General features: G+C 55.1%; 46 protein-coding genes. 29 read left to right on the top strand and 17 right to left on the bottom strand.

The genetic code is table 11. The annotated features are described in order from the left end of the window. The first annotated feature begins 85 nt into the window (after positions 1–85). The 7 genes from G516_RS0118395 to G516_RS0118365 all read left to right on the top strand — a co-directional run bounded on the left by G516_RS0118395 (position 86) and on the right by G516_RS0118365 (position 10,545). Complete coding sequence (locus tag G516_RS0118395; protein ID WP_028294892.1) at positions 86–1,546, top strand: circularly permuted type 2 ATP-grasp protein; 1,461 nt, start codon at positions 86–88, stop codon at positions 1,544–1,546. Continuing rightward, complete coding sequence (locus G516_RS0118390; RefSeq protein ID WP_028294891.1) at positions 1,546–2,481, top strand: alpha-E domain-containing protein; 936 nt, start codon at positions 1,546–1,548, stop codon at positions 2,479–2,481. Before G516_RS0118395 ends, G516_RS0118390 begins: the two co-directional genes overlap by 1 nt. Positions 2,482–2,611: 130 nt before the next feature. After that, the gene (locus G516_RS0118385; protein WP_028294890.1) at positions 2,612–6,019 is read left to right on the top strand and encodes a transglutaminase family protein; all 3,408 of its coding nucleotides are present in this window, start codon (positions 2,612–2,614) and stop codon (positions 6,017–6,019) included. A gap of 236 nt (positions 6,020–6,255) precedes the next feature. Then, positions 6,256–8,799 (top strand): circularly permuted type 2 ATP-grasp protein, encoded by a 2,544-nt coding sequence (locus G516_RS0118380; protein ID WP_051219601.1) that lies wholly within the window; start codon positions 6,256–6,258, stop codon positions 8,797–8,799. Next, positions 8,799–9,680, top strand: a complete 882-nt coding sequence (locus tag G516_RS0118375; RefSeq protein WP_028294888.1) for a transglutaminase family protein — start codon at positions 8,799–8,801, stop codon at positions 9,678–9,680. Before G516_RS0118380 ends, G516_RS0118375 begins: the two co-directional genes overlap by 1 nt. A gap of 159 nt (positions 9,681–9,839) precedes the next feature. Next, positions 9,840–10,232: a DUF6482 family protein gene (locus G516_RS23260; protein ID WP_245582697.1), complete on the top strand. Its 393-nt coding sequence runs from the start codon at positions 9,840–9,842 to the stop codon at positions 10,230–10,232. A gap of 34 nt (positions 10,233–10,266) precedes the next feature. Beyond that, entirely contained in the window at positions 10,267–10,545 is a 279-nt protein-coding gene (locus tag G516_RS0118365; protein WP_084645220.1) for a CPXCG motif-containing cysteine-rich protein, read from the top strand. Between the two features lie 82 nt (positions 10,546–10,627). On the opposite strand, the gene G516_RS0118360 is transcribed toward G516_RS0118365, so the two are convergent. Continuing rightward, positions 10,628–11,170, bottom strand: a complete 543-nt coding sequence (locus tag G516_RS0118360) for an adenine phosphoribosyltransferase (protein WP_028294886.1) — start codon at positions 11,168–11,170, stop codon at positions 10,628–10,630. A 473-nt stretch (positions 11,171–11,643) separates the two neighbouring features. Between G516_RS0118360 and G516_RS0118355 the strand changes: the two genes are divergently transcribed. Continuing rightward, on the top strand, positions 11,644–12,936 hold the full coding sequence (locus G516_RS0118355) for an NCS2 family permease (protein WP_028294885.1): 1,293 nt from the start codon (positions 11,644–11,646) through the stop codon (positions 12,934–12,936). A 140-nt stretch (positions 12,937–13,076) separates the two neighbouring features. Here G516_RS0118355 and G516_RS0118350 read toward each other — a convergent pair whose 3' ends face one another. From G516_RS0118350 to potA, 5 genes are all read right to left on the bottom strand, one after another. Next, entirely contained in the window at positions 13,077–15,431 is a 2,355-nt protein-coding gene (locus tag G516_RS0118350) for a membrane-bound PQQ-dependent dehydrogenase, glucose/quinate/shikimate family (RefSeq protein ID WP_028294884.1), read from the bottom strand. Between the two features lie 467 nt (positions 15,432–15,898). Continuing rightward, positions 15,899–16,948 carry an extracellular solute-binding protein gene (locus G516_RS0118345; protein ID WP_051219600.1) on the bottom strand — a complete coding sequence of 350 codons (1,050 nt, stop codon included), beginning with the start codon at positions 16,946–16,948 and terminating at the stop codon, positions 15,899–15,901. Beyond that, positions 16,945–17,745 carry a spermidine/putrescine ABC transporter permease PotC gene (potC, locus tag G516_RS0118340; protein ID WP_051219599.1) on the bottom strand — a complete coding sequence of 267 codons (801 nt, stop codon included), beginning with the start codon at positions 17,743–17,745 and terminating at the stop codon, positions 16,945–16,947. Before potC ends, G516_RS0118345 begins: the two co-directional genes overlap by 4 nt. After that, the gene (gene potB, locus G516_RS0118335; protein WP_036537429.1) at positions 17,729–18,607 is read right to left on the bottom strand and encodes a spermidine/putrescine ABC transporter permease PotB; all 879 of its coding nucleotides are present in this window, start codon (positions 18,605–18,607) and stop codon (positions 17,729–17,731) included. The genes potC and potB overlap by 17 nt, the downstream gene beginning before the upstream one ends. 1 nt (position 18,608) lies before the next feature. Next, positions 18,609–19,706, bottom strand: a complete 1,098-nt coding sequence (gene potA / locus G516_RS0118330; RefSeq protein ID WP_028294880.1) for a spermidine/putrescine ABC transporter ATP-binding protein PotA — start codon at positions 19,704–19,706, stop codon at positions 18,609–18,611. A gap of 386 nt (positions 19,707–20,092) precedes the next feature. On the opposite strand from potA, the gene G516_RS0118325 reads away from it, so the two are divergent. Genes G516_RS0118325 through G516_RS0118315 form a run of 3 tightly spaced genes read left to right on the top strand, consistent with a single transcriptional unit; the run spans position 20,093 to position 22,590 of the window. Further along, positions 20,093–21,181 carry a hypothetical protein gene (locus G516_RS0118325; RefSeq protein ID WP_028294879.1) on the top strand — a complete coding sequence of 363 codons (1,089 nt, stop codon included), beginning with the start codon at positions 20,093–20,095 and terminating at the stop codon, positions 21,179–21,181. Continuing rightward, on the top strand, positions 21,165–22,172 hold the full coding sequence (locus G516_RS0118320; RefSeq protein ID WP_028294878.1) for a hypothetical protein: 1,008 nt from the start codon (positions 21,165–21,167) through the stop codon (positions 22,170–22,172). Before G516_RS0118325 ends, G516_RS0118320 begins: the two co-directional genes overlap by 17 nt. Before the next feature lies 1 nt (position 22,173). Further along, on the top strand, positions 22,174–22,590 hold the full coding sequence (locus G516_RS0118315) for a helix-turn-helix domain-containing protein (RefSeq protein WP_028294877.1): 417 nt from the start codon (positions 22,174–22,176) through the stop codon (positions 22,588–22,590). 43 nt (positions 22,591–22,633) lie between these two features. Here G516_RS0118315 and G516_RS0118310 read toward each other — a convergent pair whose 3' ends face one another. The 4 genes from G516_RS0118310 to G516_RS0118295 all read right to left on the bottom strand — a co-directional run bounded on the left by G516_RS0118310 (position 22,634) and on the right by G516_RS0118295 (position 26,517). Then, positions 22,634–22,861 carry a DUF2798 domain-containing protein gene (locus G516_RS0118310; RefSeq protein WP_028294876.1) on the bottom strand — a complete coding sequence of 76 codons (228 nt, stop codon included), beginning with the start codon at positions 22,859–22,861 and terminating at the stop codon, positions 22,634–22,636. Between the two features lie 364 nt (positions 22,862–23,225). Continuing rightward, complete coding sequence (gene tssK, locus G516_RS0118305) at positions 23,226–24,563, bottom strand: type VI secretion system baseplate subunit TssK (protein WP_028294875.1); 1,338 nt, start codon at positions 24,561–24,563, stop codon at positions 23,226–23,228. Positions 24,564–24,626: 63 nt separating this feature from the next. Beyond that, positions 24,627–25,148 (bottom strand): type VI secretion system lipoprotein TssJ, encoded by a 522-nt coding sequence (gene tssJ / locus G516_RS0118300; protein WP_028294874.1) that lies wholly within the window; start codon positions 25,146–25,148, stop codon positions 24,627–24,629. Between the two features lie 10 nt (positions 25,149–25,158). Beyond that, the gene (locus G516_RS0118295) at positions 25,159–26,517 is read right to left on the bottom strand and encodes an FHA domain-containing protein (protein ID WP_028294873.1); all 1,359 of its coding nucleotides are present in this window, start codon (positions 26,515–26,517) and stop codon (positions 25,159–25,161) included. Between the two features lie 392 nt (positions 26,518–26,909). Here G516_RS0118295 and G516_RS0118290 point away from each other — a divergent pair, with 392 nt between their 5' ends. From G516_RS0118290 to G516_RS23245, 15 genes are all read left to right on the top strand, one after another. Beyond that, complete coding sequence (locus tag G516_RS0118290; protein ID WP_028294872.1) at positions 26,910–28,907, top strand: serine/threonine-protein kinase; 1,998 nt, start codon at positions 26,910–26,912, stop codon at positions 28,905–28,907. After that, on the top strand, positions 28,907–30,028 hold the full coding sequence (gene tssA / locus G516_RS0118285; protein ID WP_051219598.1) for a type VI secretion system protein TssA: 1,122 nt from the start codon (positions 28,907–28,909) through the stop codon (positions 30,026–30,028). The genes G516_RS0118290 and tssA overlap by 1 nt, the downstream gene beginning before the upstream one ends. 56 nt (positions 30,029–30,084) lie before the next feature. Beyond that, positions 30,085–30,588 carry a type VI secretion system contractile sheath small subunit gene (gene tssB / locus G516_RS0118280; protein ID WP_028294870.1) on the top strand — a complete coding sequence of 168 codons (504 nt, stop codon included), beginning with the start codon at positions 30,085–30,087 and terminating at the stop codon, positions 30,586–30,588. A 3-nt stretch (positions 30,589–30,591) separates the two neighbouring features. Then, on the top strand, positions 30,592–32,061 hold the full coding sequence (gene tssC, locus G516_RS0118275; protein ID WP_028294869.1) for a type VI secretion system contractile sheath large subunit: 1,470 nt from the start codon (positions 30,592–30,594) through the stop codon (positions 32,059–32,061). Positions 32,062–32,157: 96 nt separating this feature from the next. Beyond that, positions 32,158–33,678, top strand: coding sequence for a type VI secretion system contractile sheath large subunit (gene tssC / locus G516_RS23255; protein WP_051219597.1), 1,521 nt, complete (start codon positions 32,158–32,160; stop codon positions 33,676–33,678). A gap of 105 nt (positions 33,679–33,783) precedes the next feature. Further along, positions 33,784–34,629 (top strand): type VI secretion system accessory protein TagJ, encoded by an 846-nt coding sequence (locus G516_RS0118265; RefSeq protein WP_028294868.1) that lies wholly within the window; start codon positions 33,784–33,786, stop codon positions 34,627–34,629. Then, positions 34,629–35,126 (top strand): type VI secretion system baseplate subunit TssE, encoded by a 498-nt coding sequence (gene tssE / locus G516_RS0118260; RefSeq protein ID WP_028294867.1) that lies wholly within the window; start codon positions 34,629–34,631, stop codon positions 35,124–35,126. The genes G516_RS0118265 and tssE overlap by 1 nt, the downstream gene beginning before the upstream one ends. Then, positions 35,119–36,948, top strand: a complete 1,830-nt coding sequence (gene tssF, locus G516_RS0118255; RefSeq protein ID WP_028294866.1) for a type VI secretion system baseplate subunit TssF — start codon at positions 35,119–35,121, stop codon at positions 36,946–36,948. The genes tssE and tssF overlap by 8 nt, the downstream gene beginning before the upstream one ends. Continuing rightward, positions 36,945–37,943 carry a type VI secretion system baseplate subunit TssG gene (gene tssG / locus G516_RS23250; RefSeq protein ID WP_051219596.1) on the top strand — a complete coding sequence of 333 codons (999 nt, stop codon included), beginning with the start codon at positions 36,945–36,947 and terminating at the stop codon, positions 37,941–37,943. Before tssF ends, tssG begins: the two co-directional genes overlap by 4 nt. Positions 37,944–38,084: 141 nt before the next feature. Further along, complete coding sequence (tssH, locus tag G516_RS0118245) at positions 38,085–40,763, top strand: type VI secretion system ATPase TssH (protein WP_028294865.1); 2,679 nt, start codon at positions 38,085–38,087, stop codon at positions 40,761–40,763. A 148-nt stretch (positions 40,764–40,911) separates the two neighbouring features. After that, positions 40,912–41,400 carry an Hcp family type VI secretion system effector gene (locus tag G516_RS0118240; RefSeq protein ID WP_028294864.1) on the top strand — a complete coding sequence of 163 codons (489 nt, stop codon included), beginning with the start codon at positions 40,912–40,914 and terminating at the stop codon, positions 41,398–41,400. A gap of 271 nt (positions 41,401–41,671) precedes the next feature. Beyond that, the gene (gene tssL / locus G516_RS0118235; protein ID WP_028294863.1) at positions 41,672–43,144 is read left to right on the top strand and encodes a type VI secretion system protein TssL, long form; all 1,473 of its coding nucleotides are present in this window, start codon (positions 41,672–41,674) and stop codon (positions 43,142–43,144) included. Beyond that, on the top strand, positions 43,141–46,689 hold the full coding sequence (tssM, locus tag G516_RS0118230; RefSeq protein WP_028294862.1) for a type VI secretion system membrane subunit TssM: 3,549 nt from the start codon (positions 43,141–43,143) through the stop codon (positions 46,687–46,689). The genes tssL and tssM overlap by 4 nt, the downstream gene beginning before the upstream one ends. Continuing rightward, positions 46,686–47,414 (top strand): type VI secretion system-associated protein TagF, encoded by a 729-nt coding sequence (gene tagF / locus G516_RS0118225; RefSeq protein WP_028294861.1) that lies wholly within the window; start codon positions 46,686–46,688, stop codon positions 47,412–47,414. Before tssM ends, tagF begins: the two co-directional genes overlap by 4 nt. Positions 47,415–47,422: 8 nt before the next feature. Further along, positions 47,423–48,088 carry a PP2C family protein-serine/threonine phosphatase gene (locus G516_RS23245; RefSeq protein WP_036537469.1) on the top strand — a complete coding sequence of 222 codons (666 nt, stop codon included), beginning with the start codon at positions 47,423–47,425 and terminating at the stop codon, positions 48,086–48,088. A gap of 42 nt (positions 48,089–48,130) precedes the next feature. On the opposite strand, the gene G516_RS0118215 is transcribed toward G516_RS23245, so the two are convergent. From G516_RS0118215 to G516_RS0118200, 4 genes are read right to left on the bottom strand one after another with little or no spacing between them, the layout of a single operon-like run. Continuing rightward, positions 48,131–48,580, bottom strand: coding sequence for a hypothetical protein (locus G516_RS0118215; protein ID WP_028294860.1), 450 nt, complete (start codon positions 48,578–48,580; stop codon positions 48,131–48,133). Positions 48,581–48,624: 44 nt separating this feature from the next. After that, complete coding sequence (locus G516_RS0118210; protein ID WP_028294859.1) at positions 48,625–49,407, bottom strand: hypothetical protein; 783 nt, start codon at positions 49,405–49,407, stop codon at positions 48,625–48,627. Then, positions 49,397–49,690 carry a PAAR domain-containing protein gene (locus G516_RS0118205; RefSeq protein ID WP_028294858.1) on the bottom strand — a complete coding sequence of 98 codons (294 nt, stop codon included), beginning with the start codon at positions 49,688–49,690 and terminating at the stop codon, positions 49,397–49,399. The genes G516_RS0118210 and G516_RS0118205 overlap by 11 nt, the downstream gene beginning before the upstream one ends. 15 nt (positions 49,691–49,705) lie before the next feature. Next, positions 49,706–51,553: a type VI secretion system Vgr family protein gene (locus G516_RS0118200; RefSeq protein ID WP_028294857.1), complete on the bottom strand. Its 1,848-nt coding sequence runs from the start codon at positions 51,551–51,553 to the stop codon at positions 49,706–49,708. A 398-nt stretch (positions 51,554–51,951) separates the two neighbouring features. Between G516_RS0118200 and G516_RS0118195 the strand changes: the two genes are divergently transcribed. From G516_RS0118195 to G516_RS0118185, 3 genes are all read left to right on the top strand, one after another. After that, on the top strand, positions 51,952–53,748 hold the full coding sequence (locus tag G516_RS0118195) for a hypothetical protein (protein ID WP_028294856.1): 1,797 nt from the start codon (positions 51,952–51,954) through the stop codon (positions 53,746–53,748). Between the two features lie 9 nt (positions 53,749–53,757). Next, positions 53,758–54,684, top strand: coding sequence for a beta propeller repeat protein (locus G516_RS0118190; RefSeq protein ID WP_028294855.1), 927 nt, complete (start codon positions 53,758–53,760; stop codon positions 54,682–54,684). A gap of 562 nt (positions 54,685–55,246) precedes the next feature. After that, the gene (locus G516_RS0118185; protein ID WP_028294854.1) at positions 55,247–55,882 is read left to right on the top strand and encodes a DNA-binding protein; all 636 of its coding nucleotides are present in this window, start codon (positions 55,247–55,249) and stop codon (positions 55,880–55,882) included. 25 nt (positions 55,883–55,907) lie between these two features. Here G516_RS0118185 and G516_RS24155 read toward each other — a convergent pair whose 3' ends face one another. From G516_RS24155 to G516_RS24815, 3 genes are all read right to left on the bottom strand, one after another. Next, positions 55,908–56,975, bottom strand: coding sequence for a zonular occludens toxin domain-containing protein (locus G516_RS24155; RefSeq protein ID WP_051219595.1), 1,068 nt, complete (start codon positions 56,973–56,975; stop codon positions 55,908–55,910). Then, positions 56,972–57,244, bottom strand: coding sequence for a hypothetical protein (locus tag G516_RS23235; protein WP_036537423.1), 273 nt, complete (start codon positions 57,242–57,244; stop codon positions 56,972–56,974). Before G516_RS23235 ends, G516_RS24155 begins: the two co-directional genes overlap by 4 nt. Positions 57,245–57,257: 13 nt before the next feature. Next, a partial coding sequence (locus G516_RS24815) for a hypothetical protein (protein ID WP_028294853.1) occupies positions 57,258–57,671 on the bottom strand: 414 nt, incomplete at its 5' end.

Genomic DNA, 57,671 nt, shown 5'->3' with positions numbered 1-57,671 from the left:
ATTTTGCCATTGCCTTATCCGAGTCGCCGCCACGCAAGGTGCTGCGACTTAACAATCAACCTGATGGCAAAATTCAGGGAGCAGTATGTCAATCGAATGGAAGGACTACGCACCGGGAGAGTTCTACGACGAACTTTTCAGTGCTCCGGGGACCCCTCGAGAACCCGCCAAAGCCTTGATTTCCTATCTGGAATCGTTTTCTGACGAAGATATCAATTCACGTAAAACCGCCGCCGAATCGACCATTAAGGAAATGGGTGTTTCCTTTACGGTGTATACCGAAGGCGAAAATATCGACCGCGCCTGGCCGTTTGATATCCTGCCGCGGGTTATTTCCAAACAGCAGTGGGATAAAACCGCTGCCGGTCTGAAACAGCGTCTGAAAGCGCTGAATATGTTTATTGATGATCTCTACCACGATCAGAACATCATCAAGGACGGCATCATTCCGGAATTTGTGCTGAAGCAGTCGACCAATTACCGCAAGGAATGTGAGGGTTTCAGTCCACCATTTGGTGTTTGGGCACACATTTGTGGTACCGACCTGGTGCGCGATGGTGATGGCCAATTCTACGTACTGGAGGACAACCTGCGGGTGCCGTCCGGTGTGTCTTACATGCTGGAAAACCGCTCCATCATGAAACGGGTTATCCCGGAAGTGTTCGAGAAAGTGAACATTGCCCCGGTGGGTGATTATCCCGAACACCTGTTCGAAACGCTGGCTGAACTGTCGCCACGTGACGTCAAGAAACCGGTTGTGGTGGTACTGACCCCTGGCATTTTCAACTCCGCCTATTTTGAGCATTCCTTCCTGGCTCAACGCATGGGTGCCGAGCTGGTAGAAGGCAGCGACCTGGTGGTGGGTGAAGACGAATGTGTCTACATGAAAACCATCGCCGGTCTGGAGCGCGTTGACGTTATCTATCGTCGCATTGATGACATGTTCCTCGACCCGGAAGTCTTCCATCCGGATTCGGTACTGGGCGTACCAGGACTGATGCGCGCCTGGAAAGCGGGCAATGTGGCGCTGGCCAATGCACCGGGTGCCGGTGTGGCCGACGACAAGGTGGTCTACGCCTATGTGCCGCAAATGATCAAATACTACCTCGACGAAGAACCGCTGATTCCTAACGTTGAAACCTACCTGTGTTACGACGACGAACAGCGCGCTTACGTGCTCGACAACCTCGACAAGCTGGTGGTGAAACCCGCCAACGAATCCGGTGGTTACGGCATGTTGATTGGCCCGCACTCCACCAAAAAAGAGCGTGAGCACTTCGCAGAGCTGATCAAGGCCAACCCGCGTAACTACATCGCCCAGCCGACTCTGGCGCTGTCGACGGCACCAACGCTGGTGGGTAAAAACAAGGTGGAACCGCGCCATCTGGACTTACGTCCATTTGTGTTGCAGTCCCGCAACAGTTACGTCACAACTGGAGGTTTGACCCGTGTGGCGATGAGAAAAGGCTCCCTGGTGGTGAACTCCTCACAGGGCGGTGGCAGTAAAGACACCTGGATTGTCGATACCGGAACAGGAAAAGACTGATGCTTTCCAAAGTTGCAGAACGAATTTATTGGTCAGCCCGTTACCTGGAACGTGCTGAGAGCACCGCACGGTTGGTAAGCATCTACGACAAGTTGTTGTTCGACCTGCCACGCCGGGTCAACCTCGGTTGGTACAACCTGATTGTGATCAACAGCCTCGAAGACGACTTCAACCAGCGCTACTCCAACCGCGATGAGCGCAACGTGGTGAAGTTTCTGGTGGGCGACGACACCAACCCATGCTCGATTGTGAACTCCCTCAAGGCCATCCGCGAAAACATTCGTACCACTCGTGACGTGGTGCCAGCGGATACCTGGGAAATGGTTAACGAGCTGAGCATGTTCGTGCAAGACAACATGGCGCAGGGCATCAACCGCAGCAACCGCCATGAGTTTCTCGAAACCATCATCAAATCCTGTCAGCAAATCGTTGGTTTGCTGTTTGTGAACATGATGCGTGACGAAGGCTGGGACATGATGCGTCTGGGTCAGAACCTCGAACGTGCCGACATGACCACCCGTAATCTGGATGCCGCACTGGCGGCCATGTTGCAGGTGGAAGAAGACGAATACTCGGTCAACAGCCGCCAGATCATCTGGGGCAACATGCTGCGTTCCCTGAACGCTGACCAGCAATTCCGTCGCACCATGCGTTCGTCCATCAAGGGCACTCCGGTAGTGACCTTTATGATGGGCGATGAGCAATTTCCTCGTTCCATTTCATATTGCTTGAACCAAATCGTGGCACGCTGTGACCACCTGCCCAAAGGCAAGGACGTGATTGAGTGTACCAAGGCGATCAAAGAGGAAATTGATCGTGACCTTGAAGCAGAAGAGTTTGGTGCCGAGTTCCGTGACGACCTCAACGAGCTGCAAGTGTCACTGGGTGAGTTGCATGGCCTGATCCAGAAAACCTGGTTCCTGTCGGATCAATAAGTCGACCAGACCGATCAGGGATTGATAACAGCAAGCCGGGCGCGGTTTTTTTCAAGCGTCCGGCTTTTTTGCACGACTTTTTAATACGACCTTATTCGACATTCTCCGTATTCCTTATTCGGGAGCCGTTATGACTATCCGTGTTGCGATTGAGCACAACACTTATTACGAGTTCGACAGGCCCATCAACCTTTCCCCGCACGTCGTGCGACTGCGTCCGGCCCCTCACAGCCGTACTCCCATTGAAGCCTATAGCCTCAAGGTTGAACCGGAAAACCACTTCATCAACTGGCAGCAGGATGCTTACGGCAACTATTTGGCCCGTTTGGTTTTCCCTGAAAAAACCACCAAATTCTCGGTAGAAGTGGAAGTGATCGCTGATATGACAGTGATCAACCCATTCGACTTCTTCCTCGATGAAAGCGCCGAAGACTATCCGTTCACCTACGACAAGCAGACCCAAAAAGAACTGCAGCCGTATCTGGAGCTGGACGAGCAAGGGCCGCTGTTCAAGAAATTTGTTGATGGCATCTCGCTGAAAAAGCGCCGCACCATCGACTTTCTGGTGGACGTCAATTCGCAGCTTCAACAACTGATCGAATATGCCATTCGCATGGAGCCGGGCGTACAAACGCCGGAAGAAACGCTGGAACTGGCCAAAGGCTCCTGTCGTGACAGCGCCTGGCTGATGGTGCAGGCCCTGCGTCATCTGGGCGTTGCTGCCCGTTTTGCCTCCGGTTACCTGGTACAGCTGACTCCGGATGAAAAGTCCATCGATGGCCCATCCGGCCCGGCGGAAGATTTCACCGACCTGCACGCCTGGTGCGAAGCCTACCTGCCGGGCGCTGGCTGGGTGGGGCTGGACCCAACCTCGGGCCTGTTTGCTGGCGAAGGCCATATTCCTCTGGCGTGTACCCCACACCCGGTGTCTGCCGCACCGATTCAGGGTTACACCGACAAGTGCGAAGTGGAATTCAGCTACGAGAACAAGGTGTCCCGTTTCCACGAAGACCCACGCGTAACCAAGCCGTACGACGAAGCCGAATGGGCTGACGTTGTCGCACTGGGTAACAAGGTCGATGCGCTGCTGGAAGCCAACGACGTGCGCCTGACCATGGGCGGCGAGCCGACCTTTGTGTCTGTGAATGACATGGAATCGGCGCAGTGGAACACCGAAGCGCTGGGCGACGACAAACTCAGCCTGGCCAAAACCCTGCTGCTGAAACTGCGCGATCATTTTGCACCGCAAGGCTTGCTGCACTACGGTCAGGGCAAGTGGTATCCGGGTGAAGAAGTACCGCGTTGGGCACTGGGCGTGTTCTGGCGTAAGGACAACGAGCCAATGTGGACGCGTCCGGAGCTGCTGGCCCGGGTCGACAAGGATTACGGCCACACCGTTGAAGACGCTGAACGCTTTGGTAAACGTCTGGGCGAAAAGCTCGGCTTGCATGGCGACTACGTACAACCGGCTTATGAAGACGGTCTGCATTACCTGCTGCAGGAACAAAGCCTGCCAGCCAACCTCGATGCCCAAATTGCCGACGCCAAGGACGAATTGTCCCGTCGCCGTTTGGCTAAGGTACTGGAGCAGGGGCTGAATACCCCGAGCGGTTTTGTCTTGCCGGTTGAGTGGGACCTGTACGGCCAAAACTGGAAATCCAGCTTGTGGGAAGTACGCCGTGGTCGTCTGGTGCTGATCCCGGGCGATTCGCCGATGGGTCTGCGCTTGCCGCTGGAAAGCCTGCCGCATTCGGAAGAAACCCGCTGGCCACAGGAAGCCGATGCCCTGCGCACCGATGAGCCATTGCACAGCCGTGCAGACATTCTGGCCCATGCTTCCCAGTACCACATCAGCCAGCCGGAACCCGCGCCTGCCGCTGCTTTCCAGCCACAGGTGAAGCAAAAGGCTGGTAAGTCCAAAGAGCAGTCTCCAAAAGACAATCAGGGCTCTGGCTACTGGCAGAACCTGGTGCGCACCGCCATGTGTATCCAGCCACGCGATGGCAAGATACACCTGTTCCTGCCGCCACTGCCGTATCTGGAAAGCTACGTTGAGCTTATGGCGTTGGTGGAAGAAACCGCCGCCGAGCTGGAACTGCCGGTCATCATTGAAGGTTATGAGCCACCGAAAGACTGGCGCCTGCAAAAGCTGCTGGTGACGCCGGACCCGGGCGTGATCGAGGTGAACATTCACCCGGCCAACAACTGGAAAGACATGGTCAGCAACATGACCGAGCTGTATGAAGCCGCTCGTCAGTCCCGTCTGGGCGCTGAAAAGTTCATGCTGGACGGCCGTCACACCGGCACCGGTGGTGGTAACCACATTACGCTGGGCGGTGCATCACCGGCCGACAGTCCAATGCTGCGTCGTCCGGATTTGCTGCGCAGTTTCGTCACCTACTGGCAGCACCACCCAAGCTTGTCGTACCTGTTCTCCGGTGCCTTTATTGGCCCGACCAGTCAGTCACCTCGTGTGGACGAAGGTCGTGACGAAGGCCTGTACGAACTGGAAATTGCCTTCCAGCAAATGCCGGAAGGGGAAGCGGCACTGCCGTGGCTGGTTGACCGCATCATGCGCAACCTGCTGATCGACGTTACCGGTAACACCCACCGTGCCGAGTTCTGTATCGACAAACTGTTTGCGCCGGGCTCGCCATCTGGCCGTTTGGGTATTCTGGAATTCCGTGGTTTTGAAATGCCGCCGCACAGCCGCATGGCATTGGTGCAGGCATTGCTGATCCGGGCGCTGGTGATGCGCTTCTGGAAAAACCCGTACAAGCACAAGCTGGTACGTTGGAACACCCAGCTGCACGACAAATGGATGCTGCCGCACTTCATTTGGGAAGACATCAAGGAAGTTGCCCAGGACCTGCAAGACCACGGGCTGGAATTCAAACCGGAATGGCTGCTGCCGTTCGAGGAATTCCGCTTCCCGCATTACGGTCGGGTAGAACTGGCCGAAATGAAGCTGGAACTGCGCTGGGCCATCGAGCCATGGCACGTACTGGGTGAAGAAGTCACCAGCTTTGGTACTGCCCGTTACGTGGATTCCTCGGTCGAGCGTTTGCAGGTCAAAGTGTATGGCATGACCGGCAACCGCTACGTACTGGCCTGTAATGGCCGTCGCGTACCGTTGTCGAAAACCAGCCGTCACGGTGAATACGTGGCCGGTGTGCGCTACAAGGCCTGGAACCCGTTCTCGGCCCTGCATCCAACCATCGGGGTGAATTCACCGCTGACCTTCGACCTGATCGACACCTGGACCGGCCGCTCCATCGGCGGTTGTACCTACCATGTGTCGCATCCGGGCGGCCGCAGCTACGATACCTTCCCGGTCAACTCGTTCGAGGCTGAATCCCGCCGTGTGAACCGTTTCACCACCACGGAACACACTCAGGGAGCCAACTCGCCACGGCCAGACCTGGATGCCCTGCGCGAATTCTTCCCGCACACCGAGCCTCGCCCAATGGCGCCGCCGGCGGAAGAGTCACCGGGGGATTATCCGTTCACGCTGGATCTGCGTCGTCAGCCTGACTGACCAGGGCGTTAATCAGCAATGACTGAATACGCGTTCGGTATAATTGCTGAGCAATCGCACGTGATCTGACATAATGGCCGCCCCGTTCAGGTGCGGCCATTTTTTGTTCTTGTCTGTTGGCCACCGGGTAGGCGTGCCACCTTGATCCTACTTGCACCTGGCGCAGATATCGGCTTTTGTTATTGAACGGCCAAAGCGCGGACAGCCCGCGCTATTTACAACATTCAGGTACCCGCATGTCATCCACCGACTTTCCGACTGACGCCGACGATCAGCCCGGATTGATTTACCAAGCGAATCCGCAACTGCACGACGAAGCCGTCGACAGCAACGGAGCCTTACGCCCACATTGGGCCAGCCTGCTGGAGCGCATGCGGGAATTGGGGCCAGACGCCTTTGCCGACCGTGAAGCCAAGGCCTTGCGTATTCTGCGGGATGACGGTGCCACCTATAACATCTACAGCGACCCGACCAGTCCTACCCGTATCTGGAACATGGATCTGGTGCCGCATGTAATTGGCAGCAACGAGTGGTTGCAGATTGAATCCGGTTTGCAGGAGCGGGCCGAGCTGCTGAACCTGCTGCTGCGGGATATTTACGGCGAACGTACCCTGATTCAAAAGGGCATTATTCCGCCGGAAGCTATCTTTGGGCATCGCGGATTCCTGCGCCCATGCCATGGTATTCAGCTGCCGGGCGAGCACGATTTGATTGTGCATTCCGTCGACCTGGTGCGGGACCACGAAGGCAACATCGTGGTGTTGGGCGACCGTACCCAGAACCCGAGTGGTGCCGGCTATGCACTGGAAAACCGCAATGTGATGTCGCGGGTATTCCCAAGCCTGTTCCGCGACAGTGAAGTACACCGACTGTCGACCTTCTTCCAGCGCCTGCGCAGCAAGCTCAACTCTCTGGCTGAGCAGTCCAATCCGCGAGTGGCGGTACTGACGCCCGGTGCGCACAACGAAACCTATTTCGAACACGCCTATCTGGCCAACTACCTTGGCTACCATCTGGTCCAGAGCGACGACCTGGTGGTGCGCAACGGCTTCCTGTGGATGAAATCTCTGGATGGCTTGAGCCGCGTTGATGTGCTGTTGCGTCGGGTCGATGACTGGTTCTGTGACCCGGTAGAGCTGCGTGGAGATTCCCGTTTGGGAGTGGCGAGCCTGCTGGACGTAGTACGGGCGGGCAATCTGGTGATTGCTAACCCGCTGGGTTCCGGCATTCTGGAAAATCCGGTGTTGCTGCGTTACCTGCCAGACATCAGCCGTCATTTCCTTGGCCGTGAACTGCGCCTGCCGTCGGTGCAAACCTGGTGGTGTGGCGATGACGACGATCGTCAGTACGTCATTGAACACTTGGCAGAACTGGTGATTAAACCGACTTACCGCAGTACTGAAAGCTCCAGTGTGTATGGCCCGTCGCAATCCGAACAGGAGCTGCAGCAACTGGCCGAGCGTATTCAGGCCAACCCGGCCGGGTTTGTTGCCCAGGCCATTGTTGAAGCTTCCCATGTGCCGACCTGGGTGGATGGCGAACTGAAACCCCGGCCGACAATTTTGCGCAGCTTTGCGGTCGCCAACGCCACCTCTTACAGCGTGATGCCGGGCGGTCTTACCCGCATTGGTTTGCAGGAACGCGACTTTATGATTTCGAACCAGACCGGCTCGAAATCGAAAGACACCTGGGTTATTGCCTCCGAGCCGGAAGTCGACGTGCTGGAAGAGCAGGTCGACGACGTGGTCAGCCGCGAAGCGGACCTCATCAGCCTGCCAAGCCGGGTGGTGGAAAACCTGTTCTGGATGGGACGCTATGCCGAGCGGGCGGAAGCCTCGCTGCGTATCCTGCGGACCGCCTTTATGATGCTGAACGGCGAAGAACGCATCAGCGAAGCCACCCAGCATCAATTGCTGCATTCGGTGTCGATGATCACTGCCACGCCATCGCGGCCAACCGATGATCAAACCGCTGAAGACGCACTGCGCGGCATCATCGAAAACGGTGCCGTGATGAGCAGCATTTCCGGCAACCTCAATGCCATGCTGTTCTGCGCCAACGAAACCAAGGAGCTGTTGTCGTCGGATACCTTCCGCGTCATCAATGACATCCGCGATGCCCTGACAACTCTGGACACCACGTTCTCGGGCAGTCTGGCCTCGGCGCCGGAAGAAGCGCTGGACCCGCTGGTGACGGCGCTGATGGCGCTCTCCGGTTTGACTCAGGAAAGCATGATGCGTGGCTTTGGCTGGCGCTTTATGGACATGGGGCGGCGTCTGGAGCGCGGTTATCAAACCTCCATTGCGGTCACCAGCCTGTTGGTGCCGGTGATGAACGAAACCGACCAGAGCAAGGTGTGCGAAGCGCTGTTGCTGTCGATGGAATCGCTGATCAGCTACCGTCGTCGTTACCGTGCCCGGGTGGGCGTTACCCCAACCCTCGATCTGGTGATGATGGACAGCTCCAACCCGCGCTCGTTGGCGTACCAGTTGGAACAACTGGCCAACCATATGCGGGCGTTGCCTAAAACTCCGACCCAATATCGCGAACTGCCACTGGAAGAACGGCGGGTGCTGGAGTGCGAGACAATTCTCAAGCTGACCACTCTGGCCGAACTTTCCCATGTGGAGGAGGGCGATATCCAGCGTCAGACACTGGATCAGCAAGTGGGCAAACTGGCCGAGCTGATCACCGGCCTCAGCGATCTGATTACCGACAAATACTTTGATCACCGTGAAGCGTCCCAGCAGTTGGTTCGTAATAACTGGGAGGCTTTCTGATGTTGTACCGAATCCGTCATACCACCGAATATGTGTATGCCAGTCGGGTATCCCACTGCTACAACATGGCCCACGTGACGCCACGCACCAGCCGCCGACAGCAGTGCTTGTCGAGTCGGGTTGATGTGCTGCCGACGGCGAACTTTTCGTCCCAGCGTACCGATTATTTTGGCAATCAGGCCTACCACTTCGAGATTCAGAAGCCGCACAAAAAACTGGTGATCACGTCGACCAGCGATGTGCGTACCGAATCCCAGGCCTATGCGCCGGACCTGGATTTGGGTATCAGCTGTCGTGATGCCCGTTTGGCGATGCAGTCTTCCCGCGACCCCGAGGTACTGCTGGCACGCGAGTTCCTGATGGACTCGGCGATGATCAAAAGCGCACCGGAACTGGCTGACTTTGCCCGCGACCTGTTCACCGACGACAAGCCCCTGTTAAGCGCGGTGATGGAACTGACCCGTCGTATTTTCACCGACTTTGAATATTCCCCGGCCTCAACCACCATTGCCACGCCCTTGCAGGAAGTGATGGCCAACCGCAAAGGGGTGTGTCAGGACTTTGCTCACCTGCAAATTGCGATCTTGCGGTCGTTAGGTTTTGCTGCCCGTTACGTATCCGGTTATCTGGAAACTCTGCCGCCGCCGGGGCAAGAGAAGCTGGTGGGCGCAGACGCGACCCATGCCTGGTTGTCGGTGTATGTACCGGGGGAGGGTTGGTTTGAGTACGACCCAACCAACAACTGCATGGCCCACGAACAACACATCATTACCGCGTGGGGACGTGATTTTTACGACGTTACCCCTCTCTGTGGCGTGATTTACGGCGGTGGGCAAAACCCGGTGCTGCGAGTGGCAGTGGATGTCACCCGCATGGGCTGAGACATAGGGCTGAGTCTCAGGGCTGTGCATTCAAGGGTTGTACGGCGTTTGTAGAAACTTATACAAAACCGATTCAAAGGTGTTGTTAAGCGCGGATTTAGCGACTAGCATCAGGCGGTAGTTGTTCGAAAGAAGCCACCACTACCGCCGGAGCACACCATGAGCACAGACAGCCTGCCAATGGGCAAAGCCCTGACCGTAAAACAACTGCGCCAGATTCCCCGCATCGACAAACTGGTGATACACGCCATCGACCTGTCGCTCTATCAAGTCTCGGTGCATGTGGATGGCACCGAACATTTCATACTGGATCATCAGGGACGCTACCTGCGCAGCTACAACATCGTGTCGTTGCAGGCGGTGTTTGAAGGCATGGCCATTGGCAAGCAAGTGCTGCGTCACCAGAGCTGCTACGATGAAATGGTTGGGCAACCCTCACGCGAAGGCTCCAATGTGATGGAAGTGCCCCTGGGCGACAACAAGTTGGGTTCGCCCCAGAATCTTGGGGACAAACTGGGGCAATACCGGTCCAATCCGCCAACGGTTCATTGAAGCCGGTCGTAATACACCTCAGCAGGTAGCCAACATGGTTGATGAATGGGACGAACGGGCGTTCGAAGATGAATTCCCGACCTTTGATGACGACGCTCGTCAGCACGCCGCCACACCTCAACAACTGCAACAGCAAACCATTGGTTGCCCCTATTGCGGCGAGCCTATCGACATCTTGCTGGATACATCGGAACCCAATCAGGAATACATCGAAGACTGTAGTGTTTGCTGTCGGCCAATCACCATGGTCACCCATGATGATGGCATGGGCGGCGCTGAGGTCGCGGTTTACACCTCGGATGATGTGTTTTGATATGAGAGTCTGTATGCAGCAGTAATAACTGCAGGCCTCTGGCATTGCACCAGAGGCCACAGTGTTACGTATTTAGAGAAGCTTACAGTCCGTCAAACTCACAAATAGCGTACACATCGAAGCCTTTTTCTTTCAGCTTGTCGGCACCTTTCAGGTCCGGCAGGTTGATGATGGCGGCGGTTTCTACCACTTCGGCTTTCAGGCGGGTAACCAGTTCGCAAGCGGCCAGCATGGTGCCGCCGGTGGCGATCAGGTCGTCCATTACCAGTACGCGGTCGCCTTCCTTGAAGGCGTCGGTGTGGATTTCCACGGTGGCTTTGCCGTATTCCAGCGCGTAGTCCTGGGTCACGGTGTCAAACGGCAGTTTGCCTTTCTTACGCACGGTGACCAGACTCAGGCCCAGTTCGTAGGCCAGTGGAGCCCCCAGAATAAAACCACGGGCGTCGATGGCGGCAATGGCGTCCAGCTCCATGCTCTGATAACGATGCACGAAGCTGTCGATCAGTTTGCGAAATACTGTGGCGTCAGCCAGCAAGGGCATGATGTCGCGGAACATAACCCCTTCTTCAGGCCAGTTCGGCACGGTACGAATGGCGTCTTTGATTTGCTGGCTATAAAGGCTCATGAATGACTCCTGAGATGACATTGATCGAATTTTGGCCGGATTGCGGCGCAAAAAACGGCGCAGTTTAACGCAGGGTAAAGGGGACATCTATTTAATCCTGCACTACTCTGCGCGAGTGTTGCCGTTGTTCAGGGCAAGGCGATGGATGCAGCGAAATGATGTGTCCTTTTCAAATTCATCAACACAGCACTGAGCGGCGGCAATCCGCGCCCGGAGGGGGCTACCGGATGATCTCGACTCTGTGTCGCCGACTTTTGACTTGACCCGCCAGGCCTGCAAATCGGCTTCGTGATTCGAAACCATCCGGTAGCCCAGAGTGGGCACTGGATTAACTAGATGTCCCCTCAGACAGGAATATTTTGTCCACGTGGTCAATTTTAGTGCGCTGAAGTCTTTTTGTGACGCTGTTGTTACGAATATAATCGCGCCCCTTTCTGAATCCGACTCCATTCACTCAAAGAAACGAGCCTCTCATGCTAGAAAGACTTTTCCAGCTCAGTCGTACCGGTACCACCGCACGCACTGAAATTCTTGCCGGTGTCACCACCTTCCTGACCATGGCGTACATCATCTTCGTTAACCCGGCGATGCTGGCGGATGCCGGTATGGATCATGGCGCCGTGTTTGTTGCCACCTGTGTGGCTGCGGCGATTGGCTGTTTCATCATGGGCTTGTGGGCCAACCTGCCTGTGGCGTTGGCGCCGGGTATGGGCCTGAATGCCTTTTTCACCTATGGCGTGGTGCTGGGTATGGGCCACAACTGGGAAACCGCATTGGGTGCCGTGTTCTTCTCGGGCGTGCTGTTTATCCTGTTGAGCCTGTTCAAGGTGCGTGAATGGATCATCGATGCGATCCCGCAAACCCTGAAGAAAGCCATTGCGGCGGGTATTGGTGCGTTTCTGGCGCTGATCGCCCTGAAAAACGCGGGCATTGTTGTCGACAATCCAGCCACTCTGGTGGGCCTGGGCAACCTGCACGACTTCGGCCCTGCGATGGCGATTCTGGGCTTCTTCCTGATCATTGCTTTTGTGCAGCGTAATGTACCGGGTGCGGTACTGCTGGCAGTGCTGGCAGTAACCGGTATCAGCCTGTTGGCAGGTGAAGTTCAGTACGGTGGTATTGTTTCTGCGCCGCCGTCTTTGGCGCCGACCTTCCTGGCGCTGGACCTGAGTGCTGCCTTTGATGTGGCAATGCTGAGCGTGATTTTTGCCTTCCTGTTCGTCGACCTGTTCGATACCTCTGGCACCCTGATCGCCGTGACCCAACGTGCCGGTCTGGCCAAGGCCGACGGCAAAGTGCCGAACCTGGGTCGTGCCTTGCTGGCCGACAGCTCGGCTACCGTTGCCGGTGCTGCGCTGGGTACTTCCACTACCACCAGCTACATTGAAAGTGCGGCGGGTGTGGCTGCTGGCGGCCGTACTGGCCTGACAGCGGTAACCACCGGTGTGCTGTTCCTGGCGGCTATTTTCCTGGCGCCATTGGCAGGCATGGTTCCGGCATACGCCACCGCAGGTGCGATATTCTATGTATCGGTGCTGATGCTGTTCACCCTGAAAGACGTTGATTGGGAAGACCTGACGGAAGCGGCTCCTGTGGCCGTGGTGGTTCTGATGACGCCGCTGACGTTCTCGATTGCTCACGGTGTGACGCTGGGCTTTATTACTTACGCCATTGCCAAACTGGTGGGCGGTAAAGCTTCTCAGCTGAACGTCAGTGTTCTGGTGATTGCTGCATTGCTGCTGGCCAAGCTGGTGTTTATCGACTGATAAATTACTTGTGGCTAATACGAAAAAGCGGCCTTGAGTGAACCTCAAGGCCGCTTTTTTGTGTCGGTTCCTTTTGTACCGGTTTTTGTTTCGGCCTCAGGGGCATGGTGCCCCTTGAACCGGCAGGCTCGTGGCGATGATTACTTGAGCTTGTAAGCCACAATGTAGTCGCCAATGGTGGTGCCAATCGAGCCATGGCCACCGGCCACCTGAACCACCATCTGCTCACCCTTGCTGTTAAGGTAGGTCATCGGTGTTGCCTGACCACCGGCTGGCAAGCGGGCCTGCCACAGTTGTTCGCCGGTCGACAGGTCGTAGGCGCGCAAGTAGTTATCAACCGCTGCTGACATAAACACCACACCGCTGCCAGTGATTACCGGGCCACCGATGCCAGGAACGCCCATCTTGATAGGCAACGGCAGTGGAGACAGGTCTTCAATGGTACCGTTTTTGTGCTGCCATACTTTCTCACCCGTGGTCAGGTCGACACCGGCAACATAGCCCCATGGTGGCTGCTGACAAGGAACACCCAGTGGCGACAGGAAGGGATGCATGTTGACCGCGTACGGAGCGCCTTCATTGGAATTGAGGCCGCTTTCGCCCTTGTTGGTTTCACCCAGATCGGCGCCGTCCTTGTCGACCAGAGTCGACACAAACGCCAGATACAATGGCATGCCGAACATCTGTTGTTTGTTGGGATCAACGGCAATGCTGCCCCAGTTGAAAACCCCGAAGTTACCCGGATACACCAGCGTGCCTTGAGTTGATGGCGCAGTGTACTGGCCGTCGTACTTGAGCTTGTTGAATTCAATACGACACACCAGCTGGTCCAGTGGCGTCGCCCCCCACATGTCGGATTCCTGCAGCCTGGCTGGCTTGAAGTTCAGTGCCGAGCTTGGCTGGGTCGCCGCCGTGTGCTCATTCGGAATGGTGGTGTCCTGTGGTGCTGCCTGCTCGGTGATCGGGAAGATCGGCTCACCGGTTTGACGATTCAGTACGTACACATCACCTTGCTTGGTCGGGATCACCAGTGCTGGCTGCTTGCCGGTTTTGGTATTCAAATCCAGCAGCGACGGTTGTGCCGGCGTGTCCATATCCCACAAGTCGTGGTGGATAAACTGCTGTACCCATTCAGGCTGGCCGGTTTGCAGGTTCAGCGCCACCACCGAGGTGGCGTACTTTTCTTCCGCTGGGCTACGGTACATGCCCAGTTGGTCCGGGGTACGGTTGCCCATCGGGAAGTAGGCCAGTCCCAGCTTTTCATCGGCTGATGCGGTAGACCAGCTGTTTGGAGAGCTGGCGGTATAGGTTTCACCTTCGCCCAGCGGCGCGGTGTCTTCGGGGTTACCGGAGTCGAAGTTCCAGACCAGTTCACCGGTTTTGGCATCAAAGGCGCGAATCACACCGGATGGAGAATTGACGGCGTAGTTGTCGTTCACCGAACCGGCCACAATCACCTTGCCAGCGGCGACCAGCGGAGCCGACGTGGAATAGTAGAAGCCCGACTGTTTGAACGGCATGCCTTGGGTCAGGTCGATGCTGCCAGGCTTGCTGCTGTCTGAGCCTGAGTTGCTGCCTGAACCGAAGTTACTGCACAGGGCGCCGGTTGCCGGGTCGAGTGCCAGCAGGCGGGCATCGGAGGTTGGCAGGAAGATCTGGGCGTCGCATTCAACCGCTGGCAGTTTCTCGGAGGCCTGGCTGACGGTCTGGATCACAGGATCAATGCCGGATGCTGGTGGCAGGTAGGAAACGCCGCGGCAGGTCTGGTGCTGGCGTGACATATCCGGACCAATGTCGGCGGTGTACTGCCATTTTTTCTTGCCGGTATCGGCGTCCAGCGCCACCACCCAGTTGTGTGGGGTACAGATAAACAGGGTGTTGTTGACCTTGATCGGCGTGGCTTCGTAGGTGGTTTCCCCCACGTCTTTTGGTCCTTTCAGGTCGCCGGTTTGGTACTGCCAGGCTTGCTCCAGCTGGTTTACGTTGTCGGGTGTGATTTGTGCCAGTGGCGAGTAGCGTTGGCCATAGTTGGAACGGCCGTAGGCGTACCAGTCGTTGTCACCCGCGGTGCCGGTATCGGCGTTGGTGATCTTCTCGGCGGTGCTCATTTTGCCGTCGACGGCATAGGGATCATGCAGGGTTGAGCCCAGAGAAATCACGGCCACCAAAGCCCAAACCGGCAAAATCAGTTTGCCGCGCTTGTCGCTGGCCGCAAACAGCAGTGGGATGGCCAGAATCAGGAACATGCCCAGACGGGTTGCCAGCGCCCACCAGTAGTAGCCGGACTCCCACAACGACCAGATCAGGGTTGCAACCAGCAGTACGGCGTACACAAAGCGCGCGGATCGTGGGTTTTTCTTGACCAGTAAGCCGGTCGCCAGCAAGGCGATACCGGAAAGTGCATAAAAGAAACTGCCGCCCAGTGTGATCAGGTAGCCGCCGCCAAGCAGCAACGCCAAACCCACCAGGGACAGCAAAGCTGAGTAAATAACCATGCGCAATCCTCTCAAGGCGTCGCTGTTCCGCGTGACCGTATTCACGGGGGCATCGCAGGGTCAGTGATCGCCTGTTTGGTAAATTTTCAAAAAAATGGGAACTATTGGAGTCTTCAGTAGTACGTCCGGTAGAACCGGCGTTATACAGCAGAGTTCCTGTGGGCGCGTGTTTCACACTGATCCATGGGAGCAACGATGCAAGGTTTTGCAACAATAGGTGAAAATTACTGTAATGGATCGGCTGCCTGGACTGATCAGTGGAAGTGATCGATGAGGATGGTGCGTTGGGAAAGTGGGAGAGGTTGGCTGGATAAAAAGGTAGTTAACTTACTGAATTTTCGGGTTGTGGCGGTTTAGTTGCTGGCTAGCAGAATGGTTGCGCAGCCCCCAAAAAGAGAAGCCGGAGCTTCTCTTTTTGGGGGTCTGAATCCGCGGTTCTGAGGCCGGGATGTTGATCGGAGCTGGAATTACATACCGGCTTTCAGTTCTTCCCAGTATTGGTTGAACAGGGCAGTTGCTTCATCGCCCACGTCTTCCTGGAATTCACCACGGTTGATCACTTCCCAGGTTGGGAAAATGGTCGGGTTACCACGGGTTTCCGGGTCGAGCTGACGAATCGCCGTTTTGTTGGCGGTGGCGTAGCCGGTGTATTCAACCGTGCGAACGGCAATGTCCGGGCGCATCATAAAGTTGATGAACTTGTGAGCAGCGTCCTTGTTTTCGGCATTGGCCGGAATTGCGAAGCTGTCGACCCACAGAATCACACCTTCTTTCGGGTAGATGTATTGGATCTCTGGCATCTCTTCCTGCGCCATGATGACTTCGCCATTCCAGATCATACCCAGGCTAACGTCGCCCGCCATGTAGGGTTCGCGTGGGGCGTCGGAGTTGAAGGTCAGTACGTTTGGCATCAGCTTTTTCAGCAGCTCAAACGCCTGCTTGATCTCTTGTGGATCGCGGGTGTTGGCGGAGTGGCCCTGTACCGCCAGTGCCATCTGGAACACTTCACGAACATCGTCGGTCAGCAGCAGGCTGTTTTCCCACTTGCTGTCCCACAGGTCTTTCCAGCCGGTGATGCTGTTTTTGTCGATGTCGTCGGTGTTGATACCAATACCTGTGCTGCCCCAGGTGTACGGCAGGGAGTACTGGTTGCCCGGGTCGTAAGGCTTGTCGAGCAGGGTGCCATACAGGTGATCCATGTTGGGCAGCTTGCTGTGATCCAGCTTGGCCAGCAGGCCTTCGCGGGCCATTTTCGAGATGTAGTAGGACGACGGCACAATCACGTCGTAGCCCTTGGCATTCTGGATTTTGATCTTGGAGTACATCACCTCGTTGCTTTCGTAGGTGTTGTATTCCACCTCGATGCCGGTCTCTTCGGTGAATTCTTCCAGTACGCCTTCCGGAACGTACTCGCTCCAGTTATAGATCACCACCTTGTCGTTGGCCGCCTGGGTAGCAGCGGCAACCAACAGCGCAGCGGCTGCGGTGGCATTACGAAACAGCGAGTTCAAAGTCATTGTGGGTTCTGCCTTTTGATCAGATAAGTGGTGACGGCAATCAGTGTCAGTGACATGACCAACAGGATGGTTGCCAGTGCATTTACTTCAGGAGATACACCCACTTTCACCATGGAAAACACGCGTATCGGGAGAATTTCAAAGCCCGGCCCAGTGACGAACGAGCTGATGATTACGTCATCCAACGATAACGTGAAGCTTAGCAGCCAGCCGGCAAGAACGGCGGGCGCCAATATGGGCAATATAATGATTCGGAACATTTGTGACTCGCTGGCGCCGAGATCTTTGGCGGCTTCGAGCACATTCGGGTCCATATTCTTCATTTGCGCATACACGGTGATCACCACAAAGGGCAAACAGAAGGTGATGTGCGCAATCAGCAGCGACCAGAAGCCCAGCTGAATGCCCAGCGCAATAAAGATAATCAGAAACGTAATTGCCAGAACGATGTCCGGCGACATCATCAGCACAAACAGCATCGAGCTGGCGGTGTTTTTCAGCGGAAACTTGTATCGATGAATGGCCAGAGCCATCAGCGTGCCGATCAGCGTGGCAGCGGTGGCCGCCAGTCCGGCAATCAGCAGCGAGTGGCCAAAGGCCTGCATCATGGAATCGTTTTCCCACAGCTTCTCGTACCATTTCCACGAAAAGCCGCTCCATTTATGGCCGTACTTGGACTTGTTGAACGAGTTGGTAACCAGAATGACCATCGGCAAATACAGGTACAGGAACACCAAACCGATAAACAGCCACTTGAATACGCCGCTGAACGTGCGGGATTTAGAGGTTCTGGTCATCCATGCCTCCTTTTTTCTGCACATACTGGTTGGCTTTGTAGTAGACCCATAACAAGGCGCCCATCAATACAATCAGGAACACGCTGAAAGCCGAGCCAAACGGCCAATCGCGGGCGACCAGAAACTGGTTCTTGATGATGTTACCCAGCAGCAGGCTCTTGGCCCCGCCCAGCAGGTCGGCCACGTAGAACATGCCCATGGCTGGCAGGAACACAATCAAACAGCCTGCAACGATGCCTGGCATGGTCAGCGGCAGGATAATCTGGCTGAAGCGGTGGAAGGCATTGGCGCCCAGATCCCGCCCGGCTTCGATCAGTGACTGATCCAGCTTGTCGAAGCTGGCCATCAATGGCAGCACCATAAACGGCAGCAGGATGTACACCAGCCCGAAGATCACCGCAAAGTCGGTATAGAGCAGCTGCAAGGGTTTATCGACGATGCCAGTACTCACCAGCACGGTATTGAACAGGCCCTTTTTGCCCAGCAGCATCTTGATGGCATAGATACGAATCAGGCTGTTGGTCCAGAACGGAATCACCATCATAAACAGCAATACCGTGCGGCTGACGCGGCCCATGCGCGACAGCAGGTAGGCGAACGGATAGCCGATCAGCAAGGCAATCACGGTGGTAATGCCAGACAGCACCAGGCTGTTCCAGAACACCCCGGCGTAAGTGGCATCGAGCACCTGACGGTAGTTTTCCAGCGTCAGCGGCAGGCTGGCAAAGTGATCGCTGTCGTGGGTCAGGAAGCTGGTGCCCACCACCATCAGATGTGGCATCAGGACAAAAATCCCCAGCCAGCTGATGGTCAGGGTGATGACCAGCTTACGGAAGTTGATGTGAGCCAGAAGCGCATTCATATCAGGACTGCTCATCCGCTTTGATGACGTGTTCCCAGCCATGCACCCAGTTCACCCAAACGCGCTGTTTCAGCTTGTAGGAGAAGTCGGGGTCGTTTTCATTGAAGAATTCACTTGCCATCAGGCGGGTGCCGTCTTCCAGCTGGATGATGGAATCGAGGGTTTTGCCGGTGTAATTGCTTTCAACAATTTCACCAATAAGGCCATCGGTTTCGTCTTCCATGTACTCAATACGCAGGTCTTCCGGGCGCAGCAGCACGTGTACCTTGTCGCCTACCTGCAAGGTTTGCGCGGTATTCAGCGGCCATTGCTTGCCATGAATGGTGGCCTGATAGCGTTGTGGCTCCAGACACTCGGTAATGGTGCCGTCGAAGACATTGATCTCGCCAATAAAGCGCGCCACAAACAGGTTGCAAGGGGACTCGTAGATTTCCCGTGGGGTGCCGACCTGCTGCGGTTGGCCGTCGTGCATCACCAGTACACGGTCCGACATCGACAGGGCTTCTTCCTGATCGTGGGTCACGTAGATAAAGGTAATGCCAAGCTGGCGCTGAATGCGCTTCAGCTCGTACTGCATTTGCTTTCGCAGCTTGTAGTCCAGCGCCGACAGCGATTCGTCCAACAGCAGCACTTTGGGGCGGTTCACAATGGCACGGGCAATGGCTACCCGCTGCTTCTGACCACCGGATAACTGGTGCGGTTTACGCTGTTCAAAGTCGGACAACTGCACCACCGCCAAAGCTTCCTGCACACGCTCACGCATTTCGGCCTTGGGCACTTTCGACATCTTCAGGCCAAACGCCACGTTGTCGAATACCGTCATGTGGGGGAACAGGGCGTAGCTTTGGAACACCGTATTGGTAGGACGCTTCTCGGCATCCAGATGGGTGATGTTTTGACCATCCAGCAGGATGTCGCCCTCGTCCGGGCTTTCAAAGCCAGCAATCAGGCGCAGGGCCGTGGTCTTGCCACAACCGGAAGGACCAAGAATGGTAAAAAATTCACCGTCCCGGATGTTCAGGTCAAAGTCGTTCAGCACCGCCTGGGATTCAAACCGCTTGGTGACCTGTTTCAGTGATAAAAACGAAGAGGAACTCACGCGAGCACACTCCCTGCCGAAAAAGGTTAATTATCAGCCAACTCTAGCAGACCGACCATTGACAATCTGCGTAATTGGCTCGGAATCTTAAGCCCGATCTGGCGGACTTCTTGACAAACTTCTGACACATAAGGGCACATCAGTTCCATCAAATTTCTTCGCGTGCGGCATCGGCGGGAACGAAGAGCGCGCGACTATAACAGTCGTTACTTGTGATGCAAGAAAACTCAATCACGGCAGTCGGCATCTGTGCTGCACGTTACAGGCGGTACTGATAGCAGACGGTTAGTGGACAGATCGTTCCCGCCGGTAATGGTCTCTGTGCCTGCCGAAGATAATCGAATTTGGTTATAGTGAGAATTATTTTCAATAACTAAGACATCCCCATGCCTGTTGCCATACGAACGCCTGCCTTCATTGCCTTGCTGACCAGTCTGTTGGCTGTGTTATCTGCCTGTAGCACGCCTACAGCCTCCACCGATACAGCCACGACCGCCACAGCCAAAACCATGGAGGATCGCACGGTAATAACTGTTGAACCCGATCCCGTGTGGATCAGTGACGCTCTTCAACATCACTCGCTGGTCGCGCTGGGCGATGTGCACGGCAGTCAGCAGGTTGTGCCGTATCTGCTGGCTGCATTACAGGACCCTGAGGTCTGGAATCAGGTAGACGATATTGCCGTCGAGATGGGCAATGCCCAGCATCAGGCGTTGGCCGACCGCTACCTGTTGGGCGGCGACGATATTCCGCTGCAAGAGGTACGGGCAATCTGGCGCGACACGCTCTACTTTATGGCCTGGCAGTATCAGGTGTACGAAGACTTTGTGGTTGGCTTACGTCAGCTCAACCAGCAACGAAGCCACAAAATTCGACTGGTGTTGGCCGAACCTGCTTTTGACTGGAATACCCTCACGCATGATGAGTGGGTTGCCTGGGGCAAAGACCGCGAACCGGCCTACGCCGAACGCATTCAGCAGCAAATAGTGGATAAACACCGCAAAGGCATCCTGCTGTTTGGCACCTTTCATATGTTCAAGCAACCGATTCAATTGATGGGAAAGCCCGCTGGTCAGCCGTTTGAGTCATTGGTCAGCCTGCTGGGCGACCGGATAGGTCGGAACAACCTTTTTGTGGTGCTGCCGCAACTGGACGACAGCGATAATCTGGTTGGCAAAATCCAATCACCGGCGCTGCTGCCACTGAAGGATTCTCCACTGGGGCAACAATCTTTCACGGACTATTCTCGTCGAATCGACGCCAGCAATCACCATGTATTAAACGACGTTGCCGACGGCTATCTTTACCTAGGCCCGGAACATCGGGATGCGCCGCTGGCTCCGGCTGCCACCAACGACCCCGAATGGCACCAGCAAATGCGCGAGCGTGCCGCCATCGCCGGAGGCCGGGTAGGGCAGCAAGTGGGCAAGTGGATTGAGAAAGCAGGCACTGCCACGCATGAAACCGTGCAATAAACGCGGGGTGGCTCTGGCCCTGATGTTGATTTTGATGTTGTCACCAGTTGTGGCAGCAGAGAATCGCCTTGGGCCGCTGTTTGACCACACCGACCTTGTTGCTCTGGGGGACGTGCATGGCTCCGAACGGCCGGTAGACTATTTGATTGGCCAGCTACAGCAACCTGCCACCGCAGCCCGGGTAGATAACATCGTGGTGGAATTTGGCAATGCTCGTCATCAGGCGCTGGCGGATGAATATGTGCTGTCTGGTGCTGACCTGACAGTAGAGTCACTTCAGCCGATATGGCGTGACACCCTCTACTTTATGGCTTGGCAAACGCCACAGTATCTGCATTTGATGTCGTTTCTGAGGCAACACAATGCCACTTCAGAGCATGCCATTCGATTGGTGCTGACTGAGCCCGAATTCGACTGGAGCAGCATCACCCGAGAGCAATGGCAAGCACTGACGGTCAGTCGGGAAGTCAGCTACCAGCGTACCGTCCAGCAAGAAGTTCTGAATCGTAAACAAACCGCGGTGCTGCTGTTTGGCTCATTTCACCAGATGAAAATTCCTCTTGCGGTAGCCGGTAAAGAGGGCGTGTTTACCTCGCTGGTGGCAGGGTTGAGGAATCAGGGCGAAGAGGTGATTACCCTCTGGCCACACACCGGCCCTGCGCTTGAATCGTCATCGCCGACAGGTGGGGAGTATCAGGTTCCCACTCTGATTGATTTACAAACCGACCCCTACGGGCAACAGCGTTTGTCAGATTTCAGTGGGCGTTTTCAATCGGACAAGCCTCTGTCAGCCATCGCGGATTACTACTTGTACCAAGGGGCCGACTTTCGCACAGCGCAACCGGATGAACGCAATATCAAGGATCGTCGCTGGCATCAGGAAATGCGCCGCAGGGCAGCGCTGACTGGTGGTCGTGTACAGCAGCAGGTCGATGGCTGGCTGGAGCGCTATGTGCAGCCCTGCAAAAGCGATTATGCAAAGGAGCAATAACATGATCAGCATGGAAATCGGGGAAGTAGCGCGTCAATCCGGGCTGCCCGCCTCAACACTGCGCTACTACGAAGAAAAAGGGTTGATTCAATCGGTGGGCCGCAAAGGCATCAAACGCCTGTACGACCCCGACGTGATGCAACGTTTGGCGCTGATCTCCATGGGCAGCACCGCCGGATTTAGCCTCGACGAAAGCGCTGCCATGCTTGCCGACCAACGGTTTCCTGATATCAACCGGCAAACCCTTATTCGCCGTGCAGCAGAGCTGGACGAGCAAATACAACAGCTGACGGAAGTGCGCGACGGCCTGTTGCACGCGGCCGCTTGTCCGGCTCCGAATCACTTCGAATGTCCGGTTTTCCAACGTTTGATGAAACTGGTGTTTCGCCGTAACCGCAGTCGCAAGTCCGGGGCCTGAACCCCGGGCTGTACCACCATGCTCGCGGCAAGCTAATCGCTGGTCAGTGACTGGCGACCAAACGCTGTACCAGACGCCTGGCGACCGGCACAACCAGTAAGGCAATCGGAAACGCCACCAGCCAGGACGCACCCCAGGCGCTGCTCCATAACCACAGAAACTGATCCGTCATACCCGCAGCCCGAACTGTACTCACCGCCGATACAATCGACGACATCAAACAAGACAGAATCAGCACAAACAAAACCTGCTCATAGCGTTTGGGAATCATCGTACGACTCCTTTTCTAATAGTGCTCAGTGGCATTGGATTACACTGTGGTTGAGGTCGTTGCGGCTTTGATGCACAGAGGAACGCGCCCGTTGAATGGAGGGGCGAAAGGCAGAGCTCGAAAAATTTCATGGTGTTTTCTCCTGAAAGAACAGGAAAACGATTCTATGAGTTCAAGTTAACTTGAGGTCAAGGGTTGGTTTTGGGTTGCTAGATTGAGGAAGATATCGTGCCTGTCGTAACTGAACGTCTTGAGAGAACCAAAGCGAGACTAGAGGCTGAGCTGGAGTGATTGCTTTGACTCTGCCCCAGAGCTTGTGTGAAAGGTCTGGGGCAGAGTCCATGGAGCAATTAGTGCGCGTGGCTTACTGCCGGATCGCCCAGAACTCCACTTCCAGACCTTCCTGTTCGGCGGCGATATGGAAGGCGAAGCCGCCGGCCGTTTTGAGGGACTGCCACTGTTCGCCCTGGCTATCCAGTTCGAAGTAAACAAAGCCGGTGTGGTATGGGATTTCCCGTGGTGCGACCGGAATCACCGACAAGCCAATGCCGCTGAGCTGGTTGTTGACGAGGTTGCGGATGGTTTCTACCGAGCCCACTTTCACATGCTTCGGCATGTATTCACGCAGTTTGTCGGTCGGCATATCGGCCTTGATGGCCAGGATAAAGCGCGCCTGATTGATCAGGCTGTGGTCGGCAATGCGTGATACGTAGATGCCGTACTTGTGCTTTTCGATCTTCTGCGGAATGGCGGTTTGTTCCAGCACCGTGCTGAGGTACTTGCCGAGGTGGTCGATCACCAGTCGGAAACATTCCTGCAGGTTGTCGTGCTGGTAATCCGGTTCCAGTTTGGGGCGTCGCTCGAGGGTGGTGAAGGTCGACAGTTCGCCGGCCAGCCCCAGCAGTTCGCGGTACATGGCTTCCGGGTGGAATTGCGGCACCTGGCTCATGTGGCGCAGGCGTGGCTCGTAGCGGTTGAGCATTTGCAGCAGCATGAAGTCGGCAATGGCCGATGAGCCACCTTCCTGATTGGAGGCTGCGAATCGATGCGACAACACGTCGGCACGTTGTTTTACCAGTCCAATGGTGTTGGTGAGGAAGTGTTGCAGCTGGCCGTTGCAGCGTACCGCCAGTACCGGCGGGATGTAGTGCTTGTCGATGATCACCGCGCCTTCGGCGGTGACTTCCTGAATGCGCGCCACTGGCAGGGTGGTAAAGCCGCCCAGTTCTTCGCGCTCGAGGGCCAGTCGGAATTGCAGGCTGGCGAGGTCGAGCGGTTCGCTGTCGTTATTGTCGCTGCTGTAGTCGTACACATCGCGGGTCTGGATGCCGTAGCGGGTGATGCTGTCGCTTTCTTCATGGCCGGCAACGTATTTGTTGCCCGGCTGGTAGATGGGCAGGGTCAGGTACACCAGCTGGTTGCGTACGTCGCGGTCAATTTCCAGTGGTTGTGGCAGCGAGGCGTCTTTCGGCAGCTCGAACGGGCAGCCATCCGGCATGATGCCTCGGGCCCGGGAAAGACCAACCTGGCCGTTGTTCAGCAGGCCGAGGTCCAGAATCAGATCCAGATAACCCCACATAAACGGGGCGATGGCGCGGGAGCGTTGTTCAATGCGGGCTTCCAGATAGCGTTCCTGCTGTTGGAAGTGGTGCGGAAACAGATACAGGCTTTCCAGCCAGGCGACCTTGTTGTCGTTGCTCATGGGTTCATTCCATTCGGTGTAGCGGGTGAATCCTTGCGGAGTGCGAAGATCTGCAAGCGGCGCTTATTTGGCGCCGTTGCTCAATTCCTGTTCGGTAACCGGTTCGTCAACATGAGGACGGCCAGCGCGGATGCTGTTGGCTTCGATGGTGACCGGATGACGGTAGTGACCGTAGTCGTGAACGTCGTACACAAATTTCCATTTACTGGTGTCGAGGTTGCGGAAGGCGGCGACCACGGCAATAAAACCTGCGGTGTCTTGCAGGGCGATCTTGCGTGACAGGCTTTCGCCCGGTTGCAGGATCACTTCGTCCAGGCTCAGCAATTCGTCCGACAATAGCGCTTCGCCGTTGAAGTAGAGTTCGTCGAACTCAAGGTTGTCGACGGTGGTGCGGGACGTCAGCTGGTAAATGCGCAGCTGGATGGGGGATGCCCGATCATTGCCGTCGGGGTTGACGTCTTGTGTGGCAATCAGCTCGATTTCGTCGTAGGGCTTCCACACGGTTTTCACCACGGTGCAGCCCGACATAACGAGGCTAATCAGAATCAGGGCCTTTAACAGCAGATAATGGGGCAGTGTTTTCATAGTTCCGGCACTATCGTTTGGCTCGACGAGCGGTGAGTTGCAAGATGCGTTTTTCAAACGTCTTGTGAATGTCCTGGCGAATGCGATCACCGGCTTTTGGCCAGTGGTCTTCAAAGAACGACCATTTGGCAGCCCCCGGCGACAACTTGTGTTTGAAGCTGATGGACGTTCTGTCGGCTTCAGACTGGGTTTCCATCAGTTGCTGCACACGCACCGGAGACAGTTCATCAATGGCCTGATCAAAGGCTTGCAGGGTGGTTTGCTCCAGTACCTGTTCGTCTTCGATCAGCGCTTCCATGCTTTCCAGCAGCATGCCCGGAATGTCTTTCTGGCGCGGGTGACGGTTATCCAGCAGGATGTTCAGCAGGGCATCGCCGTTGCTGATGTCGTAAATCGGGTCCTTGCTGAGCTCCCGTTCTACCGCGGGTGCATCCAGACACAGGCGTGACTTGATTTCGCGGTGACCGTGCAGGGCTTTCAGCGCGGTGTCTGCCAGTACCCGTAGGGTCTGGCCAACCACTTCCAGTTGTTCGCCACTGATGTCGGCGGCCTGAAACTGGTCTCCGGCGTGCAAACCTTTCAGCAGCGAAGCCACCAGTCGATGCTGTTGCTGATTGAACGACAGCACGTCTGCCTGGCGTTTTTTCTCTTGCTGTTGCAGTTGCAAGGTTTGTTCGGTGGGTTTGGCAGTGGCGGTTTCAGCCACGCCATCCAGATCCCAGTCATCCGGAATGGTGATTGACGGCGGTGCAAAATGATCGGAGCTGTTGGCGGTGAATACCGCAGGCTCTTCCTTGGGTGCTGCAAACGGGTCGCCAATCGGCTCTGGTTTGGCTTCGGAGATGCTCTGCGTGTCTGTGTCGGCAATGGCTGACGGTATGTCAGCGGCTGGTGTTGCTGGCTTGGGCTCCGGCTGTTGGCGACCCAGTGTGCGGGATACACCGCCCGGACGCGGCAGTGGCTGCTGACGGGCAACCGCTTCGCTGGCAGCAGCAATGGCCTGTCCGGCGCTGGCTGTTGAACCGGGGTTAGCTGTTGGGCCGGGATTCGCCGCTTGTACGCGCTCTACCCGGATGCGGAACTGACCAATTGCAAACTCCTCGCCTTCGGACAGCGGGTGTGGTCGTTGTGGGTCCAGTTGCGTGCCTTTGCTGACCAGGGTAACGCCATTGGCGGAACCGGCGTCGGCCAGCTCATGACGGCCGTTGTTGAAGTGCACAATGGCGTGCACCCGGGAAACGATTTTCTGGTCGCAAGGAAGGGTCAGCTGACAGTCGCTGTTGCGGCCGATTTTTACGTCGCTGGTGCCCAGTGGGACTTCCTGTCTGAATCCGTTATCCGTACGTTGGGCGACAAGTTTTAATTCCATTTGCTTCCGACTATACCCTTACAGTTCTTGAACAATATCCATCTGCATCGTCCCGGGTAGTTTTCGGCTACCCGGATCGGACGGTTTCTGGTTGTGACCTGAATCACATCGAATATGTGACTCGATAGCCATATTTATATCAAATTGTGCGCTGACGATATGCAAGTCGAATCCAGTTGGCAAGCAGGGTGTGACGTGGTTTTTATTGAAAGTGTTAGCTGGTTTTATATTGAACCTTTGTTTTGAGAAGTGCGTCTATTATTCGATTCTTTTTACATTTAAAGGCGTGAAATTGTTCGCCGTAGTACTAATAATGCGGCCTCGTCCCAGTGCGGACGCAGCGCGATGGACGCACGTTTCTTCAATGTTCAAAAACCTTTCTGAAGACTGATATGAGTACGGAAGCTATTGAAAATACTAAGGTTTTCGGGATTTCTCCTGAATCCGACGACGCTCGTGAAGCGCCTAAGGAAGGTGATGTTCTGGGACGTCGCTACCTGTTGATGAAACGCCTGTCGGAAGGTGGAACCAGTCTCATATATCGCGCCCGCGATATGCTTGCAATTACCGGTCCGAATGACGAGCAAAGTCATGTTGCTATTAAGGTTATTAAACCTGAAATGGCTGGATATGCGGAAGACTTAACATTTTATGAAACCCTGACTACGCGTCATTTGTCGCATCCTAATATCGTGCGAGTGTTTGATTTTCATAAAGAAAATGAACTTTCGTATGTCTCCATGGAGCTGTTGGAAGGCGAGCCGCTATCGGAACTGCTGAAGCGTTCGCCAGATGGCGGTATTGGTCGCCAGAAAGCCTGCCGAATTTTTACCGAGATGTGTCAGGCGCTGGAATATGCCCATGGTGAGGGCGTGATCCATTCCGACATCAAGCCCAGCAATGTGCTGATTCTGGAAAACGGCAGCGTCAAGGTGATCGACTTTGCCACCGCACGTTCGTTCATTCAGGTGGCAGCGGTGGGGAAATCCAACGTTGGCGAAGAATCGTCGCTGTACGGTTACACCCTGTCTTACGCCAGCCCGGACATTGCCCGCTCGCTCGAAGCAGCTCCGGCGGATGATGTGTTCTCGCTGGCATGTATCTTTTACGAAATGCTCACCGGCACTCATCCGTTTGGCCGCAAGGCCTCGAACGAATTGACCGATGCCGACAAGCCAACTCGTCCCGCTGGAATGAATATCTGGAGCTGGATGGTGTTGCGCAACGCCTTGCAGGTCGATCGCGACAAGCGCATCGCCTCAGTGGCTCGTTTTCATCGTTTGTGGAATGCCTCGCGTCGGGTTTGGCCGGGCATGGCTGCGGGCATCTGTGTGGTGGCCTTGCTGGGTGCTGGCGGTGTGTGGGTGAAAGGCTATGTGGATCAGCACCTGACTCATCAGTCGCATCTGGAAAATGCCTGGAGTCAGCAGTTGGCCTCAGGCGAATTTGTATCCCGTTTTGAAGCCATGGCAGCGGCTCAGCGATTGCAGCATGTGTCTGAACTGGACGGTGTCGATGCTGGCTTGCTGCAACAGGTTAAGCCGTTGTTTGTGGCACCACTGGCAACCGCGATTGATACCGCGTTGTCGTTCTCGGAAGGCGACGAAATCCCGGATTTTCAGGCGCTCACCAACGAGATCGACCGTGTGGCGGCCTACTTCCCGGATTCCTTGCAGCTGGATCAATTGCGCCGTCAGGTGACCCAGCGTCGTGAGCAATTGGTCGACCTCTACAGCTACCAGATGGCGCAGTCCTGGTCGGGCATTGATTACAGCGCCGAGTCGGCCAACAACATCTTGCAGGCGCAGGTTCGACTGGATGAGCTGAAGGCGACGTTCCCGTGGGATGACGCCTATCTGGAAGGCTATCTGGCGGATGTATCCCGCAGCGTCGAGCAGCAGGATTTTTATGCGCTGGCAGGTCTGTACGACTTTGCCGAAGCCCTGCAACAGCAGTACCCACAGGTGAAGGCAGTGTGGGGCGAATACCCGCAGAACGAGATTGACGCTGGCTTGGCCATTTCCCGTTATCTGACCGGTGCCGCAGCTGATCTGTCTGTAGCGGAATACCCGGACGACGCCGTGCGTTACTTCGCTGGAAACGAGCTGCCAGGTGCCATGAAGGCCATGTCGGATGCCTGGCTCGACCGCGAAATCAGCGCCGGCTGGCAGCGCCTCGACAAGATCATTCAGCAGTACAACATGCCACCGCAGTCGAAGCTGTTTCAGGACATGACCGGGACGGCCATCCGCAAGCTCGACAGCAAGCTGGAGTACCACAAGAAACGTGGTTTCCGCGATTCCTACGCCACCATGAACAAGCTCAAACAGTCGATTGTGGCGGCGCAAAACCCTGTAACCAACACCATCGTTGAAGGAGATGCTTCCTGATGAGCTGTATTTCAGTTGAAGCGATTAACGACCTGCTGGACCCGCTGGAGTCGCCGTTTGGCATGACCGGCGAAGACCTGCGCGAAAACATCGCGCCGGATTCCAGCTACCAGCTGTTGCGCGACGCCCGGACGCTGGCGCGCAATGGCGAACGTTCGGCTTCCCAGAGCGGCGAGCAGAACTTTATTGATGCCTCCGACTGGCAAGTCATTCTGGAGCGTGTGCCCGGGGTGTTGTCTGGCGAAAGCAAAGACATCGAAATGGTTGCCTGGTACATCGAGGCGCTGACTCGTCAGTACGGATTTCAGGGGCTGGCGCGTGGCTATTTGCTGGCCGCCAAACTGATTCGGGAATTCGGTGAACAGCTGCATCCAAAGCCGGACGAAGACGGCCTGATGACCCAGCTCGGCCCGCTGATTGGCCTGAACGGCTATGGCAACGAAGGCGCCTTGATTGTACCCATCAAGTCGATCCCGATTGCCGACAGCGACATGTCTGGCCCGGTGGCCATGTGGCAGTACGAACAGGCGCTGGAAACCGACCGCATGGTCGACCAGAAGAAAAAAGACGCCCGCCTGAAAGAAGGCGTGTTGTCGAAAGCCGAACTGGAGGCCATTTCTGCTGGCACCTCGGTGCCGTTCCTGAAGATGACCCGCAACCAGTTGCAGGAAGCCATCGACGCCTACGAGCTGTTCCAGCAAATCGTTGATGAATACGCCAACGACGATCCGCAGCCAACCGTACAAATTGCCGACACCCTCAAGGCCTGTCAGCAAATGCTGTTGTACGTCGCTGGTGATCGCCTGAAGGAAGAAGAACCCGTCGAAGAGGTGGTCACTGTGGACGCTGAATCCGGTGAAGAAGTGGTGGTTGCAGCACAACCTGCGGCACTGCCAGGCGTGATTGGCAACCGTCGGGACGCCGTTAAAACCTTGCAGCGAGTGGCGGACTATTTCCGTGAGTCCGAGCCACATTCGCCCATTTCCTATTCGATTGAACAGATCATCCGCTGGAGCGAACTGTCGTTGCCGGAGCTGATTGCCCAGCTGATTCCGGACGATGGCGCGCGCCAGAAATTTCAGACTCTGTCCGGTATTCAACCCGGTGATACCGGCCAGTAAACGGAAACCGGCAACCTCAAAAACAACCTTGTAGAACGACTGTTAGGGGAACCAACATGGAAAGCATTCACAAGAAACTGAACCGGGTGCGTAAGCCTCGCGTTCATATCAGCTATGACGTTGAAACCGAAGATGCGGTAGAGAAAAAGGAATTGCCCTTTGTGGTGGGTGTGATGGGGGATTTCTCCGGTGATCCAACCCAGCCACTGAAGCCACTGAAAGACCGTCGTTTTGTGCAGATCGACCGCGACAACTTCAACGACGTATTGAAGAGCATGACCCCGGGTCTGAGCTTCAAGGTCAAGAACACGCTGGAAAACGATGGCAGCGAATTTGCCGTCGATCTGAAATTCAACTCCATGGAAGACTTCGAGCCGGCCGCCATTGTGAACCAGGTAGAGCCGCTGAAGAAACTGATGGAAACCCGCAACAAGCTGCGCGACCTGTCCACCAAGGCAGACCGCTCCGAGCAGTTGGAAGACATTCTGGAACGTGTGCTGAACAACCAGGCCGACCTCAACGAGCTGGCCGAAGCACTGGGCGAAGGTAAGGAGGGCTAAGCCATGACTGATGCAGTACAGGAAGCCGTACAAGCGGAAGAACAAACCCTGACCCTGTTCGAACAGGCGTTGCAGGCCACCAAGCAAACCGAAGCCGACGACGCCAAGGAACTGCTGAAGGTACTGACCGACGAAGCCATGAAAGGCACCGTCAGCTGGAACAAGAACCTGACCGTTACCTTCCGCAAGGCCATCGAAGCCATCGACGGTGCCATCAGCGAACAGCTGCGTGAAATCATGCACCACGAGAAATTCCAGAAGCTGGAAGGCACCTGGCGCGGTCTGAACTACTTCGTGATGAACACCGAAACCAGCACCACGCTGAAGCTGAAGGTGATGAACGCGACCAAGAAAGACGTCGCCCGCGATCTGTCCAAGGCGGTGGAATTCGACCAGAGCCAGACCTTCAAGAAGCTGTACGAAAACGAATTTGGCACGCCAGGTGGCGAACCGTATGGCGCCCTGATCGGCGACTACGAATTCACCAACCACCCGGACGACGTTGAGTTCCTTGGCAACATGTCCAACGTCGCGGCCGCGGCTTTCTGCCCGTTCCTGACCGCTGCCGATCCAAACCTGTTTGGTTTCGACAACTGGACCGAGCTGTCCAAGCCGCGTGACCTGGCCAAAATCTTCGATTCCGCTGAATACGTCAAATGGCGTTCTTTCCGCGAATCCGACGATTCCCGCTTTGTCACCATGGCCATGCCACGGGTGCTGTCGCGTCTGCCATACGGCGAAGACACCAAGCCGGTTGAAGAATTCGCCTACGAAGAAATCGGTGCGGAAGACAAAGCCAGTAGCTCAGACTACTGCTGGTCCAACGCCGCTTACGTGCTGGCGACCCGTCTGACTGCGGCGTTCTCTGAATACGGCTGGTGTACTGCCATTCGTGGTGCTGAAGGCGGCGGTCGTGTCGACAACCTGCCAGTGCACCTGACCACCACCGATGACGGCGACGTTGATATGCAGTGCCCGACTGAAATCGGCATCACCGACCGTCGTGAAGCGGAACTGAGCGGCCTCGGCTTTATGCCGCTGTCGCACTACAAGAACACCGACTACGCCGTGTTCTTCGGTGGCCAGACTGCTCAGAAACCCGCGGTATACGCCAACCCGGATGCCACTGCCAACGCAGCGATTTCTTCCCGTCTGCCATACGTGATGGCGACCTCCCGTATTGCCCATTACCTGAAAGTGATGGCGCGCGACAAGGTCGGCTCCTTCATGGAAGCGGAAGACATGCAGGTGTGGCTGAACCGTTGGGTGAACGGCTACGTCAACGCCAGCGAAGAAGGTGGTCAGGACATGCGTGCCCGCTACCCACTGCGCGAAGCCAAGATCCAGGTGAAGCCAATCCCAGGCAAGCCGGGTTCCTACAACGCCGTAGCCTGGTTGCGTCCATGGCTGCAAATGGAAGAACTGACCACCTCCCTGCGCATGGTGGCCCGTATTCCACAGATCGGTGGCTAACGCCGAACTGATGCCCACCTGATGCCAGCAGAGCCTTCGCACCCGCGAGGGCTCTTGTTGTTGGCGACTTAACGGAAGAGCCCGGAAACACGGAAGATGAGCAACCTGCTACAACCGGACAATCAGCCAACCCGCACGCTGCTGGAAACGGTACTGGATGTACCGACCGACAGTGCCGTGCCGGCCCGTAAGCCAGAAGCGCCATCGCGCTCGGGCGATGCGGCCTGGCTGCAACGACTGGCCGTGCGAACCGCTGCCGGCGAACCGGGCCAGCTGCAATACCTGCTGCGCCGGGCCATTGTTGAAATTGAAGAGCGCATTGCTCGCCAGCTCGACGAAATCATCCACCATGAACAGTTCAAGGCGCTGGAAGCTTCCTGGCGTGGCCTGCTGTATCTGGTGGAAACCGAAGCCGACTACGACGAAGAGTTGATGGTCAAGATCAAGATGCTCGACATCAGCTGGGCTGAAGTGGCTCGCGATCTTGGCAAGGCGATCGAGTTCGACCAGAGCAACCTGTTCCAACGTATTTACAGCGACGAATTTGATACCCCGGGCGGTGAGCCATTTGGCGTACTGCTGGGGGATTACCGCATGTCCCACAAGGCACGTCCGTCCAACTCCATGACCGACGTGGATGTGCTGCGGGAGATGTCACAGGTGGCCACTGCCGCCCTGTGTCCATTCCTGGTCGGGGTCGACAGCAGCCTGTTCGGCCTCGATTCGATGGACGAATTGGCCACCGTGGCCGATTACCACGATGTGTTCGACCAGACCGAGTACACCCGCTGGCGCAGCCTGCGTCAGATGGAATCCACCCGTTTTGTCGGCATGGTGCTGCCGGATGTGCTGATGCGCAAACCCTGGCGCGCCGACGAAACCCGCCCAGATCCGCTGCCGTACAACGAAGGCCTGCACAACGGCGTGGCCGATTACCTTTGGGGTAACGCCTGTTATGCCATGGGCGGCGTGCTGATTCGGGCGTTTGCCAACAACGGCTGGTTTGCCGACATTCGTGGCGGCACCCACGAATTTGGCGAAGGCGGCATCGTCCGCAACATGGTGCATGGCGACTACAGCGAACGCCGCGAAGACATCGCCAGCAAGCCGGCCACCATCGTGCAGATTGACGACTTCCTTGAACGTGACCTCAGCGAATTGGGCTTTATTCCGCTGTGCAGCTACCACGACAACGAAGTGAGCGTGTTCTACAGCAACAGCTCGCTGCACATGCCAGCCCGCATGAACACCGAAATTGCCAATACCAACGCCCGTATGTCGGCGATGATCCAGTACATGATGTGCGTCGCCCGTTTTGGTCACTACATCAAGATGATTGGCCGCGACAAGGTCGGCAGCTACATCGGCGCCGATGACTGTCAGCGTATTTTGCAGAACTGGCTGAACCAGTACACCACCGCCAGTGAAGGCTCTTCACCGGCGCTGAAAGCTCGCTACCCGCTGTCGGAATCCCGCGTTGAAGTGCGCGAAGCACCGGGCAAGCAGGGCTATTTCACCTGTGTGATTTATCTGAAACCGCATTTCCAGCTCGACCAACTGGTATCCAGCATCAAGCTGGTGACCGAGCTGGCGGTGGGCAATGTCGAGAACGGCTAAGCCCGAGAGAACGGCTAAGACCCAAAACAGATAAGTCTGCTCAGGGCGCATTGGCACCAGCGTCAACAATGAATTAACGAACACGGAATGATCAGGAGAACCCACATGGCCACAGCCCACACTTTGTACCGTGAAGGCAAATTGCAGGAAGCAATCGAACAGGCGTTGCAGGAAGTGCGCGAGCAACCGGGAGACGCCGCTGCGCGCGCGTTTCTGGCCGAGCTGCTGTGCATTCAGGGGGATTTTGAACGTGCCGACAACCAGCTCAACACGCTGGTAACACTGGAGCCAGCCAGTCTGCTGATGGTGAACACCTGGCGTCAGCTGATTCGTGCGTCGCAGTCCCGTAAGGACGTTTACGAGCAAAGCGCGATTCCGGATGTGATCGAACTGCCAAGCCCACGCATTGAAAACGCCCTGGCATTGCTGCTGGCGCTGAAAGAAAACAACGCCGAGGCCATTGGCGAGTGTTTGGCCAAGGTCGACGCCAACACCCCGGAAGACGACCAAAGCCCGTTCTCGGTGAACGGCGAACGTGTGTGGCTGCGTGACCTCGACGACGTTAACGCCGGCATCCTGGAAGTGATGGGCGCTAACGGCAAGTACTTCTGGGTCGATTACAACGACATCCGCGAACTGCAACTGCATGCACCGGAACGCCCGCTGGATGTGATCTGGCGCAAGGCCACGCTGGTGCTGTCGAACGGCACCGAAGGTGAAGTGTTTGTGCCCGCCATCTACCCGAATCTGGCAGGCCATGAACTCAACGACCAACAGCAACTGGGTCTGGCGACCGACTGGTTGGAACAGGGCGAGGTGATGCGTGGTCAGGGCTTGCGCAACTGGCTGGCCGGTGAAGAGGTGCTGAGCATCAACGAGCTGGAAAACGTCAGCTGGCTGGCCTGTGAAGTGGACTGTGAGGTGGCCACCGCTGAGGCAGGAGAAGCCTGATGGCACGGGTGTCCGCACATCAACCGGTATTGCCTTCCTTGCTTGATCGTTTGATCGACGAGGACCCGTCAACGCCGTCCGACGGGCACAAGACCAACAGTATGTTGCTGCAACAGATGAAAGAGGGGGTTCGCCGCGATCTGGAGAACCTGCTCAACACCCGGCTGGCGCATCAATACGAACTGGAGCGTCACCGCGAAGTGGAAGAGTCGGTCATTAACTATGGCCTGCGCGACTTCAGCCACATCCAGTTCGATTCCGAAGACGACCGCCAGAAATTCCGCTGGACCATCGCCAAACTGATTGAGCAGTTCGAACCGCGGCTAACGCGTGTTCAGGTCGACATGGTGCCGGTGGGCGAAGACTACGAACGCACGCTGTATATCAAGATCACCGGGATGCTGCTGGTCGAACCCGACCCCATCCACATGATTCTCGATTCACGGGTAAAAACGATCGACCGCTCCCTGCGGTTAAGGGAACTGAATCATGGATGAGAAACTGCTCTCCTATTACAACCGTGAACTGACCTACATTCGCAAGGCCGGTGCCGAGTTTGCCGACCAGCACCCGAAAATTGCCGGTCGTTTGCGTCTCGACAAGGACATCGTTGAAGACCCTCACGTCTCGCGCCTGATTGAATCCTTCGCCTTTCTGACCTCGCGCATTCGTCGCAACATCGACGACAGCTTTCCGGAGCTGACCGAGGCCATGATGGGCCTGCTGTACCCGGACTATCACGCGCCGGTGCCATCCTGTTCGGTGATTCAGCAGCGGGTGATTCCGCAAATGGCCCACACCGCGCAAGTGCCTGCCCAAACTCGCATGGAGCTGGGCGGTGGCGATACTATCTGCCACTTCCGCACCACCATGGACAACACCGTGCTGCCATTGAGCGTGGGCGATGCCAGCTTTGCGCCGATTCCGGTGAAAGCGCCGCCGCTGCCAAGTTACATGGCCAACGGCCGCTTGCAGTCGGTGATGAAGGTCAGCATTGAGCCGATCAAATTGAACGATCTGGCCGGTATCGAAGCCGACTCGGTGCAGTTTTTTATCAACGCCCAACCACAAGTGGCGTTCCGTTTGTACGAGTACCTGTTCAACAACCTGTTGGGCGTTGCCGTGGCCAAAGACCCAATGGCCACCGACGTGCTGTACCTGACGCCGGACAGCCTCAAGCCAATTGGACTGGGCGATAACGAATCGCTGGTGCCATTCGACGGTCGCAGCAGTCGGGGTCACCGGTTGCTGTCGGAGTTCTTTGTCTTCCCCGAGAAGTTCCTGTTTGCCGAGATGAGCGGCCTGCGCAATATCTGGCAAAAGCTGCCGGAAGGTTTTCAGCTGTACTTCTACTTTTCCGACACCGACCCGGAACTGGTGCAGGCGGTCGACAGCACCACCTTGCAGCCAGGCTGTACGCCGGTGGTGAACCTGTTTGACGAGCGTTCCGAGCCGGTGCGCATGGCCAAGATTGGTGACGAGTTCAAACTGCGCATTGCGCCCAACTACGGCCAGCTGGCGGATATTCACACCATCAAGAAGGTGAACGCGCGTCCGCCACACGGCGAGCGACTGGAAATCAGCCCGTTTTACGGCTCCCACAAGGTACGTCGCCATCATCAGGATGCCAGCGACATGTACTGGTGTGTACGCCGTGAAAACAGCTACTGGCACAGCGGACTGCCAAGCCGTGGCACCGACACCTGGCTGGCGCTGGTTGACGACCGCTTTGGCCCGGTAGAAGACCGCAAGGAGTGGGTGATTGAAGCCGATGTGGTCGCCACCAACCGCGACTTACCGTCAAAACTGCCGTTTGGCCCGGGCGAACCGCGGGTGGCGTTTTACGAAGGCGGTTCTGGCTTGCGTCAAAGCTGCCTGTTGCCACCCACGCCGTCGTTGCAACCACGCTTGCAGGAAGCCACCCGCTGGCAGCTGATTCACCATATTTCGTTGCAATGTTTTGGCGAGGACGACGGTGTAGAAGTGCTGCGTGAAGTATTGCGCCTGTACGACTTGCAAGGCAGCAAAAGCTCCGGTGCCATCATCAATGGCATTACCGGCCTAAGCACCGAAATCACCACCGCCCGAATCATTCAGCAAGGCCGTGCGGCGCTGGTGCAGGGTACCCGCATCATTCTGGAATTCGACCCGCTGTTCGACAGCAGCAACAGCCTGTATTTGTTCAGCGCGCTGCTGAGTGAGTTCTTCTCTCACATGTGTTCGATGAACAGCTTCACCCAGCTGGTGGTCAAGTTGCAGCATAAAACCCAGCCACACATCGAGTGGCCGCCGCGTAACGGTTCGCAGGTACTGGTATGAGCAAGATGCCGGTGGCTACCGACGCGGTCGACTTCTTCACGCTGGTACGGGAGCTGGAACGTCAGGCAGAAGCCGGTTCCAGTGACGCGGAGCAAAGCGATCAGCGTCGGGTCTTGTTGGGTCAGGACGGCCCGCCGAACCGAGAGGTGGTGAAATTCCGCTCCTCCATTGGCTTGGGTTTTGCCGAAGCGGCGGCGCGTCAGAACGACAAGCCGCGCAGCGCCCGGCAGGAGCTGTTTGTGAATTTTATGGGCCTGGCGGGCCCCAGCGGCGTACTGCCGCAACACTATTCGCGATTGCTGATGGAACGCAGCCGCCGTCGTGACAGCACCCTGGCGGACTTTTTCGACATCTTTAACCACCGGCTGATCTCGCTGTTTTATCGCGGTTGGATCAAGTACCGGCTGCCGCGCCAATACGATTTGCACGTTGGCCTGAAAACCCCGGACCCGTACAGCCGCACCTTGCGCAATTTGTCTGGCCAGCATGCCGACGAAGGCAGCGAAGCCAGTTTGTATTACTCCGGCCAGTACAGCCGCTCGATTCGTTCGGCATCGTCGCTGGAAGACGTCCTGCGGGACTTTCTCGAGTTGCCGGTAAAGGTCAACAGCTTTGTTGGCCACTGGCTGCCCATTCAGAAGCACGACCGCCTGAGGTTGGGCACCCGTGGCCGTGGAGCCAATAACCAGCTGGGGGCCGGGGTGTTACCGGGTCGCCGTTGCTGGGATGTGCAAAGCCGCATTTCGGTGGAAATTGGCGAGATGGATACCCCGACCTACGCCCGTATTCGCCGCGGCACCGACACCTTCGACGAGTTGCAGCGACTGATTCGTCTGTACGTACCGACCCAGATCAGCGTCGACGTGTTGCTGAAATTCCGCGACCGCAGCGATTCACTGCCAACACTGGGCGGCGGTGCCCAACTGGGCCGAACCACCTGGCTGAAGCCGTCTGGCGATCATGGCCTGATGGTCGAAAAAGTAAAAATTGGCTGATGGCCGCCGAATGGCGTGAGGCCAGCAAAGCGTATCAGAAGGCCCGCATTGCGTACCTTCACCCGATAAATCAAAACCACTGAAGCACCGGCGCCAGGCAAACCGGGCAGGGCGCCACAGGGAGCCAAGACAGGAAGCATTATGGAACTGGACAAGCTGATCAAAAACCTCTCGGACGAGAGCCGTAGCCTGCTGGAAAGCGCAGTTAAAACGGCTGCTTCCCGTGGCCATGCGGCGGCCGACGTTGAACACCTGCTGCAGGAAATCGCCCAGCACGAACCCAACGATATTCGTCTGGTGCTGAAGCACTTTGATATCGATATGGAAAAGCTGCACCGCGAATCGCTGGCAGCGCTGGAGCTGCTGAACGCCAGCGGCGAGGGCTTCCCGAAAATCGCGCCAGACATCATCCGTTTGCTGTTTGAAGCCTGGATGGTGGCGTCTACCCGTTACGAATCCCTCAGCATTCGCCCGGTACACATTCTGCTGGCGGTGGTTGAAAGCGATGTGCTGCGCCTGCGTTTGAAAAACGCGGCGCCATGCCTGTTGGCCATTGATGTCGAGGCCTTCCGCGAGCAGTGCCATGGTCTGCTGACCCATGGCGAACCGCAAACCGCGGCTGCTGAAGGCGAGCCAAAAGCGCCGACCAAAACCCCGGCGCTGGATCAGTTCACCATCAACCTCAACGACATGGCTCGTGACGGCAAACTGCCGCGGGTGATCGGCCGTGATCATGAGATCCGCCAGATGGTTGATATTCTGACCCGCAAAAAGCAGAACAACCCGATCCTGACCGGTGAAGCCGGCGTGGGTAAAACTGCCGTGGTGGAAGGTTTGGCCGAGCGCATTGTGCGCGGCGACGTGCCGGATGCGCTCAAGGACGTTGAAATTCACTCGCTGGATATTGGCCTGCTGCAAGCCGGTGCCGGTGTGAAAGGCGAGTTCGAAAACCGTTTGAAAAACGTCATCAAGGAAGTCAATCAATCGGTAAAACCGGTGGTGATCTTCATTGACGAAGCCCACACCATGATTGGTGCTGGTAATCAGGCCGGTTCCGGCGATGCTGCCAACCTGCTGAAACCGGCATTGGCTCGTGGCGAGCTGCGTACCATTGCCGCCACTACGTGGGCGGAATACAAAAAATACTTTGAATCCGATGCCGCGCTGACCCGCCGTTTCCAGGTGGTGAAAGTGGAAGAGCCAACGGTCGATCAGGCCACCGTGATGCTGCGCAGCATTGCGCCGTCGCTGGAGCAACACCATGGCGTGGTGATTCTGGACGAAGCCATCGTCAGTGCCGTGGCCCTGTCGCATCGTTATATTCCTGGCCGTCAGCTGCCCGACAAGTGTGTCAGCTTGCTGGATACCGCCTGCGCCCGGGTGAACCTCAGCCAAAGCACAATTCCGGCCCGACTGGAGCAATGTCAGGTCGCGATTGAAAACCTGACCTTTGAAATCCAGCGTCTGGAGCAAGAACAGCACGATGGCTTTGACCATCAGGAGCTGATTGCCGAGCTGAATGCCAAGCTCGATAACAACGCCAATGAACAGCTGTCGCTGCAAGCGGCGTTCGATAAGGAACGCACCGTCATCGACGCCATCATCGAACTGCGCCAGCAAATCGAAGCCATTCGTCTGGCGGTGTCTGAATCGTCTGCCGCTGACGAGTCGCAAGAATACGCAGCGGCCAGCGACTCATTGTCGGATGCCTTCCGCGACAACAGCGAACTGCAAGGACTGGTGCAGCAACTGGCGGCCCGTCGCGAAGAGCTGTTGGCCTTGCAAGAACAGCAGCCACTGATTCACGAGTGCGTTGATACCAATGTGATTGCCAGCGTGATTTCCGACTGGACCGGCATTCCTGTAGGCCGCATGCAGGCCGACGAGATCAACAGCATTCTGCAATTGCAGCAAGTGATGGAAGAGCGCGTGATTGGCCAGTCTCACGGCATCGCCCGCATTGCCAAGTCGATGCAGATTGCCCGTGCAGGCCTTAGCGATCCAAAACGGCCGCTGGGTGTGTTCATGCTGGTGGGCCCAAGCGGCGTCGGTAAAACCGAAACCGCCATGACACTGGCCGAGCAGGTGTATGGCTCGGAGCAAAATATTACCGTCATCAACATGTCCGAGTTCAAGGAAGAGCACAAGGTGTCCATGCTGCTGGGTGCGCCTCCGGGCTACGTGGGGTACGGCGAAGGCGGTGTGCTGACCGAGGCCGTGCGTCGCAAGCCTTACAGTGTGGTGCTGCTGGACGAAATGGAAAAAGCCCATCCGGGCGTGCAGGATATTTTCTATCAGGTGTTCGACAAGGGCATGCTGAAAGACGGTGAAGGCCGCGACATCGACTTTAAAAACACCGTCATCCTGATGACCAGCAACACCGCCAGTGATCAGATCGAGCAGCTGTGCATGGACCCGGATACCCGGCCAACGCCGGAAGGCCTGCTGGATGCCATTGGCCCAACCCTGCGCGAAACCTACAAGCCCGCGTTCCTGGGTCGTATCAACATCATTCCGTACTTCCCGTTGGACGAAGACAGCCTGGCAGTGATTGCCCGTATGCAACTGGCTTCCATTGCCAAGCGGGTGCGCGAGAACTACAAGGCCGAACTGAACTACAGCGACGAGGTGGTGGATTACATCATCGAGCAGTGCCAGCAGTCGGATACCGGAGCGCGCCGAATTGCCATTTTGCTGAACAATTCGCTGCTACCGTTTTTGGCTGAAAAAGTTCTGGCCTGGCTCACAAAAAATGAATCCGTTAGTGAGATATATCTCTCATTATCTGAAAGCCGCGAATTTGAAGTTGATATCAAATAATTAACGCTCTTTCAGAGAATAAAATTAATTTTGTCAGGATTTATAAAAGCGGGACTACTGCTCAAATTCAATCAAATTGGTTGTTATAGAATGCACCCGCTTTCAGCAATTCTCACTCATTTATAAAGGACGATAGAGAGGATTTCTTATGTCTATTTTTGTTAACTACGATGGTATTACCGGTGAAGCTTCCGATCCAGGTCACGAAGGCTGGATGGATGTAGATGATATCCAGTGGGGCGTGGCTCGTCAGATCACCTCCTCTACTTCTACCCAAGGCGACCGTGAGTCTTCCAATGCGGTAATTACCGACCTGGTTCTGACCCGTCGCATGGACAGCGCTACCCCTAAAGTGTTCATCGAATCCTGCTGCGGTACTGGTAAAGACGTGGTTATCCACCTGACCAAAACCGGTACTGGCTCTGGCTCCGACGTATACATGGAGTACACCCTGAAGAACGCTCTGATCAGCAACTACTCTGTTCACGCGTCTTCCCAGTCCAACGAGCGTCCTTCCGAGCACATCACTGTGAGCTTCGTTGACGTTGAAGTTAAGTACACTCCATACGACGAAGATGGCAACGCCGAAGCCGCTATCGCCGTTGGTTACGACACTGCGACCAACAGCAAGCGCTAAGTTTCAATTTAGCTCTTCTGATGCAGTTAAAAATGCCTGCGCCTTGCGCGGGCATTTTGCGTTTTACGCATTGTGTTTATCTTGTATTGGCCGGAATTTATTCACATAAATAGTGTGATCGGATTCAATAAATTAACGTTGGTTTGATTTATTTTTTGTGCGCCAGTTCCGCTTCAGGCAATATTGAATTTAATATCACTCAGGGATATATGGCAGCGTCTTGCCGGGTATTTATTTCGTAATATCGCGCGCTGGCAGTATGGAAATCGGTATGGATAGCGACAAGACTATTATCAAGCCTCGTCCGGGAGGCAGGCCTTCGGCCCCTGTAAATCCGGATCAAACCATCATCAAGCCCAGACCCAAACCGGGACGCTCGGCGGCAGCCATGCCGCTGGAAGACGACCGTACGGTGATTCGCGGGCGCGAAAAACCCCTCGATCCAAACATCAGCCTCGACCCCGAAGCCGGCTCGCTGGATGTGCCTAATGCCAAATTGCTGGCCGCCGCCGATCCGCTGTTGGCGTTGGTGCCACAGTTGCGGCAGCTGAACGGTCAGGTTGACGTTGCTTCGTTGCAGCGTGAGGTGGTGTCACTGGTGAAGCAGTTTGAACACCGTTTGTCGGCGGCTGCCATCGACCCGGACACCCGCCACCAGGCGTCTTACATTTTGTGTTCACTGCTGGACGAAACGGCACTGAACACCAGCTGGGGTGAACACAGCAGCTGGTCGCAAAAAAGCGTGCTGAGCACCATTCACAACGAAACCTACGGCGGCGAGAAAATCTTCAGCCTGCTGGACCAGGTGATGATTGCCCCGGGTCAGCACATGGAGCTGATTGAGCTTATGTATCTGGTGCTGTCGTTGGGGTTCATGGGCAAGTACCGGGTACACCCGCAAGGCCCGTTCAAGATTGAACAGATTCGCAGCCAGATGTACGAGCTGCTGATTCGTAGCCGTGATGACGACACGCCGAAAGAGCTGTCGCCATCGATCAAACCGGCGGCTGGCCTGAAGGGCAAGATTTTCACCTTCCTGCCGGTATGGATGCTGTGGGCGGTGTTGCTGCTGGGCGGCTTTGGTATTTACAGCTGGCTGCTGATGGATCTCAACAAGCAGTCCGACGCCACCGCCAGCCGTGTAGCCGCATTGGTGCCCCATGAAAACGTCACCATGGCACAAACCAACGAGCCGCACCCGGAAGCCATTCGCCTGATGACCTTGCTGGCGCCGGAAGTGGAACGTGGTCTGATCAAAATTGACCATTACATGACCCACACCTCGCTGACCTTGCAAGGCGGTGAGCTGTTCGGTTCGGGTACGGATGAGCTCAACAGCATGTTCAATCCGGTTCTCGACAAGATTGCCAAGGCGCTGGAAACCACCACTGGCCGCATCGTTGTCACCGGCCATACCGACAACCAGGCGATTCGTACCACCCGTTACCCATCCAACTGGCATTTGTCGCTGGCGCGCGCGTCGGCCGTGGCTCGCTATTTGGGGCATTCGGGCGATCTGACCGGCCGCTTGTTGCCGGAAGGTCGTGGCGACCGTGAGCCGGTAGCCAGTAACGACAGCGCCGAAGGCCGTGCGCAAAACCGTCGGGTGGTGATTGATGTGTACCACAGCGGTGCCCGTGCCAGCTCAGAAGATCAGGCGTCCAGCCTTTATCCGCAAGCCAAGGAAAGCCCGGCTGCAACCGATGTCGCGGTTGCAGTAGCGGCGGAGAGTAACCAGTCATGAAGAAAATGATTCAGTTTATTACCCAGGGATGGTTTCTGGCCCTGATCGGCATCATTCTGCTGGCGGCGGTGGTGTGGTTCATCGGTCCGGTGATCGCCATTGCCGACTACAAGCCGCTGGAGTCCGACGTGGTGCGTCTGGGCGTGATTTTTGTGGTGCTGGTGTTGTGGGGGCTGAACAACCTGCGCAGTAACCATTCGGCCCGCAAGTCCAGCGAAGCATTGGAAGAAGCCATTGATGAGCCGGTACAAAATCGTAACGGCGAAACGCCATCGGCGGAAAGCAGCCATGAAGAGCAGGTGTTAGGCGGCCGTCTGAAAGAAGCCATCGGCCTGATGCAGGGGCGTAAATCCGGCTTCTCGCTTGGTAAGGACAAGCTCTACTCGTTGCCCTGGTACATGATCATCGGCGCGCCGGGTTCCGGTAAAACCACCGCACTGAAAAATTCCGGGCTGGATTTCCCGCTCAAAAGCCAGATGGGCGAAGAGCCCATTCAGGGCGCGGGCGGCACGCTCTACTGCGACTGGTGGTTTACCGATCAGGCCATTTTTATTGATACCGCCGGTCGTTACACCACCCAGGACAACCCCAAGAAAGTGGAATCCCACGCCTGGCTGTCGTTTCTTACCCGCTTGAAAAAAGCACGTCCGAAACGGCCGCTCAGCGGCATCATGGTGGCGGTCAGCATTGAAGACCTGATCACCAAAACCGACACTCAGCTGAGCTTGCAAACCACCGCCATCAAGCAGCGTATTCAGGAGCTGAACGCGCACCTGGATATGGAGCTGCCGGTGTACGTGATGTTCACCAAAATGGACCGCATTACCGGCTTCAACAGCTTCTTCACCAGCATGAGTGATGAAGACCGCAAGCAGCCGTGGGGCATTACCTTTGAAGAGCTGGGTGCCAATAAGGCACGACAGATTCTGGAGCAGTTCCCGTCCCATTACGACGATCTGGTGCAGCGCATGAATGGTCAGGTGCGCAACCGACTGCACGACGAATCGTCGCCCGGCAAACGTAATCTGATTTTTGAATTCCCGCGCCAGATGCACGTCTTGCAGGCCTCGATTGCCGGTTTCCTTGGCAACATCTTCAGCCCCAACCAGTTTGAAGAGCCATTTATTTTACGTGGGGTGTATTTCGTCAGTGGCACTCAGGCCGCCATGCCGTCGCGCTGGGCGGGCGGGGTATTGCCGGCGGAATACTGCACTGCACCGGCCGAGCGTCCGGCACGTGAATCACGCTCTTACTTTGTTCAAAACCTGCTTAAAAATGTGATCTTTGCGGAGGCTGATTTGGCATCGCTCAATGCCCGTGTGCGGCAACGAAATCAATGGTTGTATCGTGGTGCCATGATGCTGGGACTGTCTGGCTTTGCCGGCATGCTGTATGCGTGGAACAACAGCATGGATTTGAACGAGCAGTACCTGGCCAAGGTCGACGAGACCGTTATGGCGTTCGAGAAGGAATCCGGCGGCTCGCTGGACACCACTTCCGATTGGCTGACGCTGTCGCGTTCCATGGACACCCTGCGTGATGCACCAACGGGCTACAGCGATGCCGATGCATCACCCGCACTGGCGGAAGGCTTTGGTCTGTACCAGGGCGACAAGGTTGGCGTGCAGCTGCGCGCTACCTATCTGGATGCCCTGAGTGTGTACTTCATGCGTGACGTGGCTCGGATGATGTCCGAGCAGATTCGCAACGCCGAAGACGATGACGAGCTGCTGTACGAGTCGCTCAAGTACTACCTGATGTTGTTCAGCCCGGAGCATATGGACACCGAAGGCTTTGAAGTGTGGGCCAGCCTGCTGTGGGCACGCACCATTCCGGGTGAGTTCAATCAGGGCTTGCGTGACAACCTGGCGATGCACTTGCAGCAAGCCTTGGCTAACGCACGTTACCCTCGTTCCATGAACGAAGAAGTGGTGGAAGACGCCCGCGACATTCTGGCCCGCACGCCGTTGGATCAGCGCTTGTACCGTCGCCTGAAACTGGATGCGCTGGCAACCGGCAAGGAAGGTTTTGACGTCGAATCGGTGCTGGGCAAAAAAGCCGAGATCCTGTTCTACCGCCGCAGTGGCAAAGCCCTGCCAGAAGGTATTCCGGAGTTCTTCACCTACAACGGCTTCCACACCAACTTCAACGTACAGCGTCAGCGCATGGCCCAACGATTGGCCGATGAGCAGTGGATTTACGGTGATGACATGCACGCCGAGCTGAGCGATGACGACATCGACGCCATCAGCAAGCGCGTTGCCGAGTACTACTACGCCGAATACAACCAGCGTTGGGACGACTACCTGGGCGATTTGCGCATTCGCTCGTTCAGTACCGTCGATGGTGGTCAGGCCGTGGTGCGTATGCTGGCCGGTGCCGATCAGCCGCTGGTGAAAGTGCTGGATGCGGTTCGCAAACACACCGCACTGAGCACCTTGCCGGGCATTTCTGAAGAGCAGAAAGAGTCGCTTAAAGAAGCCTCGCAAGAATTTGGACCGAACCAGCTGAACCGCCTGAAGCGTCTGGTGCCGTCTGATCTGGCCGATGGCGCTGAGCTGCCGGGGCAGGAAGTTAGCGATCACTTCTACGAAATCAACGATTACACCTCGGAAGGCAAGGGCCGCCAGCTGGACCAACTGCAAGAGTCGTTCAATGGTTTGTATGACTACTTCCAGTCGCTGTCGTATTCCGATGACGTTAAAGCCACTGCCTTTGAAGCGGGCCTGAACTCCCAGTCCGGTGGCCAGGCGCTCAATGCCGTCAAAAAAGCCATGGCGGAATCGCCACAGGTTGTTCAGGGCTGGTTTGAATCTGTTGCCCAGAACACTTCGCAAGTGACGGTGGTTGCTGCCAAAGGCCACCTGAACAACGCCTGGAAATCCGACGTTGTCGGCTTCTACAAAGTTGCTCTGGAAGGCCGCTACCCGATCAATCCAAACAGCGATCAGGACATTCGACTGGCCGACTTCGCTACCTTCTTTGGCCCGGGCGGCACGCTGGACAGCTACTTCGGCGAATACATTGCGCCGTTTGTTGATACCACCCGCACTCCGTGGCGCTGGAAGAAAAACATTGGCCTGAGCGTATCCAGCCTGCGCATGTTTGAACGTGCCCATCGGATTCAGCAGTCGTGGTTTAACGGCGGTGATGCCTTGCAGGTGCCGATGACCATTCGACCGGACGAACTGAACAGCAGCGTCAACAAGGTCACGCTGGTGATGGATGGCGAGTCGATGGATTACGGCCACGGCCCGATCCGCTCAACGGAAATGACCTGGCCGGGCGGCGAGCCACAAAGCCGACTGACGTACACACTGGTTAGCAAAGGCACGCCAATCAGCACCCGTGCCGATGGCGAGTGGGGCTGGTTCCGGCTGATTGACCGCGAAGGCAAACTGAAGAAGCGCAAGGGCAAGGACGACTGGATGCTGTCGTTTGAAGTCTCCGGTATCGATAGCAGCTTCCTGGTGTTGCCGGGCAGCGTCTATAACCCGTTCGACCAGAACGACGTGCGCAACTTCGAACTGCCGGAGCGCCTGTGAGTTTTTCGGCCAACTGTGGCCTGTTCGGGAAGGTTCCCCAGCAGGCCGAGTTCATCAACCACTTCCTCGACAAGGAACTGACCGAGCTGTGGCACCAGTGGCTGCAGGCCAGCATCAGCGTTAGCAAGGAACAGTTGGGCGATCAATGGATCGAGTATTACCTCACCAGCCCGATCTGGCACTTTGCCTTGTCGCCGGGCTTGATCAGCCCTCATGGCGTAGTGGGATTACTGATGCCCAGCGTTGATGAAGTGGGGCGGTATTTTCCGGTAACCATGATGCACGCCGCTGACCACGATCCGTGGTCGGCCTACTTGAACGGCGAGCAATGGTTTCATGGTGCTGAATCGGTATTGCTGAACGTGCTCGACGAAGACATGAGCTACAACCACTGGATCGGCCAGGTAGAAGGCATCCCGGAACCGCGATTTGCGCTGCTGGATAAATACCAGATGGACGCCGGTCACTCATCGGCTCGTGCCGGTCTGGTGAGCAATCTGGGCGGCCATAGCCATTCTGGCTTGATGCACACCCTGATGCAGGGACTGACCGAACGCGCGTTCGGCCCGTTTGGCCTGTGGTGGACTGCAGGCTCGGAACATATCGAACCCTGTCTGGCGGTATCGGCGCAAATGCCGGACGCCGGGCAGTTTGCGGCACTGTTGGATGGCCGCTGGCAACATTGGGGATGGCCAATGAACCTTCCCATGGACGGTGAAAGGTAAGCGTGTTGATGATCGAAGGTGGTATTGCGTCCACGGGTGTGACCCATGAAGGCCTGGTACGGGCGCGCAACGAAGACAGCATTCTGGTGGCCCCGGAATCCGGCTTATGGGTGGTAGCCGACGGCATGGGCGGCCATGAAGCAGGTGACTACGCCAGCCAGTGTGTGGTTACTCACTTGCAGCAGGCGGCACGAACTCACAGCGGTGCCAGTTTGGTCGAGCACCTGGCCAGCGCCGTAGAAAGCGCCAACCGCGAAGTGTACGACTTCTCGAAATGGCAAAGCGAAGACGGCATTGTCGGCACCACTTTTGTGGCGCTGGTGTTGGAGGGGGAGCACTTTCACTGCTTCTGGACCGGCGACAGCCGCTGCTACCTGCTGCGCGACGACCGCCTGCAAATGCTCAGCCGCGACCACGCTGACGAGGGCGGCCTGCTGCACGGCATTGGCATCGACCCTGAGCCCTTTATTGACTACGTTAACGGCTACCTCTACGAGGGCGACCGTTTCTACTTATGCACGGATGGCATCAACAAGGTCATCACCGACCAGCAGCTGGAAAACACCCTGCGCCAATGGCACGAAGACATCGACCAGATCAACAACCGACTGGTCTACGATGCCTTGCGGCGGGGGGCGCCGGATAACTTCAGCAGCATTATTGTGGATGTGTAGCGCCCGTTAGGCAGCAGTAGAATGACATGCCGCCAAGTGCCTTTATTTCCAATGGGTCAGTAAGCTCTGTTGCAGCTCGGCGTTGTTAGCTACTTCCGCTACGTAGGCGAAGAAGTCGTGTTGCTCGTCTTCCTCTGGTTGGCCCGGGCGTGATAACCCGAGCTTTTGCCACCAGGCTGTGTAGGTAATGTCTTTGCTGCTGATGGTGTCTGCAATGGTGAAAGTGGTGGTGCCAGAGCTGACGCAGTGCAGGTACTTCACCTCACAGTCGTCGCTGTTCAAATGCCAGATACGATGGTTGATTTGCAACACCAGTTGCTGGTCTTGCCGGTAAATCGCGCAGGCTTGATGGGGTAAGGCAAACAGACAGCCGCTGACGTCTGGCTGTGCTTCTGCTGCGGATTGGGATTGCTCAACGGGCTGCCAAAACCCGGTCATGGGGTCGAACTCGACTCCAGTGCCGCAACGATTGAATGGTCTGGCCAGAATCATTGGATGTCCTTTTTCAAAACGGCTGCTTCTTGCTCGCAAGGGCTTCAGACAACTTCAGCCAGGCCAGTCAATAAGTCCAGCTCGATATCCCGGCGTAGCAAAAACTGCTGATAGTCCGCCGCTGTGGGGTACAGGGCGCTTCTTGGTGTTATTGGATGGCTTAGCGAGTGATTCAGAGAGTTCGGATGTTCGTTATTCGATTCGCTGTCTGAAGCACTCGTTAGATCGCTATTGAGATAGCCATGTTCAACGTCTGCCCCTGTTGCCTCTGAATCAAATCCCTGCTGTTCCAGCCACTGTTGTCGAGATACCAGTGTTTGCAGATACAGCAAGCGCTGGTGCCGCACCCATTCGACTTGCTGGGCATTGGTCCAGTCCACCTGATAACGGCTGCTGTGAAAGCGGGAATCCGGGCCGGGCACATAGCCGTAGACTCCGGCTTGAGAGGCTTCCAGTGTGGCGGGTACGTCTTCGGGAGAAATATTCTGCGGCAGCACATGGGCAGCACCAGAGCTTGGCGCGACGGGGCCATCACTGCTGTTGGCACGCTGTGGGTCCTCGCCGATACCAGCCTGGGCAAATACCTGCGCAATGGCAATGGGCGCCAACGCTTCTCGCTCTGCTTCGGGCAGGCTTTCCAGTTCGTCGGCCTTGGCATTGAGCTGATTGCAGACGGTATCCGGGTCGTCGAGCAAGACGATTTGTTCGCCCATCGCCTGATCCAGGTGATCGCGAACGGCCAGGTAGCGCAGGGTTTCAATGGTGCCCGGCGCTTGCGGCGCGTTGTCGTCTTCATCGTGATGATGATGATGATGATCAGCCGCCAATGATCACGTTCCCCGAGCCAGCGGCAATGGAACCACCACAGGAAATGGCATCGCCAACGCGAGCGGCAGGAATACCATTGATCATCACAGAACCGGAACCTGCAGAAATGCTGCGAGGGTGCGGTGGGTTGTGTGGAATAACATGCAACAACACCATATCGCCCTGTCGGGCGGCGGGCAGTTTGTTAATAAGCACATTGCCACTGCCAGCCAGGATGGGGGTTGGCGGCCATGGCCCGTGGTTGGAAGCGATATCGCCCAGTCGGGCAGCGGGTTTTCCCATGTTCGATCCTCCTGATCAGTTCAGCATAATGGCGCCAGCCTTGATTGCTACCTGGCCGCCGTCGATGGTGATTTTGGAACCCCCCACTTGCAGTGTGATGCTACTGCCGGCCTTGATGGTGATGCTGCCGCCGGCTTCCAGTTGCAGGTTGCCACCAAACTTTTGCTTGCCATCGCCACCAACACTGACCGACTGATTACCACCGATATCCAGTGAGCTATCCGCACCCACGGTTTCGGTGTGCTTGTTGGTAATATCGATTTTCTGATCGTTCTGAATGGTCAGGGTTTGGTCATGCTGAATGGTGAAGGTCTGATCGTTCTTAACCAGACCGTTGTGGTCTTTTTCAGCCTGAAAATAGACCTCTTCCTCGCCCTTTTTGTCTTCAAAGTACAGCTCGTTGCAGTTGTCTACACCGCCACCTTTCATCGAACGGGTACGAATGCCCGAACGCGTGCCCATTTGGGCAGAGTAAGGTGGCTTGTGTTCGGTGTGGTACAGCGAGCCCAAGGCGAACGGGCGTTCGGGATTGCCGTTTTCAAACGCGACCACCACTTCCTGGCCTACCCGTGGCAAGAAATAGGCACCGAATTCGCTGCCTGCAAAGCCCTGCATTACCCGCAGCCAGCAAGTGCTTTCCTGGTCGGATTTGCCCAGCCGGTCCCAGTGGAATTGCACCTTGATGCGGCCGTATTCATCGGTGTGAATTTCTTCGCCTTTGGGGCCGGTGACAACGGCGGTTTGCAGCCCCTGAATCTTGGGTGCCGCAGCATCCGGGAAAATCAGCGTGCCGCGTGGCACTGCTTCTACCCGGCAGTTGAACAAACCACGGTTGTTGTCGGCGCTGATCACCATGCGGGTGAGGGTGAACTCTTCGTCTTTTTGCTCGAAGGCACCAATAATGCCGCCCACTGGGGCCAGCTCGACACTGAAGTGATGGCCTAGGTCGAGGCCACGGCAGTCGCCACCGCCATGGAAAATGGACGAGCGATTGGTTTCGTTATCACGGCGGGCGCTGACACGCAGCTTGCCATCGCCCTTGGTTTCGATGGTGTCGGAGTAAACGTACGACTCCAGATCCATAACGCCGGTGGCGCCCGCCATGCTGCCAGCGGCATTGGATTTCACTTCCACTTTTTGCTGCGGCGTCATGTAGTTGTACGAGGTTTCGCTGTACTTGCCGGTCACAAAGCGGCCGCTGTTTTGCCAATAGGTCAGGTGGTCGACAGAAGGGGTGTGTGACTGCACTCGCACCTTGGCCGGGCTCATGGCAGGCAATGAGTTGGCATCGTCGGTGATGTTCAACGTGTGCTGGCCATTTTTGTGGGTGAAGTAGAAGGTCAGGCCCGACTGTTGGCAAATACGCTTGAAAAACTCCAGGTCGGTTTCGTTGTACTGCACCCAGAAGCGCTTGTTGCTGTGGCTGTTGGCCAGATCGACCTTGAATTTGGCGTTGTCGCCGTAGTCCGCAAAAATGGTGTTGATGACCTTGTCGACCGGTTCGTCCTGAAAAATACGACAATCGGAGCGGTGAGCCAGCAGCAATTCCAGCCAGGAAGTAATGGTCAGCTGATACAGGCTGCGTTCGCCCGCATTACTGGTGCCTTTGGCGGATAATTCTGAAACCAGTCCATTGAAATAACGTTTGCTGTCATCGCTTTTAATCAATTCAATAGTGGCAGATGTGCCTACTATGTCTTCTGGTTTTAAACTGTGATTTTGTTCCGAAAATACATTGACCTTAAATGTAAATCCTCGCGACATGGAAAACTGACATTCCATGTTATCGGCAACCAAAACCCCTGATCCCAGGGTGGTTTCGATACGGAAAAGGCGTTTGTCCTGGGTCTGCAAGCTTGCCATGTCGGCTCCTTTCTATTGATTGGCCCTGTATCCATGGGGCCTTCAGGGTGGTTGTTGGCTTTCTTAACCAAACCACTGATCAGGTGAATATGTGAACCAAATCAAATAATTCTGGATTTTTAACGACGTAATAATACCGATTTAATTTTGGTTTTATTGTCTGGATTTATGAAATCGAGAATAGAGTCACTCTTTGTGGTTTGACTTGAAGAAGGCCTGAAACAAAAATCCCCATACGAAATTTTAAGGTGAGATTATGCGTATTTCACAAAAATAATATTTTTGTGTTTTACGTCATAAAAAGGAAAAACAGTGGCCGATATGGATGTCAAAATGAGAACCAGATCTATGAAAAATGCAGTCGTACCGGCTTCTGAATATTTTCAGGAGGTAGTGTAATGTCTGCCACTGTGGTGCCTGTCGCTCATCCTTCTCTGCTGGGCTTTCAGCTGGGGGAAGAGTTCTGGATTTTTGCTGCTCAGGACTTCCAGCCTTCTACATTTCTCTTGTTTAAGCGTCAGGGCTTTGCTGGAGACCCCTCAATTTTCACTTTTTCAACGGACTTGGATTGGATACTGGAAGAGTTTGATGATGGTCAGATCTTGGATCTGTATCGACTCTCCGGTAGGGAGATAGAAAGCCATTGGCTTTTCGGTTCCACAAAGGATGACCTGCGCGACCTGATCATGTCTGGTGTATTGCGGGCATTTAAGCTGGACGAGCAGACAGCGCGTCGCATGTCGAATATCAATGACACTATCTATAGTGATGCTACAGGATATGAACCTAGTGAAAGTTCTCCAATCAATGCGCTCAGAACACAACTAGCAGACAAGTTTGCAAAAGATCTGGAGGAGTTCTGGATCGGCAAAGATAAAGCCGACAAGCTGCATTGGGATAAAAACGCAATCCACCGGGAACTGGTTGAGGCTGTTGATACCGGTGCTGAGGCCGTCGATTTTGCTTACGATACGATTGTCGGAATCCTTGATTTATTGATCTTTGCTATAGAAGTGACGGCCGAAGTTGTTGTGGCTCATGCGCAGGTGAAGATGCTTGCTAAGCGTGCCTTCGCCAATTATGTCATGGGGAACCAGGAAGCTGCTCGCAAGGATCTGGAAGCCATTGGTATCAGGGTTGATGGCTGGATGAAGAGTGCAGAAACAGTGGCTGCCAAAATGCAGCAGGGGCTGGATTTCTTCAATCTGATTATGAGCGATCCACTGACCTGTCAGCTTCTTATTGATTACCTTGAAGCACGTTACGAGAGCCTTCCATTCCGCGATAGCAGAACGCTTCCTACCCGGCTTGCGCTAGAGGTTGGTGTTGAAGTTCTTTTGGCCTTCGCAAGTGGTGGTGGTGGTACTTTAGCAAAGGTATCAGCCAAAGCAGGCAAGGCATTTTCTGCTGGTGCGGCAAAGGCTGCGAAACTTTCCCGAATCGGCCCTTTCACACTCGAAATGATTGACCTTATGTGCGACATGGCGAGGTTGATGCGTAAGGTCGAGATGAAAGCGGATGAAGTGGTCGAAGAAGTGAGGGTGTACCCGGATGGACAAATATCTTCAACTCCAGATAGTTCTAGAAGAAATTTACTGGATCAGCCTAGAGATCTTTCCAATGTGGCTGTTCGAAAGGCTCTATTTGCAAAGTATGGTGTTGTGGTAGGCCCTTACAAGCAACTCCAAAAGATTAGCAAGCCAGGATTCCAGCGAGAGCACTTCCTTCCACATTCAAATTTCATGGAGCGTTCTAGAGATGCAAAATCAGGAGAGAGCCGATCTGACGTTCCTATTCGAAGTGAGTTTGGAGATTATACCGAAGGCGATGCTTTTACCTACTTTGTTTATGATGATCAAAGTAAAGGAACCGAGCATCGTTATATAACTGATGTCGAGAAACAGTATGCTCAGTCTCTAAACAAAAAAGGTGAGTTTGCAACAGTGACTCAGTGGCTCGATCATATGGAATCTGCTACAGCAAAAATGTTTTCGGATATAAATGTTGAGATATCTGAAGGTGTTACTGGGGCTAGAATTCCAGCCGATGATGCTGCAGATGTCGCGAAAGCGATACGAATAGAGTACGAAAATCAGTTGGATGTTTTGCGTGTAGATAAAAGCGCCAAAATGTCGAACTTGGTTGGTGGTGGTGGTGTTCCATCAACAACTAGTGATGAAAGAATCGATTTCTAAGGGGGATTTATGTCAGATAAAGAATATGAGATTGAACATGTTATCGATGCTGCGAGGTCTACTGATGGGAGATATTCACTGTATACGATGTATGACGAATCGGATCCTTTGTCAGCTGTTGGTCAGTTAGCTTTTTGTAGTGATAATACTCATGATCAACTTCTTGGTGTTAACTGTCAGTTAAATGCATTTTGGATATCTCCTTCAGGTTCAGTTTGGGTGGTTGATGATCACGGGGATGTATATACTACAGCAAGTGCTAGTTTCTCTGGGAAACATTATAAAAATCTTGAATTTTCGGGTAATGGATTTGAATGGAATGTAAAACAAATATTTTGGGGGCAACTAAACGGTGTCTGGGGGACGTCAGATAATGATGTTTGGGTGACTTCCTTTAATGGTGAAGTATTACACTGGAACGGTGCAGAGTGGAAGGAAGAGTTTCTTTTTGAATCCCCAAATTCAATTGATGGGAGTGGTTTGGATGATGTCTATGTTGTTGGATACAGTGGAAATATATTTCACTGGAATGGTGCGAAATGGTCGAAGGTTATTTTGCCGGATGACGTTGGGGATGATGAAGCTTTTACTGATGTCTGTGTAGTGGATAGCAAAACTGTCTACATTACTGGTAGGAATAGCAGGCTTCTGAAAGGTAATGCAATTGATGGGTTTTGCGATATAGGTGTTGCTGGATATTCCTGGTACGGCGTCGGTAATATTGATAATAGAGTCTTTTTAGCTGGTGGTGCTAAAGGTATTTTTGAGTATGCTGATGGTAAATTTGTATGCCTCAAGGATAAAGGGAATCCTGTCGGGGTTTTTAGTTCAGGCGGTTCCGTATTTTTTATACCAGCTGAGCAGCAGCCTAGGGCTTGGTATGTTGAGTATAACCCAACACACCCTAAACCTTGGTCGAGATATAATACTATTTGATCAGTAGTCTGTGGTTAGAGAAATTTCCATATTTATATTTTGGTGTTTAAGGGGGGGTCTCAGTTATAGAATAAGACTACAAGGAAGAACGACCACACGAATCACTCGGCGTTATGACTCCAAGCGAGTATCCTGAACAAGCAACCTCCCCGGAGAAACTCTAATAATGAGTGGCACTAATCAGGGGAGGGGGACGCTACAACTTCTGCAATCCCACCTCGCAGGCACAAAAAAGCCCAAGTGAACGAATCACTTGGGCTTTCATGGAATATGGTGGAGATGGCGGGAGTTGAACCCGCAGTCCGGGCAAAATGGCACTCCGCAACAGGTCGTAATGGGCTGCGCCCCCCGCAAGCGGCTCCCCCCGTTAATCATGGACTGCGTCCATCAGTTGGGCTGCGCCCCCGCAAGCGGGGCCCTGCTAGTTGATCAGGAAAACGGCTCATTGACCTGATTCACAGCCTAAGTAAAGAAGTGCAATGGTGTAATTTATTACATGTAAATGCTGTAATCGTTGTAATTACAGTGCTATAATACAATTATACCAAACGGAGGGAAGACCATGAGCATTGAAGAAAAGATCATCGCAGCCTGCAAAGAGCTTGAGTCAACAAACCAACCAGTCACAAACGTTTCAGTCAGGAATCTATTGGGCTCAGGATCGATGTCCACCATTGCGCCAATCGTACGTGAATACAAAACAGGCCAACCCAAAGCCACCAAAGAATCTCCCGAGTGGTTCAATGAGTTGTCAGAAAAGCTTTGGAAGAAGATTGAATCCACAATGAAACGAGAAATGGAACGAGAAATCGCCCGGATTCAAAAAGACTGCGATCAACTCGTTAAAAATGCCGAAAATGAACGTGATAAAGCACTTCTTGAGTGCGATCGACTCCGAGTCATTTTGAAAGAAACAGAAAACGGAGAAGAAATCGCCCAAGTCAAAGAAGACTACAATCAACTCTCAGAAAATTACAAGGAAAAGGCCACCAGAAGAATTTCCCTAATTAATTGTGCAAGATCAAACCTTGGGAATGTGGAATACAGCATCACAAGTCTTTTGAGCAGTTTAAAAGGGGACGCCATAAGTTCCGGAAACTACAAAGCCGTAGAAATAGCTGAGGAATTTCTTGCCATAACTAGGAATTCTCTTAATAACAACTACACCATCTATAAAATGATCGAGGATGACGAATAACCAAAAGAACCACCCGAGTTGGCTCTCACACCTCAATCGGGATCAATCCAGACCCTTCATCGTCAGCATGGCTGCAGGTGGCTTCTGTCGATTGACTCCCGAACGTGATGAACACAAGGCACTGACCAACAGGTTCGACGACGAAACCCAATGCTTCCAGATCCGAGACCGTCAGATCGGCAAAGCCTCCTGCAATTTTTGCACGAAAAATGTAGTCTATGAACGGACGCCGCCCATTGTTCCAAACAATGTCGAATTTTGATGAAAGCAGCGAATGCGCAGCACCAACGTTTTTTTTCTGCGAAGCAGGAACCGACAGAGTGTCAACAGGCTCCATCGCAACTGTTTCACGCTCTTTTTTTCCCGAGAGAGCCGCTATTCGATCAGGAAACGTGCTCCCCAGATAGATTGCCACAACAACGAACATCGCAAAGGGAATCAAAACCCTCGGCGACTTCAGCAACGACGAACCACGCGAATCCGAAGTCGACTCATCACCGGGACCGCCTGAACTACTTTTCGTGTGACTCTGATAGGCTTTGAACACTTCTTTCTTGAATGCAATCTGTCGACTTTCAAGTAACTGAGTGCGAGGAGGCTTCAGGCCAGTTGCAGCTCCCCCATAAATTCCAACACGAGATCGACCCTTCGACCACTTCCGATGCAAGTAGGTACGCTCTACCAAATCGCGGGGAAATTTCGCCAATTGTTCCAGGCCCTGAGTGACCAGAACGACTTCAGTTGAATTACCGTCATCACCCACCATATGGCGATGTTCCGCCAAGAACGACTTGTGCGACTGAAGCATTTTCGATGCAGCCATGCCCGCAGGCCACAATCGCCAACATTCATCAATCACCAAAAGCGAGCCAGGAACAAAAACACTTTGGAACCATGATTCATCATTCAACAAATCCTGAATATCGAATTGATGAATCCTTTCACCATGATCAGCCAAGATTTCGGAGTCTCGATTCAACGGGATGTTTGTAAAAACATTTTTCCCAGCCCGCAATGCAGGGATGATGGAATAAGCGACAACAGAATACGATTTTCCATGCCCGGGAAGCCCGGTGTAAGAAGTGATACTCATCCAATCACCGGAATCCTTCGAATAATGAATCTTGTCAAATAGGCGGTAACAATAATTTGAGCGCCCGTTTCGAGCATGAACATGTCAGCGCCGTACATGATCGCCGCAGGAAGCTGAACATCACTGTCAAGAAAATCTGGGTAAGGAATCGCAGCAAAAACTGCCACAACCCCCAGAAGCAATGCCGAATAAAAGCCCAAAAACATGTCGTGCAGAAGCGTCAAAAATGCATCCGCATGACAACCAAAGTCCAAAATTGAACATTCCATCCTTCAACCCCCCTCAAGCACTGGCAATAATCCTGAATCCAGCGAAAAGCCAACCGATCAAGAACAATGTCTGAACGATCGGAAAGAAAACATCCGCGAGCTGACAATGAATGTCGGTTGAAATCGTCTCGCCAAAAATGACCAAAGAGAACTCCGGGCACTCTGAATCTGAAATGACGAACCAGTCAGCAACCCCAGTGAATGCCACAACAATCGGGGTTTGCGTCAATTCGTCAAAGAACTCCTGATGGACTGACTCAATCGTCATTGTTGAATCAGAGCCACTGAACGTTGTGGTCCCTTCAAAAAGATCAACCAGATCGGAAACACCATCACCACTTGAATCCGTTTCGGTGCCAGTGTCGGTGTCGGTGTCGGTGTCGGTGTCGGTGTCGGTGCCAGTGTCGGTGCCAGTGTCGGTGCCAGT

The sequence above is a fragment of the Oceanobacter kriegii DSM 6294 genome, assembly GCF_000422845.1.
Classification (GTDB): domain Bacteria; phylum Pseudomonadota; class Gammaproteobacteria; order Pseudomonadales; family Oceanobacteraceae; genus Oceanobacter; species Oceanobacter kriegii.
Note: the sequence above shows the minus strand (reverse complement) of the source record. Positions and strands in the feature narration are given on the sequence as shown.

Coding starts and splice junctions, on each gene's coding strand:
- G516_RS0118395 (WP_028294892.1), top strand. CDS start 86: ATGTCAATCGAATGGAAGGACTACGCACCGGGAGAGTTCTACGACGAA.
- G516_RS0118390 (WP_028294891.1), top strand. CDS start 1,546: ATGCTTTCCAAAGTTGCAGAACGAATTTATTGGTCAGCCCGTTACCTG.
- G516_RS0118385 (WP_028294890.1), top strand. CDS start 2,612: ATGACTATCCGTGTTGCGATTGAGCACAACACTTATTACGAGTTCGAC.
- G516_RS0118380 (WP_051219601.1), top strand. CDS start 6,256: ATGTCATCCACCGACTTTCCGACTGACGCCGACGATCAGCCCGGATTG.
- G516_RS0118375 (WP_028294888.1), top strand. CDS start 8,799: ATGTTGTACCGAATCCGTCATACCACCGAATATGTGTATGCCAGTCGG.
- G516_RS23260 (WP_245582697.1), top strand. CDS start 9,840: ATGAGCACAGACAGCCTGCCAATGGGCAAAGCCCTGACCGTAAAACAA.
- G516_RS0118365 (WP_084645220.1), top strand. CDS start 10,267: ATGGTTGATGAATGGGACGAACGGGCGTTCGAAGATGAATTCCCGACC.
- G516_RS0118360 (WP_028294886.1), bottom strand. CDS start 11,170: ATGAGCCTTTATAGCCAGCAAATCAAAGACGCCATTCGTACCGTGCCG.
- G516_RS0118355 (WP_028294885.1), top strand. CDS start 11,644: ATGCTAGAAAGACTTTTCCAGCTCAGTCGTACCGGTACCACCGCACGC.
- G516_RS0118350 (WP_028294884.1), bottom strand. CDS start 15,431: ATGGTTATTTACTCAGCTTTGCTGTCCCTGGTGGGTTTGGCGTTGCTG.
- G516_RS0118345 (WP_051219600.1), bottom strand. CDS start 16,948: ATGACTTTGAACTCGCTGTTTCGTAATGCCACCGCAGCCGCTGCGCTG.
- potC (WP_051219599.1), bottom strand. CDS start 17,745: ATGACCAGAACCTCTAAATCCCGCACGTTCAGCGGCGTATTCAAGTGG.
- potB (WP_036537429.1), bottom strand. CDS start 18,607: ATGAATGCGCTTCTGGCTCACATCAACTTCCGTAAGCTGGTCATCACC.
- G516_RS0118325 (WP_028294879.1), top strand. CDS start 20,093: ATGCCTGTTGCCATACGAACGCCTGCCTTCATTGCCTTGCTGACCAGT.
- G516_RS0118320 (WP_028294878.1), top strand. CDS start 21,165: ATGAAACCGTGCAATAAACGCGGGGTGGCTCTGGCCCTGATGTTGATT.
- G516_RS0118315 (WP_028294877.1), top strand. CDS start 22,174: ATGATCAGCATGGAAATCGGGGAAGTAGCGCGTCAATCCGGGCTGCCC.
- G516_RS0118310 (WP_028294876.1), bottom strand. CDS start 22,861: ATGATTCCCAAACGCTATGAGCAGGTTTTGTTTGTGCTGATTCTGTCT.
- tssK (WP_028294875.1), bottom strand. CDS start 24,563: ATGAGCAACGACAACAAGGTCGCCTGGCTGGAAAGCCTGTATCTGTTT.
- tssJ (WP_028294874.1), bottom strand. CDS start 25,148: ATGAAAACACTGCCCCATTATCTGCTGTTAAAGGCCCTGATTCTGATT.
- G516_RS0118295 (WP_028294873.1), bottom strand. CDS start 26,517: ATGGAATTAAAACTTGTCGCCCAACGTACGGATAACGGATTCAGACAG.
- G516_RS0118290 (WP_028294872.1), top strand. CDS start 26,910: ATGAGTACGGAAGCTATTGAAAATACTAAGGTTTTCGGGATTTCTCCT.
- tssA (WP_051219598.1), top strand. CDS start 28,907: ATGAGCTGTATTTCAGTTGAAGCGATTAACGACCTGCTGGACCCGCTG.
- tssB (WP_028294870.1), top strand. CDS start 30,085: ATGGAAAGCATTCACAAGAAACTGAACCGGGTGCGTAAGCCTCGCGTT.
- tssC (WP_028294869.1), top strand. CDS start 30,592: ATGACTGATGCAGTACAGGAAGCCGTACAAGCGGAAGAACAAACCCTG.
- tssC (WP_051219597.1), top strand. CDS start 32,158: ATGAGCAACCTGCTACAACCGGACAATCAGCCAACCCGCACGCTGCTG.
- G516_RS0118265 (WP_028294868.1), top strand. CDS start 33,784: ATGGCCACAGCCCACACTTTGTACCGTGAAGGCAAATTGCAGGAAGCA.
- tssE (WP_028294867.1), top strand. CDS start 34,629: ATGGCACGGGTGTCCGCACATCAACCGGTATTGCCTTCCTTGCTTGAT.
- tssF (WP_028294866.1), top strand. CDS start 35,119: ATGGATGAGAAACTGCTCTCCTATTACAACCGTGAACTGACCTACATT.
- tssG (WP_051219596.1), top strand. CDS start 36,945: ATGAGCAAGATGCCGGTGGCTACCGACGCGGTCGACTTCTTCACGCTG.
- tssH (WP_028294865.1), top strand. CDS start 38,085: ATGGAACTGGACAAGCTGATCAAAAACCTCTCGGACGAGAGCCGTAGC.
- G516_RS0118240 (WP_028294864.1), top strand. CDS start 40,912: ATGTCTATTTTTGTTAACTACGATGGTATTACCGGTGAAGCTTCCGAT.
- tssL (WP_028294863.1), top strand. CDS start 41,672: ATGGATAGCGACAAGACTATTATCAAGCCTCGTCCGGGAGGCAGGCCT.
- tssM (WP_028294862.1), top strand. CDS start 43,141: ATGAAGAAAATGATTCAGTTTATTACCCAGGGATGGTTTCTGGCCCTG.
- G516_RS23245 (WP_036537469.1), top strand. CDS start 47,423: ATGATCGAAGGTGGTATTGCGTCCACGGGTGTGACCCATGAAGGCCTG.
- G516_RS0118215 (WP_028294860.1), bottom strand. CDS start 48,580: ATGATTCTGGCCAGACCATTCAATCGTTGCGGCACTGGAGTCGAGTTC.
- G516_RS0118205 (WP_028294858.1), bottom strand. CDS start 49,690: ATGGGAAAACCCGCTGCCCGACTGGGCGATATCGCTTCCAACCACGGG.
- G516_RS0118200 (WP_028294857.1), bottom strand. CDS start 51,553: ATGGCAAGCTTGCAGACCCAGGACAAACGCCTTTTCCGTATCGAAACC.
- G516_RS0118195 (WP_028294856.1), top strand. CDS start 51,952: ATGTCTGCCACTGTGGTGCCTGTCGCTCATCCTTCTCTGCTGGGCTTT.
- G516_RS0118190 (WP_028294855.1), top strand. CDS start 53,758: ATGTCAGATAAAGAATATGAGATTGAACATGTTATCGATGCTGCGAGG.
- G516_RS0118185 (WP_028294854.1), top strand. CDS start 55,247: ATGAGCATTGAAGAAAAGATCATCGCAGCCTGCAAAGAGCTTGAGTCA.
- G516_RS24155 (WP_051219595.1), bottom strand. CDS start 56,975: ATGAGTATCACTTCTTACACCGGGCTTCCCGGGCATGGAAAATCGTAT.
- G516_RS23235 (WP_036537423.1), bottom strand. CDS start 57,244: ATGGAATGTTCAATTTTGGACTTTGGTTGTCATGCGGATGCATTTTTG.